At 51.7% G+C, this 40,988-nt stretch carries 36 protein-coding genes (1 of these 36 only partly in view); 29 read left to right on the top strand and 7 right to left on the bottom strand.

From position 1 onward, the window contains the following. Nucleotides 1-381: the 3' portion of a lipoate--protein ligase family protein gene (locus CBW46_RS18290; protein ID WP_207802328.1), read on the top strand. Its footprint begins 453 nt before the window's first position; the window shows 381 of its 834 coding nt (coding positions 454-834); the start codon falls outside the window, past its left edge; its stop codon occupies nt 379-381. A 198-nt stretch (nt 382-579) separates the two neighbouring features. Here CBW46_RS18290 and CBW46_RS18295 read toward each other — a convergent pair whose 3' ends face one another. Beyond that, complete coding sequence (locus tag CBW46_RS18295; RefSeq protein WP_089201414.1) at nt 580-798, bottom strand: hypothetical protein; 219 nt, start codon at nt 796-798, stop codon at nt 580-582. 144 nt (nt 799-942) lie between these two features. Continuing rightward, nucleotides 943-1,671: an alpha/beta hydrolase gene (locus CBW46_RS18300; RefSeq protein ID WP_089201415.1), complete on the bottom strand. Its 729-nt coding sequence runs from the start codon at nt 1,669-1,671 to the stop codon at nt 943-945. Between the two features lie 210 nt (nt 1,672-1,881). Here CBW46_RS18300 and pdhA point away from each other — a divergent pair, with 210 nt between their 5' ends. The 5 genes from pdhA to CBW46_RS18330 all read left to right on the top strand — a co-directional run bounded on the left by pdhA (nt 1,882) and on the right by CBW46_RS18330 (nt 8,175). Next, the gene (gene pdhA, locus CBW46_RS18305) at nt 1,882-2,955 is read left to right on the top strand and encodes a pyruvate dehydrogenase (acetyl-transferring) E1 component subunit alpha (RefSeq protein ID WP_089201416.1); all 1,074 of its coding nucleotides are present in this window, start codon (nt 1,882-1,884) and stop codon (nt 2,953-2,955) included. 18 nt (nt 2,956-2,973) lie between these two features. Then, complete coding sequence (locus tag CBW46_RS18310; RefSeq protein ID WP_089201417.1) at nt 2,974-3,954, top strand: alpha-ketoacid dehydrogenase subunit beta; 981 nt, start codon at nt 2,974-2,976, stop codon at nt 3,952-3,954. 246 nt (nt 3,955-4,200) lie between these two features. Further along, the gene (locus CBW46_RS18315) at nt 4,201-5,574 is read left to right on the top strand and encodes a dihydrolipoamide acetyltransferase family protein (RefSeq protein ID WP_089201418.1); all 1,374 of its coding nucleotides are present in this window, start codon (nt 4,201-4,203) and stop codon (nt 5,572-5,574) included. Between the two features lie 3 nt (nt 5,575-5,577). Continuing rightward, complete coding sequence (lpdA, locus tag CBW46_RS18320) at nt 5,578-6,996, top strand: dihydrolipoyl dehydrogenase (protein WP_089201419.1); 1,419 nt, start codon at nt 5,578-5,580, stop codon at nt 6,994-6,996. 900 nt (nt 6,997-7,896) lie between these two features. Further along, entirely contained in the window at nt 7,897-8,175 is a 279-nt protein-coding gene (locus CBW46_RS18330) for a hypothetical protein (protein WP_133254014.1), read from the top strand. Between the two features lie 101 nt (nt 8,176-8,276). On the opposite strand, the gene CBW46_RS18335 is transcribed toward CBW46_RS18330, so the two are convergent. Beyond that, nucleotides 8,277-9,140, bottom strand: coding sequence for a hypothetical protein (locus CBW46_RS18335; protein WP_089201422.1), 864 nt, complete (start codon nt 9,138-9,140; stop codon nt 8,277-8,279). 135 nt (nt 9,141-9,275) lie between these two features. Here CBW46_RS18335 and CBW46_RS18340 point away from each other — a divergent pair, with 135 nt between their 5' ends. Then, a complete protein-coding gene (locus CBW46_RS18340) occupies nt 9,276-9,929 on the top strand; it encodes an HD domain-containing protein (RefSeq protein ID WP_089201423.1) in 654 nt (217 codons plus the stop codon). A 66-nt stretch (nt 9,930-9,995) separates the two neighbouring features. On the opposite strand, the gene CBW46_RS18345 is transcribed toward CBW46_RS18340, so the two are convergent. Further along, the gene (locus CBW46_RS18345) at nt 9,996-10,565 is read right to left on the bottom strand and encodes a CBO0543 family protein (RefSeq protein ID WP_089201424.1); all 570 of its coding nucleotides are present in this window, start codon (nt 10,563-10,565) and stop codon (nt 9,996-9,998) included. A 185-nt stretch (nt 10,566-10,750) separates the two neighbouring features. Between CBW46_RS18345 and CBW46_RS21540 the strand changes: the two genes are divergently transcribed. From CBW46_RS21540 to CBW46_RS18400, 11 genes are all read left to right on the top strand, one after another. Further along, nucleotides 10,751-13,600: a spore coat protein gene (locus CBW46_RS21540; protein ID WP_089201425.1), complete on the top strand. Its 2,850-nt coding sequence runs from the start codon at nt 10,751-10,753 to the stop codon at nt 13,598-13,600. Between the two features lie 464 nt (nt 13,601-14,064). Further along, a complete protein-coding gene (locus tag CBW46_RS18355; protein ID WP_243633391.1) occupies nt 14,065-15,840 on the top strand; it encodes a cache domain-containing sensor histidine kinase in 1,776 nt (591 codons plus the stop codon). Beyond that, complete coding sequence (locus CBW46_RS18360) at nt 15,833-17,383, top strand: response regulator (protein WP_089201426.1); 1,551 nt, start codon at nt 15,833-15,835, stop codon at nt 17,381-17,383. Before CBW46_RS18355 ends, CBW46_RS18360 begins: the two co-directional genes overlap by 8 nt. Nucleotides 17,384-17,487: 104 nt before the next feature. Beyond that, nucleotides 17,488-18,801, top strand: a complete 1,314-nt coding sequence (locus tag CBW46_RS18365; RefSeq protein ID WP_089201427.1) for an ABC transporter substrate-binding protein — start codon at nt 17,488-17,490, stop codon at nt 18,799-18,801. A 270-nt stretch (nt 18,802-19,071) separates the two neighbouring features. Next, nucleotides 19,072-19,845, top strand: a complete 774-nt coding sequence (locus tag CBW46_RS18370) for a YheC/YheD family protein (protein WP_165842372.1) — start codon at nt 19,072-19,074, stop codon at nt 19,843-19,845. A gap of 212 nt (nt 19,846-20,057) precedes the next feature. Further along, nucleotides 20,058-21,206, top strand: coding sequence for a KamA family radical SAM protein (locus CBW46_RS18375; protein WP_089201429.1), 1,149 nt, complete (start codon nt 20,058-20,060; stop codon nt 21,204-21,206). A gap of 31 nt (nt 21,207-21,237) precedes the next feature. Next, the gene (locus CBW46_RS18380; RefSeq protein ID WP_089201430.1) at nt 21,238-21,978 is read left to right on the top strand and encodes a YheC/YheD family protein; all 741 of its coding nucleotides are present in this window, start codon (nt 21,238-21,240) and stop codon (nt 21,976-21,978) included. A gap of 4 nt (nt 21,979-21,982) precedes the next feature. Then, nucleotides 21,983-22,732, top strand: coding sequence for a YheC/YheD family protein (locus CBW46_RS18385; RefSeq protein ID WP_089201431.1), 750 nt, complete (start codon nt 21,983-21,985; stop codon nt 22,730-22,732). A 309-nt stretch (nt 22,733-23,041) separates the two neighbouring features. Next, on the top strand, nt 23,042-24,358 hold the full coding sequence (locus CBW46_RS18390; protein WP_089201432.1) for an ABC transporter substrate-binding protein: 1,317 nt from the start codon (nt 23,042-23,044) through the stop codon (nt 24,356-24,358). 125 nt (nt 24,359-24,483) lie between these two features. Next, entirely contained in the window at nt 24,484-25,425 is a 942-nt protein-coding gene (locus CBW46_RS18395) for a carbohydrate ABC transporter permease (protein ID WP_089201453.1), read from the top strand. A gap of 58 nt (nt 25,426-25,483) precedes the next feature. Beyond that, complete coding sequence (locus CBW46_RS18400) at nt 25,484-26,272, top strand: carbohydrate ABC transporter permease (RefSeq protein ID WP_424446737.1); 789 nt, start codon at nt 25,484-25,486, stop codon at nt 26,270-26,272. A 157-nt stretch (nt 26,273-26,429) separates the two neighbouring features. Here CBW46_RS18400 and katA read toward each other — a convergent pair whose 3' ends face one another. Next, nucleotides 26,430-27,887 (bottom strand): catalase KatA, encoded by a 1,458-nt coding sequence (katA, locus tag CBW46_RS18405; protein WP_089201434.1) that lies wholly within the window; start codon nt 27,885-27,887, stop codon nt 26,430-26,432. A gap of 295 nt (nt 27,888-28,182) precedes the next feature. Here katA and CBW46_RS18410 point away from each other — a divergent pair, with 295 nt between their 5' ends. The 8 genes from CBW46_RS18410 (at nt 28,183) to CBW46_RS18445 (ending at nt 36,935) form a co-directional block, all read left to right on the top strand. After that, entirely contained in the window at nt 28,183-29,076 is an 894-nt protein-coding gene (locus CBW46_RS18410; RefSeq protein ID WP_089201435.1) for a R2-like ligand-binding oxidase, read from the top strand. A gap of 250 nt (nt 29,077-29,326) precedes the next feature. Then, nucleotides 29,327-31,264, top strand: a complete 1,938-nt coding sequence (locus CBW46_RS18415) for an ABC transporter substrate-binding protein (protein WP_089201436.1) — start codon at nt 29,327-29,329, stop codon at nt 31,262-31,264. Between the two features lie 86 nt (nt 31,265-31,350). Continuing rightward, on the top strand, nt 31,351-32,349 hold the full coding sequence (locus tag CBW46_RS18420) for an ABC transporter permease (RefSeq protein WP_089201437.1): 999 nt from the start codon (nt 31,351-31,353) through the stop codon (nt 32,347-32,349). Continuing rightward, the gene (locus CBW46_RS18425; protein ID WP_089201438.1) at nt 32,346-33,512 is read left to right on the top strand and encodes an ABC transporter permease; all 1,167 of its coding nucleotides are present in this window, start codon (nt 32,346-32,348) and stop codon (nt 33,510-33,512) included. Before CBW46_RS18420 ends, CBW46_RS18425 begins: the two co-directional genes overlap by 4 nt. Nucleotides 33,513-33,526: 14 nt before the next feature. Further along, nucleotides 33,527-34,570: an ABC transporter ATP-binding protein gene (locus CBW46_RS18430; RefSeq protein ID WP_089201439.1), complete on the top strand. Its 1,044-nt coding sequence runs from the start codon at nt 33,527-33,529 to the stop codon at nt 34,568-34,570. Continuing rightward, nucleotides 34,557-35,576: an ABC transporter ATP-binding protein gene (locus CBW46_RS18435; protein WP_089201440.1), complete on the top strand. Its 1,020-nt coding sequence runs from the start codon at nt 34,557-34,559 to the stop codon at nt 35,574-35,576. The genes CBW46_RS18430 and CBW46_RS18435 overlap by 14 nt, the downstream gene beginning before the upstream one ends. Before the next feature lie 46 nt (nt 35,577-35,622). Beyond that, the gene (locus tag CBW46_RS18440) at nt 35,623-36,093 is read left to right on the top strand and encodes a hypothetical protein (protein WP_089201441.1); all 471 of its coding nucleotides are present in this window, start codon (nt 35,623-35,625) and stop codon (nt 36,091-36,093) included. Then, nucleotides 36,090-36,935, top strand: a complete 846-nt coding sequence (locus CBW46_RS18445) for a sugar phosphate isomerase/epimerase family protein (RefSeq protein ID WP_089201442.1) — start codon at nt 36,090-36,092, stop codon at nt 36,933-36,935. Before CBW46_RS18440 ends, CBW46_RS18445 begins: the two co-directional genes overlap by 4 nt. 83 nt (nt 36,936-37,018) lie before the next feature. Here CBW46_RS18445 and CBW46_RS18450 read toward each other — a convergent pair whose 3' ends face one another. Further along, complete coding sequence (locus tag CBW46_RS18450; RefSeq protein ID WP_089201443.1) at nt 37,019-37,837, bottom strand: phytanoyl-CoA dioxygenase family protein; 819 nt, start codon at nt 37,835-37,837, stop codon at nt 37,019-37,021. 182 nt (nt 37,838-38,019) lie between these two features. Here CBW46_RS18450 and CBW46_RS18455 point away from each other — a divergent pair, with 182 nt between their 5' ends. The 3 genes from CBW46_RS18455 (at nt 38,020) to sigK (ending at nt 40,688) form a co-directional block, all read left to right on the top strand. Further along, nucleotides 38,020-38,910, top strand: a complete 891-nt coding sequence (locus CBW46_RS18455; RefSeq protein ID WP_089201444.1) for a helix-turn-helix domain-containing protein — start codon at nt 38,020-38,022, stop codon at nt 38,908-38,910. A 94-nt stretch (nt 38,911-39,004) separates the two neighbouring features. Then, entirely contained in the window at nt 39,005-39,796 is a 792-nt protein-coding gene (locus CBW46_RS18460) for an arylamine N-acetyltransferase family protein (protein ID WP_089201445.1), read from the top strand. 199 nt (nt 39,797-39,995) lie between these two features. Continuing rightward, on the top strand, nt 39,996-40,688 hold the full coding sequence (gene sigK, locus CBW46_RS18465; protein WP_424446738.1) for an RNA polymerase sporulation sigma factor SigK: 693 nt from the start codon (nt 39,996-39,998) through the stop codon (nt 40,686-40,688). A gap of 48 nt (nt 40,689-40,736) precedes the next feature. Here the strand turns inward: sigK and CBW46_RS18470 are convergent. After that, a partial coding sequence (locus CBW46_RS18470; RefSeq protein WP_165842373.1) for an integrase core domain-containing protein occupies nt 40,737-40,988 on the bottom strand: 252 nt, incomplete at its 5' end.

A 40,988-nucleotide genomic window follows, 5' to 3' on the forward strand; every position in this document is an offset into this window, starting at 1 on the left:
GACCTCAGCGTGGGAGGCCGCAAATTCTGTGGCATTGCCCAACGTCGGCAGGCACACGCTTTTGTCGTACAGGCGTTCGTTGTAGTGCGCGGCAGCGGGCAGAGCAAAGCGTCGCTGGCCCGGGATTTTTACAATATCGCAGCCCAGGGGGCGGACGGGCATTGTTTTCCGCATGTGACCGAGAACAGTATGGCCAGCTTAGAGGAGCTTGTGAAGCTGGGCGATGAGCGTGAGTTTATCGACGCTGTGAAGCAAACGGTGCGCCAACACAAGCAAGCGTTGCAAGTAGCACAGCAAAAGCCGCTTCAGCTGCCGGGCGAGCGGCAGGTGATGGCGGCTGTTGAAACACTTCGGCAGCGCTATGGGCTGTCAGACGCTTGAGACGCGGGCGTTCTCGGCGGCATCTTCGCAAGCCGTGGCCCTCACTTCAGCTGCCGGACGAGCGGCAGGTAACGGCGGCTGTTGAGACACTTCGGCAGCGCTATGGGCTGTCAGACGCCTGAGACGGGGGCGTTCTCGGCGGAACCTTCGCAAGCCGTAGTACGCGCCAGCTGCAGCGGTGCGCGCTGAGCACTCCGCTTATTTGATACCGGGCAGCCGCGTCTCCAGTCGATGAATGAGCTCGCCATATACATCGCGTAGTTCCTTCATAGTGAGCAGCTCCGGTGTATTTTCCGTCTCTTCGGTAGTGTGCGATTGGAGCACGCTATTCAAGCCGTCGTAGTTGAACTTCAAATCCTTGTACGTTTGATCCAGCTTCTCGATTATAACTCCAATTAAAACCGAATATTGTTCCACGGTGCCAACCAACTCCTCTTCAAATACATATGGTCCTGTAGTAGCAGGGCACGCACATGTCACTTGGCATGCACTCGTACAGCAACACACGCTGCCGAACGGCCAAGTAACATAGATTGTAGCGCAGCCCCCCCCTGAGCGCGCCTATGATAGAAAATGCTTGATCGCGGCGGGCAGCTCCGTTTGCCAGAAGCCCCATAGATGCTTGCCCGGCTTTTCCACATAAGTCAGCCGGCAGTTTCTGGCTTCAAGCAGCCGCTTCGTGAGCCTGTTCGCTTCGACAAAATCAAACGTGCCCCGCCCGGTTGACACCTCACGCTCGTCCAACCCGATCAGCATGAAAAGCCGAAGCCACGACAGGTCGGTTTCCTCAGCGGCGCGTGCGCGCGACAGCTCCAAAAAAGCCCCTGACAAGGATATAACATTGGTGAATAGGTGAGGATAATCTAAGGCAATATGCAGTGAGACTGTCCCGCCCAAGGAATCCCCCGCCAAAATACGCTCCTGTGCTCTGGTCCTGACCGGGTATTTTTGTTCGACATACGGGAGCAGCTCCTGTGTGAAAAACCGGCAGTATGCAGCGAATCGCGAGCCCTCAGGCGCATATTCCGATGTTCTCGTCGCGGTATCGACGTCAACCCCCACAATAATGGCAGGATCGACACCTTCGTCATAGATCAGACGGTTCATCTGTGTGGCAATTCGGCCGAAGTTGAAAAATTGTTCTCCATCTTGGCAATAAATAACAGGATAGGACATAAGTTCTTGATACCCGGGAGGCAAGTAGACGCGTACTGAGCGGGGTGCGTCCAAAACTTGAGAAGGTACAAGTTCTTTGACGATTGTGCGTTTGTAATAGATGGATTCATCCATTGGACAAACCTCCCATTGTATTATAATAGTTTTGTAAAAATTTATCATCTGTATTATATGTATTTGCAAACTGTTATATAGCTTTACATAGAAAAAGAGCTTATAATTCCAAGTGTGCGGTTGTGCTGTGCGATAAAACAGGTTTATAATACTACTATAACAGAAACTGCAATTACAAGGCATCAAAATCTATAGCTGAGGTGAATGTACATGAGTAAGCCGTATGAAGTGGCAGCGTCCGAAGTGCAGCCTTTGTCAGTGTTGGCTCCGGATGGCAGCGTGGTGAACGAAAAAGAAATGCCGAAATTGACTGACGATCAATTGAGAGAATTGATGAGACGTATGGTGTTTACGCGCACCTGGGACCAACGGGCTGTCAATTTAACCCGCCAAGGCCGCCTTGGTTTCTACGCGCCGGTGTCCGGACAAGAGGCGACAATGATCGGCAGTGAATTCGCTTTGACTAAAGATGATTTTATCTGTCCGGGCTACCGCGACATGCCGCAGATCGTGTGGCACGGTCTGCCGATGTATCAAGCGTTCTTGTACTCTCGCGGCCACCAGCACGGGGGACAAATTCCCGCTGATGTACATGTTTTGATGCCGCAAATTATTATAGGTGCACAAATCCTTCATGCAATGGGCGTATCCATGGCATTCAAAAAGCGCGGTGAAAAACGGGTAGCGATCACTTACACCGGTGATGGGGGCTCGTCCGAGGGCGATTTCTATGAAGGCCTCAATTTTGCCGGAGCGTTTAAGCTGCCTACCATTTTCGTAGTGCAAAATAACGGCTATGCGATTACAACTCCTTTTTCCAAGCAAACAGCGGCTCCTTCTATTGCACACAAAGCAATAGCAGCGGGTGTGAAAGGTGTACAAGTAGACGGAATGGATGTACTGGCCGTAGTGAAAGCTGTGCAAGACGCGGCTGAGCGCGGACGCAACGGTGAAGGTGCCACTCTCATCGAAGCAATCACTTATCGCTTCCTGCCTCACTCGATGTCGGGAGATGACCCTTCCAAGTACCGGACGAAAGAAGAGACTGCAGAATGGGAAGCGACGAAAGATCCTTTGAACCGCTTCCGCACGTATTTGATGGCCAAAGGCCTGTGGACGGACGAAGAAGAAAATAAAGTGGTAGAAGAAGCTAAAAACACGGTGGCGGAACAAATCAAAAAGGCGGAAGCCGCTGAGAAAATGACGATCCCAGGCTTAATCGACAGCATGTTCGAGCAAACACCGGCTCATTTGGAAGAGCAAAAAGCCGATTATATCGGGTAAGGGGAGGAACAGAAGACCATGGCACAAATGACGATGATTCAAGCGATCAAGGACGCGATGCGTGTCGAGCTTCAACGCGATCCTAACGTTGTAATATTCGGGGAAGATGTGGGTAAGGTCGGCGGAGTGTTTCGCGCGACAGAGGGGCTGCAAGCCGAATTCGGCGAAGACCGCGTATTCGACACGCCACTGGCTGAATCCGCAATTGGCGGTTTGGCAGTGGGACTCGGGGTACAAGGTTTCCGTCCGATTGCCGAGATTCAATTTGTCGGTTTCATTTTTGAAGCTTTCGACCAAATCGTTGTACAGGCAGCTCGTATGCGTTACCGTTCCGGCGGCCGTTATAACGCGCCTATCACTTTCAGAACTCCTTTCGGCGGCGGTGTGAAGGCGGCAGAGTTGCACACGGACCCATTGGAAGGATTGTTGACACAGACACCGGGGCTCAAAGTGGTTGTTCCTTCCAACCCGTATGATGCGAAAGGCTTGTTGATTTCCGCGATCCGTGATAACGATCCGGTGTTTTTCATGGAGCATTTGAACTTGTATCGTTCGTTCCGCGCGGAAGTGCCGGAAGGCGAATATACCGTACCGATCGGAAAAGCGAACGTGGTCCGCGAGGGCACGGACGCTACCATCATCACCTACGGCGCGATGGTTCATACCTCACTGAAAGCAGCTGAAGAAATTGAAAAAGCACGCGGTGCAAAAGTCGAGGTTATTGACCTGCGCACGTTGAGCCCTTTAGACATCGACACGATAGTGGAGTCCGTCAAGAAAACCAACCGGGCGATCGTCGTACAGGAAGCGCAAAGGTCGGCAGGCGTGGCAGCGGAAGTCATCGCCCAGATCAACGAAAAAGCAATATTGCACTTGGAAGCGCCGGTGCTGCGTGTAGCTCCGCCGGACACAGTGTACCCGTTTGCGCAGGTAGAAGACCAATGGCTGCCTAACCCTGCCCGTGTGGTAGAAGGATTGAACAAAGTACTGGATTTCTAAAGACATACCTCATAAGAATACTGAGAACACTCACGAGGTGGGCGAGTGCCGCTGGGTGCAGTGCGCCAATCGGGCTGGACTGCGCCGCGAGGCGGTACAAGCTGCCGATGTGAGGTTAAATACTTAACAAGGCTTGCCGAATCTGCAGCAAGGCCATTCCATTATATCTTACGCGTTGCGGGATTGCGGTGCCTACAACGGCGACATGCTGCAAGTCCTGCACGCCATCCTTAGGAGGTTGCAAACGTGGCCGTATTTGAATATAAGTTCCCGGAGCTCGGAGAAGGGATTCATGAAGGCGAAATCGTCAAGTGGCTTGTCAAGCCAGGCGACGTTGTGGATGATGAAACGATTATTATGGAAGTGCAGAACGATAAATCTACTGTAGAAGTGCCGTCACCGGTGGCAGGCAAAATCGTTGAGATTAAGGCTGCCGAAGGTACCGTGTGCACGATCGGTGATCTGATTGCAACGATCGAGGTGGAAGGCGAAGTGCCTCAGCAAGCGAACCATCCGCACGGCGAAAGCGCACCTGCCGCTCCCGCGGCGGACGCGGTAGCTTCTCCTGAGACGAATCAAGGCGCAGAGTGTGCCGTAGGCGGCTCGGTCGCGGCGAATGTGGCGAACGCGAAGCTGGACACACCGCTGGCAGGCAACGCACCAGCGGGAGCGCCTGCAGCTGGTGCCGCGGATGGCCGCCAGGTGCTGGCAACGCCGAGCGTGCGCAAGCTGGCGCGTGAGAACGGCGTAAATATCGCGCAAGTCAGCGCGACCGGCCGCAACGGCCGTGTGACGAAGGAAGATGTTCTAGCGTTTGCCGAGGGAGGCGGTGTGCCAGCGGCTGCAGCGGCCGGCGAAGCTCCTGCGGCTGAAGCTCCTCGTGCGGCGGCAGCGCCGGTAGCGGCTGCTCCGGGAGAGCGCGTGGAGGAACGCGTTCCGTTCAAGGGCATTCGCAAGGCGATTTCGAATGCGATGATCAAGTCGGCGTACACTGCGCCTCACGTTACGCTGATGGACGAAGTCGACGTCACCCAACTGGTCGCCCTGCGCAGCAGAGCTAAAGCCGCGGCTGAAAAAAGAGGCGTGAAACTGACATACCTGCCGTTCATCGTTAAGGCATTGATTGCTGCGGCGCGGCAGTTCCCAGCAATGAACGCGATGATCGACGAAGAAAATAACGAGATCGTCTACAAAAAATACTATAACATCGGTATCGCTACGGACACCGATAATGGCTTGATCGTGCCGGTCATCCATGATGCAGACCGTAAAAACATCTGGGCTATCGCCGAATCCATCAAAGATCTGGCGACCCGCGGCCGCGAAGGCAAGCTGGCGCCGGCGGAAATGAAAGGCAGCACGCTGTCGATCACCAACATCGGTTCTGCAGGCGGCATGTTCTTCACGCCTATAATCAACTTCCCTGAAGTAGCCATCCTAGGCACCGGACGTATCACCGAGAAACCCGTGGTGAAAAACGGTGAAATCGTGGTGGCGCCGGTTATGGCTCTATCGTTGAGCTTCGACCACCGTATCATTGACGGCGCAACAGCTCAAAACTTCATGAACTACATTAAACAGCTGCTGGCTGACCCAGAGCTGCTCATTATGGAGGTGTAACAAATGGTAGTAGGAGACGCTTCCGTTGAAATAGACGTATTAGTGATCGGTGCCGGCCCTGGCGGTTACGTTGCGGCAATTCGTGCCGCACAGCTTGGCAAAAGTGTACTGATCGTCGATAAATCCGAAGTAGGCGGTGTCTGCCTGAACCGCGGATGCATCCCTTCCAAAGCATTAATTAACGCTGCCCACCAGTATGAGGCGGCTAGCCATAACCAGTCCATCGGGATCTCCGCTGAGAACGTGAAGGTGGACTTCAGTAAGGTGCAAGAGTGGAAGGCCGGCATCGTGAAAAAGATGACAGGCGGAGTAACTCAGCTGCTGAAAGGGAACAAGATCCAGATTTTTAATGGTGAAGCACTATTCATTAATGACCATGAAGCACGTGTCTACAACGACAACGAGACCGCACGTTACAAGTTCAACGACTGCATCATTGCGACCGGCTCCCGTCCGATTGAGCTGAAGGCTTTCCCGTTCGGCGGACGTATTTTATCCTCCACAGAGGCACTCGACTTGAAAGAAATTCCAGAGAGCATGGTCGTTATCGGCGGAGGGTACATCGGCATCGAGCTCGGACAGACTTATGCGAAGCTTGGCACGAAGGTCACGGTGCTGGAAGGCTCCGACACTATCCTGCCGGGATTTGAGAAGGAACTGTCGTCGCTCGTAGCGCGCAATTTGAAGAAAAACGGTGTCGAGGTATTCACCGAGGCGTTAGCGCAGAGCAGTGAACAGACAGACAAAGACGTAACCGTGACGTTCACGGTGAAGGGCGAAGAGAAGAAGGTCACTGCGCAGTATGTGCTAGTGACAGTCGGCCGCCGTCCGAACACCGATGGAGATTTGTCCTTGGAACTGGCTGGCGTGGAACTAGGTGAGCGCGGTCTTGTGAAGATTGATGAGCAGTGCCGTACTAGCGTTCCTCACATCTACGCAATCGGCGATATCGTACCGGGACCGGCTTTGGCACATAAAGCATCGTACGAGGCTAAAGTCGCAGCCGAAGCCATTGCGGGGCAGTCGAGCGTAATCGACTATAAGTGCATTCCAGCCGTTGTTTTTTCAGAGCCGGAGATCGCGAGCGTCGGGCTGAGCGAGACCGAAGCGAAAGAAAAGGGTATCAACGTGACAATTGGGAAGTTCCCATACACTGTTAATGGTCGTGCGATGACCATGAATCAATCTGAAGGCTTCGTTAAGCTGGTCGGGGACAAAGATTCCGGTCTGCTGCTCGGAGCGCAGATTGTCGGGGCGGAAGCTTCCAACCTCATTGCAGAGATGAGCTTGGCTATCGAGTTAGGCGCCACTATCGAAGACGTAGCTCTGACTATTCATGCGCACCCAACGTTGGGCGAAATCACAATGGATGCCGCTGAAGTGGCGTTGGGCCATCCGATCCACGTGCTTGGCCGCAAGTGATTGAACGTGTTGGATGCCGCGGGCGGAAGTGCGAGTGACAGGAATGGCATCGCGGGCTGGTGGATTGACCACGAGGTGGCGCATGGCCACGTCGAACGCAATGAGCGAGGCGGCCGGATGGTATGGCCAGCTAGCGGCGTCATTACGAGTGGCGCATGCTACGCCGGATGAGCGGCGCGCGGCGGCCGGATGGTATGGCCCACCGTGAATAACAGTAGTTTTTTCACTGCTGGCCACCGCCGCTGACACTTTAAGTGCCATACAATGAAAAAACAAGCAAAAAGCCTCTGGCGATAGATGATATGCTCCCCTTTAAGAAGACAGGTTTAATAAATAAACCTGCTGCGTGGAGGGGAGCATGTCAATAGATGCCTGAGGCTTTTTGCTGTGGATTTTTCTTGCACGCTGCCAAGTATCGTTCGGCGAACGCCCGCGTGCACACCATGAAGTTAGCTGCACCCCGCAGAAAAATGCTGTGAGAACGTAGCAGCCCAGCGAACAATCTTATACGCCACCGGATGCGAACAGTACAAATTACTGTTAACGCATTTTAGCTTTTGGGTAGAGCGCTTTACTAATCCGATAAGTATTAACATAACACGCAGCAAGGGGCGGTGAAATGTGTAACATTCAAGAGGTGGTGAAATGTTTAACATTATTGAACAAACGTTGAAGCAAATGAATACGGAGTAACCCGGATCGAAGAGTGTTTTAGACGCTTGTCCTGCGCGCAGGTGTGGATCAGATTGCGAGAAAACACAAACAGTGTCGGCAATCTCTGCATGCATTTAGGCAGCAATGAGTATCAAAACATTATTAGCGCAATTGGCGGTAGACCTTTTATCCGCGAGCGGTCGTTGGAATTTCAAGTGAACGCAGGCATGACTGGCGCGGAGCTCATTGTTTATTTGCACAATATTCGCTCAAAGTGCGCAAATTTTAAAAGGGTTGGCACCGGATGATTTGGACCGGCCGGTCGAAATCCATTTTTCACAGCTTGACTGGAACCGGATGAAACAGCGTGATGTGACGGAAGAGGGAGACGCGACATTTAAAACCTATCCTTCTATTTCGGCGCTGTTACTTCATGTAGCCCAACATTATGGTTATCACACAGGGCAGATCGTGTTCATAACTAAGGTAATGCATTCGCAATCCGCTAGTGATTACGGCTTCTAGCCACTGATTAGCGGCAGCTTGCAGCCCACGCGGTTGAATCATTGCGGAATGCTTTCCCACCATTGACCGCATTCTAGTGGGCGCTCAGCGTCTAGCAAGAACTACGTATTTGCCGGTCTACCTTGGGGCGCATTTATCTTTTTTGTGCCGGTTGGATTGGTCCGGGTTTTTCCCGATTGCGGCTTCTGCGTTTTGATTGGACTCGTCTGCATTTTCGCCGGTTTCACCGCTGGTTTGGTCAAAGCTGGTTTGACCGGAGCAGCCTCCATTTTTGGTGTTTGGGCCGGTGGTTTAGCCGTCTTTAACGCGGATTTTTTTGGAATACTGCGCTGTTTTGTCCGGTTGGCCGTAACAGTTGTCTCTTGTGAGAGAACCTCGAGAGTTTTGGTTACCCGATCATAGCGCAGCTTGAGCTGTTTACCGGGACTGAGAGCGAATTCAGACATGCGCCCGGGGCTGAGCCTGAGGTCTGTATCCAGCTGATTAGGCGGTATGTTTAATTTTAGTGTGCTGCTGAGGTTGCCCCGGCGTAACGTGATCACAGTGTTTTTCTTGTCAGGCATACCCAACCAGCATAGCAGTGTGTATCCGATGACAATGGTGTCCGTCCGACTTTTTGGCTCGGCGTAAACAATCCCCTCTGCCTCACTCGTATTAATAGGCTGCATCTGAATAAACAGATGCTCCCCTTCATCGGTTTCCAGCGAATATCGGCTTCCATGTCGAATTCCTAATCGTGCTGCCGTGATGGCGTCGATCTCCATGTAATCGAAAGAATATTCTGTTTCTTCTTCGTGGGTGGCTTTAACCTCTATATGTGTGTTCCCCCGGCTTAGGGTAACTGTGCTGCCATCACGAATGAGATGCAGATCGTTAGGCAAGCCGCATCCGCCATTAACGACGAGCACAATGTTGTTTTGGTCCAACTTTTTCGAGACATATACGTCCACGACGCCTTTTGCCACGACTGTCACTCCCCAATCATCATTTGACATACCGTACACATGTCATTTAACATATGCTGGAATAAGACACGTTGCTTGTACGGATGTACCCGAGGGTAGAAGCCACGCACATACGGAAAGGAAACTGGTGCCCGCATGAACAAACAGAATATTCTGAATGAGGCGGCTCGTTTTGTGAAACAAATGTTGGGAAATGATGCGAGCGGGCACGATTGGAGACATATCGAAAGGGTGGCTCGGACGGCACACATGCTGGCCCGTAAAGAAGGCGCCGATGAATTCATTTGTCAGCTAGCCGCTCTGCTGCATGATGTTGCGGATGAGAAATTGCGTTCGTCCGAAGAGGAGGGACTGGCTGAGGTAAGCGCATGGCTGTGTGCCCATGGCGTGGAGGAATCTGTGCGGGAGCATGTTGTGCAGATCATCGCGACGATGTCTTATAAAGGGGGACATAACAAACCGGTGACGACCGTCGAAGCGCAGGTGGTACAGGATGCGGATAGGCTGGACGCGATTGGCGCGATAGGAGTTGCGAGGACGTTCGCGTACGCAGGCGCAAAAGGACATCTGATGTATGATCCGGATTCGCCTTTTCGGCAGCACATGTCTCATGAGGAGTATAGGAGCGGGAGATCGACGGCTGTGAACCATTTTTATGAAAAGCTGCTGAAATTGCGGGATTTGATGAACACCGAAACTGGCAGACGGATAGCAAACAGACGCCACCGATTCATGGAACGGTTTCTTGATCAGTTTTATCTGGAATGGGATGGGCGGGATATGGACTAATCAACGTAATTTCATGGGCACGCACGACACTGAGGCTGAGCGCAGCCTCTTTTTTGTGTACAGGTATTAGCCTTTCACCCTTTGCGCCGGGATGGATACTGCAGCGAGTTTATCCACGCTGGCGCGCACTACCACTCCGGTAAAGATGTAATAGATCACAGAGTAGATGCTGCTCCATTTGAAATAAACAACCAGTTCCATCCAGTTTGCAAACGGCTCGCCGATAAAGGCATATATGAAGGTCATGCAGCCTAAGCCGATCAAGTACGATTTCCATGTCAGACAAAACTGGTATAACAGCATGTAAGCCACCGGCACCACAGATAAATCGAAAGGCAGAGCACCCGGCAAGAGCGGCACGATTTCGACGGGATAGTCCCAAAAATTAAAATTATACCCGACCCAATCATGGAGGGTTGTTAAGATGATCACTATCGTGCCAACCAACACCGTTTCCAAAAGTCTGTGTTTCCTGGCAATCTTCAACCATAGCACCCATGGTAAAATAAGGAATGCCAGCAGCAGCCACCATTGCAGCGAAAGAAAGCCGTAGTTCAGAAAAGAATCCATGTTAGTTTGAACGAGTTCGTTAATCAACCGGCGCTGCCGAGCAAAGTTTTCCAGTTCATCACTCACGTGTTTTTCACCGCCTTTTTCACCGGGTTATTTGCTAGCATCAACCGTGGCTTCAATTATATACATGGGAAGTCGCACATACGGCATGTGTGGGCGAACACGTAGGTCTGGTTCGGGGTGCATAAATAGGCAAACGATGGAGATAGTACTCTTAAGCAGTAAGAAAACCAAAGGAGTGATCCCCTATGCCATTTGGCGCGCACGAGACGATGGAAGTTAATGAGATTTTACTGGAAAAAATCACGATGGTCACCCTCTTCAACATTTATGCGAGGGAAACGAACAATCCACGGCTTCAGGATATGATCGCACGGCATCAGCAGGAGGAAATCCGGTCGTACAACGTGCTTGTGGACTATACGCATGATTACAACCGCTTTTCTCCTATTCCGCCGAACACTAACATCAGAGGTGTTACCCCTCGGCAAATACAATACGGCGTCAACAACCCGCCCCAATTCGCACCGCAGGCCGATACGGCCATGAGTGATTGGGAGGTTGCCACAGCTATGCTGATTTGTCACAAGAACGCTGCACGCAACGGGATGTGGGCTGCCTTGGAGAGCGCGGATCCGAACCTGCGCCAGTTGCTGTTAAACAGCGCGAATAACTGTGCCAATCAGGCGTACGAAGTCTTTTTATTCATGAATGACCACGGTATGTATCCGGTGCCGACGATAGCTGACAACGGGGCGAAAACGTTCCTGCACAGATATCAACCGGCGGAGCCGAATTTGATGGCACGGTACAACGTACCGGGAGGGCAAGATGGACGCAACGCAGGCGGATATGCCGGAGGATATAACGGCGCAAACGCCGGTGCGGCAGGGCAAGGAGCGGCATATGGCGGTGCGAACGCCGGTCAGGGCGCGCCGGGAGCAGCCTATGCCGGAGCGGCTGGCGCCGGTGCTGCTGGAGGGCAGTCGGCAGGCTATGACGGCGGCAACACGGGCGCAGCAGGCCAAGGCCAAGCCGCAGGTTACGCGGGTGCCGGTGCCGGCATGAATGCAGCGGCAGCGGATGGAGCGAGCATGGCGGCGGGCGCACCGGCAGCAGGCGCTGGAGCAGCGGGCGCGGCGCCGGGAGCGGCAGCAGCGGATGGAGCGAGCATGGCGGCGGGCGCACCGGCGGCAGGCGCTGGAGCAGCGGGCGCGGCGCCGGGAGCGGCAGCGAATGGAGCGAGCATGGCAGCGGGCGCACCGGCGGCAGCGGATGGAGCGAGCATGGTAGCGGGCGCACCGGCAGCAGGCGCTAGAGCAGCGGGCGCGGCGCCGGGAGCGGCAGCGAATGGAGCGARCCTGGCAGCGGGCGCACCCGCGGCAGGCGCTGGAGCAGCGGGCATGAGCGCGGCGCCGGGAGCGGCAGCGAATGGAGCGAACATGGTAGCGGGCGCACCGGCAGCAGGCGCTGGAGCCGCGCCGAGAGCGGCAGCGGATGGAGCGAGCATGGYAGCGGGCGCACCGGCAGCAGGCGCTGGAGCAGCGGGTGCTGCGCCGGGAGCGGCAGCGAATGGAGCGAGCATGGCAGCAGGCGCTGGAGCGCCGGGAGCGGCAGCGAATGGAGCGAGCATGGTAGCGGGCGCACCGGCAGCAGGCGCTGGAGCAGCGGGTGCTGCGCCRGGAGCGGCAGCGGATGGAGCGAGCATGGCAGCGGGCGCACCGGCAGCAGGCGCTGGAGCAGCGGGCGCGGCGCCGGGAGCGGCAGCGAATGGAGCGAGCATGGCGGCGGGCGCACCGGCGGCAGGCGCTGGAGCAGCAGGCGCGGCAGCGGATGGAGCGAGCATGGCAGCGGGTGCACCGGCAGCAGGTTACGGCCCAGCCGGCATGATGGGCATGGACGGAGCGAGCATGGTAGCAGGTGGACCGGCAGCGGGCTACGGCAGAGCCGGCATGATGGGCTTTGACGGTGCCGGCATGGCGGCGGGTGGACCTGCAGCGGGCTATGGTAGAGCCGGCATGATGGGCTTTGACGGTGCCGGCATGGCGGCGGGTGGACCTGCAGCGGGCTACGGCGGAGCCGGTATGATGGGCTTTGACGGTGCCGGCATGGCGGCGGGTGGACCTGCAGCGGGCTACGGCGGAGCCGGTATGATGGGCATGGACGGAGCGAGCATGGCGGCGGGTGGACCTGCAGCGGGCTACGGCGGAGCCGGTATGATGGGCATGGACGGAGCGAGCATGGCGGCGGGTGGACCTGCAGCGGGCTATGGTAGAGCCGGTATGATGGGCATGGACGGAGCGAGCATGGCAGCAGGTGGGGCGGCAGCGGGCTACGGCGGAGCCGGCATGATGGGCATGGATGGAGCGCGCATGGCAGCAGGTGGGCCGGCAGCGGGTTACGGCGCAGCCGGCATGATGGGCATGGATGGAGCGCGCATGGCGGCGGGTGGACCGGCCGCGGGCTACGGCGCAGCCGGCATGATGGGCATGGATGGAGCGAGCATGGCGGCGGGTGGACCGGCCGCGGGCTACGGCGCAGCCGGCATGATGGGCATGGACGGAGCCAGTATGGCAGCGGGCTACGGCAGAGCCGGCATGATGGGCATGGGCGGAGCGAACATGGCAGCAGGTGGGCCGGCAGCGGGTTATGGCGGAGCCGGTATGATGGGCATGGACGGAGCCGGCATGATAGCTGGCGCACCGGCAGCTGGTTATGGCAGAGCCGGTATGCCGGGCCAAGCAATGGGCTATGGCGCAGCGGGCATGGGTGCCGGCCGGTCAGCCGCAGGCTTTGGCGCAGCCAACATGGGAGCAGCAGGCCAAGCTCCAGGATATGGTGGAGCCAACGCGGGAGCAGCAGGCCAGAATGACGGCAATGCGGGCAGGTCCGCGTACGCCAGTGATTCGATTGCTTATGCCGATGGCGCCGCAGTGGCAGGCCGCGGGATGGGCGTGAACTTCTTGACAGGCGCGCCGGTGCAAGGCTTGAGCAACGCGAACGCGGGAGGCGGACAGGCTGGAGCAGCCGGCCGGACGGCTTCCGCAGCGCCTAATGCGGCAGGCGGTGCCGCGTACGGCAACCGGAACACGCAATAACGCTGCCGAGATAACCTAGCTTAAATCAGCGTAACAAGAATATGCACGACATTCACCGGTATCCTTGAATTTGAAGGGTACCGGTTGCTTTTTTATCCAGCGGCCGTGAGCTGCCCTTGTATGCTGCGAATCCGTTGGGGTGTTGTGTCGGGCGATGTCGGCTTATGCCGTTTGCTTGTTGCGCCTTATCACAGGTATCTTGCGTGAGCATAAGGTTTAGCGAGCATGATAGCGGGCGCACCGGCAGCTGGTTATGGCAGAGCCGGTATGCCGGGCCAAGCAATGGGCTCACTCCCTTCTGCTTTCCTGGGCCAATGGATTTCCCGTATAATGGTAATACAATGGCGTCAACATTCGGTGCCTTATAAAACTGATATATTCGCCCGTTACGGGGAACCAAGCCGGAAGAGAGCAGCCAGCGGTATCTGACTCACACGGTGGCGTCTAGGGGGGGGTACCGTCGTTTGAAAGGGTTTTCTTTTTCGCTCAAGCAGGCATATAATAACCTAAAGATCAAGCATAAGGTGTTTGCCCTACTTGCGCTCATCATGGGTGTCTGCTTTTTAACCACCCATTTTTCACTGCAGTACGCCTACTCTATCTATGATGAACAGCTGTACTCGCAATCGTCGCAGCTTCTCAATCTATCATCGACCGGCATAGAGAATGAGTTAAAGAAGCTCGATCGGCTCTCGTATACCATCGCGACAGATCAGCAGATTCAGAATCTTTTGCTGTCCATCCACGACGAGACGCCCGAGTTTGAGAAATACCGGCTTCGTGCGCTCATAGCGGACAAGCTCATTAGGTATGCCGGCTATGAGAAATACATTTTTTCCATAGAAGTAGTCGACAGGCTGGGGCAGCAGGCCACCGCTGGGCAAACCTCCAGCGCTGCAGCTGCAAAACAGCAGTTTATCCTGGATGAAGCCGCGGAGGGTTCCGGGGGCACCCGGTGGATTATCCCCGATACACAGGACCCTCACCTGATAGCGGCACGCGAAATCCGCAATTACCAAAATCTCGAGCTGAACAGACTCGGCACCATGACCGTCCGTATCAAGTTGGACGCCATTGTCGAAGATGTGCTCGAACGCGCCGAGCTGCGGTATGGCGAGATCAGGATTGCGTCCGACCGCCACGTTATGTATCCTTTGCGGCTGGACCACGGGGCGACTACCTACACGCCTGAAGAACAGACGTTGGGTGAGAGATACGCGATCAGGCAGCTGAACGACCGGCGCTATTTTGTTACACAGATCAAATCAGACTATCTTGGTTGGACATATCATAGTGTCATTCCGTTCGACCAAATTTTCACAAAAATTATTTTGATGAAAAACCTGCTGTTCGCCGGATTTCTTGTGAGTCTGCTCCTTGTGATGGCGTTAGCGATTAGGTTTGCCAAAGGCCTGACTCAACCGATTGAGGATTTGATCGGAAGAATGAAGCAGGTGCAGAAAGGGAATTTCAGCTTGGCGGACATGGAGGCTGCCGAATCCGCCGCGCCTCAGATGGATGAAGTAGGCCAGCTGCGGCGAACGTTTCGTATGATGGTTCAACAAATTAACGAGCTGATCACCGAAAACTACGCAAAGCAGCTGACGATCAAGGAAACGCAGTTCAAAGCGCTGCAGGCACAAATTAATCCTCACTTTCTGTATAACACGCTGGAATCGATCAACTGGCTGGCGAAGGCGAACGGACAGCCTAAAATATCGCAGATGGTGGAAGCTCTAGGATTTCTGCTCAGAAGCTCTGTTAATATAAAGGAAACTTTAATAACGGTGGAAGAGGAACTGGCTATCGTCATAAATTACATTACGATACAAAAGGTCCGCTTTGAAGAACGACTCATTTTCGAGATGCAAGTTCCTGCCGGGGCACAGTCTCTTTTGATCCCGAAGCTCACGCTGCAGCCCCTTTTGGAGAACTGTATCCACTACGCGCTCGAGACCATGCTGGAGCCGTGTCATATTCGAATATCCTGCAGGACCGAGCCCGGTCGGCTGATTCTAATAGTGCGAGATAATGGTCCAGGAGTGGACACCGAGACCTTGGATCGCATCAGGAGAGGTGAATCGAGCACCCGCGGCAGCGGCATCGGACTGAAAAATATCGAGGAACGGATCGTACTGGCGTTTGGAGAAGCGTATGGCCTGAAGCTGGACAGTGCACCAGGAGGGGGATTCAGCGTGTCCGTGATTATTCCAGATGAAAAGAGGGATCGCCATGTTTAAGGTGCTGTTGGTGGATGATGAACGAATTATTCTAGACGGCATTTCCAATGGAGTCGACTGGGAAGCGGCGGGAACGGTGCTTGCCGGAACGGCGCGAAACGGTATTGAGGCGTTGAGCAAGGTTACGCAGGAGCCGCCGGACATTATCATCAGCGACATACGTATGCCGGGCATGGACGGTCTCCAGCTGGCGGAACGCATATCGCAGAGCTATCCGGACATCAAACTGGTTCTGCTGTCGGGCTTCGGCGAGTTCGAGCATGCGCGCTCAGCGATGCAATACGGCGTGAAACAATATTTGCTCAAGCCATGCAACGAAAACAAAATCATCGAGGTGCTGCATGAACTGGTTGCGGAGCTTGAGCAGAACGCGCAGCGCGAGCAGTTCGTCCGGCAAATGAGGGATGGCTTGGACAAAGTACTCCCTCATGCCAAAGAACAATTCCTCCGTGAGTTCGTCACCAATAAGACGTACGGCGACCAGGATTGGGAATATTACCGCACACTGTTCGGGCTTAATCTGGACAACCCGCAGGTTCGTCTGATTTTATTTCAGTTAGAGGGCGCGTTTGAGTTTGAGCATATGTTTGCCGTAAAAAATATCGCAGAGGATTTACTTGACAACACAGTGTTAAGCTGCACGGTGGGCAGGCAGGTGCTCATTGTGGTGGAGGATACGATGGAGCCGGCGGGACTGCTTGAGCGTATCACCCAAATCCGTCAGACATTCCTGCAATATTATAAAATCGGCCTGACCGCTGCGATCAGTGAGGCGGATCATATGACTCGGGCAAGAGTGCTGTATCAGCAAAACCTAGAGTGCCTGAATCACCGGTTTTATCTGGGCGAGGGCAGCTTGATCACCCAACGCGACATCGTAGAAGTCGACAAGCCGGCTTCAAACGAGCTTATCTTCGACGAAGATCATCTGATGCTGCAAATTAAAACGGGCTGTTGGGAGGAAGCGAGCGATCAAATCGACCTATTCTTTCAAAAGGTGGCTGCTCTTCGTTTAGATATACCTACGGCGAGGTCGTATGTGATTCAGCTGTTTATGGCTATCATTCGGCTCGGTGATTCCGATGCTATTGACCGTGATCTGGATAAATTAATCACGTTGTCGAGCTTGGACACGCTGCAAACGATACAGACGTTTTTTAAGGAAACGGCTCATCATATAGCGCTGCAGCACTACGAGAAGACCAAAAATAAACATTGCATCATCGTGCATCGCGTATTGGATGTTATCAACGAACACCTGGGTAATCCCGAACTGTCTCTGAGCTGGGTCGCCAATCAAATGCTGTATATGAACTGTGATTATTTGGGCAAATTGTTCAAGAAAGAGACCGGTGAGAAGTTTTCGAATTATGTGATGAAGGCCCGCATGGCCAGAGCCACTGAATTGATCGAGCAGAAATCCGATATCAAAATTTTTGAGTTGGCGGAGCAAACGGGCTTCGGTGACAATCCGCAGTACTTTAGTCAGGTATTTAAAAAATACACCGGCCGTCCTCCATCGGAATATATGAAAACCAACTGACTTTGTCTGTTTTTTAAACAACGATCACGGTTTTTTACATTCTTTTTGCCGTGTGAAAATTGGATAATAATGTTGTAACTCCAAAAAAGGGGAGGAAAAAAAGAATGAAGAAAGCGCTAACATTATTTGTTTCGCTCTCGCTGCTTTTGACAGCTGCAGGCTGTGGAGGCGCATCCGCACCATCGGGGGGAGCCGGTACCTCGGACTCGGCCGCTTCTGGAGGTGACCCTGTCAAACTGCGCTTTGCATGGTGGGGCGGGCAATCAAGACACGACGCAACACTCAAGGTCATCGAGTTGTATCAGCAAAAAAATCCGAACGTTAAGATCGAAGCAGAATACGCCTCATTTGATGATTATTGGAAAAAACTCGCGCCTCAAGCGGCCGCAAACGATTTGCCGGACGTGATCCAGATGGACGACGGATATATCAGCCAATTCGGCGGCCGTGGCCAGCTGGAGGATCTGCGGCCGTATATGGATAAAGGCAGTATCGACATCAGCTCGATTTCGCCCAATTTTCTGAAGATCGGTGAATATGACGGTAAACAGTACCAGATTACGATGGGCGTGAACGCGCTTGCCGCAACAATGGATCCGGCGATCGTCAAGCAGGCGGGGGCAGAGATGCCTAAAGAAGGCTGGACATGGGACGACATGGAACTGCTTGGGCAAAAGATGAAGGCGAGCGGCAAGTTGTTGGCGGACCGGGTTGATTTTAAAATCTGGTTCCCATACTACTTGCGCACAATAGATCAAAGAATGTACAGTGCCGACGGCACGAGCCTCGGTTATTCCGATGATAAGCCGTTCATCGACTACTTCACCCGTTATCAAAAGTGGTATGACGCCGGTTACGTGCTCAGCCTTGACAAGCTGGCTGCGAAGAAGTTTACGCCGGAGGATGACGAACTGGTGATGGGCAATGCTGCAAGTTACCTCGCATGGTCCAATCAATTTGTCGCTTGGACCGCCAGTGCGAAGCGGCCGCTCGAGATCGTGGCGTTTCCCGGGCCAAACGCGAACAAAGGCCTATTCTTAAAGTCCAGCCAAGGTCTGTCCGTTACGAAGAATTCCAAGAATAAGGAAGAAGCAGTTAAATTCACGAACTTCATCATCAACGATATAGAGGCACAGAAAATCATCAAAGGCGAGCGCGGAGTACCGATCAACTCCAAAGTGCAGGAGGCTCTGAAGCCAATTTTATCACCTGATGAAAAGAAAGTATTCGATTATATCGCTTGGGCGGAGAAGAACAGCAGCTCGAACGATCCTCCGGTGCCGGTAGGCTCCGTGGAGGTGTTCAAGCTCCTTCAGGACGTGACAGAGCAAATTCTTTATAAGAAAATTTCGGTGGAAGAGGCCGCGTCCAAGTTCCGCAAGGAAGCCAACGCCATTCTCGCTAAAAACAAAAAATAACTGTATATCCTATCGGATCGATCAGGGCGCTGCGCTTTCGCGGGCGCCCTGGTCTTTTTTGGGTGGCCCCGATGCAACCGTGTCGCCGGCATGGCTGCACAGCAAGTTGCACAATACGCTGGTGTTGGTCTTCTGCCGCGCCAAAAAATACACATGTTCATACAATGAAACGGTACCTGTGTTAAAGGCATGCCTGCATTAAGCAGCACAGGCTGTCATGTGGGACTTTGCCTGCGGGTAACACCAACAATTGCGGAAGGGAATGATGGTATGTCACGCTGGGATCCTTCGAAATGGGAGCTGCACCAGCTGTACTTGAAGCATCCGCGTCTGCGTAAGCTACTCCCCCCGACCTCGCTGTTAACCAGACGCTCGCTTGCCGGATATATAAAAGACTATGGCACCGTCTACATCAAAGGAAATACGTCACACACCGGCTCGAACATTATAAAAGCATGGAAAACAGAGAAGGGATACCGTTTCGTGAAAGAGCGCGGTAAGCCGGTCGATGTATATTCGATTAATGATTTGTATGACAAAGTGAAAGACGGCAGAGCCGCCAGCTCGGTCCTCGTCCAGAAAGCCATCGAATTGGGCGAAATCGACGGAAGGCCTTTTACGATCCGTCTGATGCTCATGCGGGACGGAAGCCAACGGTGGCGGTATGCGGGCATGATCGCCAAGGTGTCCGGCAAAGGCAGTGTTATCTCCAACGTACGCCGCGGCGGGGGCTATGCGACGACCGTGGACGACGCTTTGGCTAAGTCGTACGGGTATGCTCGCGCACAGATTTGGAGTGTGCGAAGGGAGCTGATCCGCTCAGGTTTTCAGATTATAAGCCATGCAACGCGCAGCGGGTATCCATCCTATGAGACGGGCATCGATTTGGGAATGGACCGCACTGGTAAACTGTGGATCATCGAGGTGAACCTTGACGATCCCTCCTACAAATTGTTTGATCGACTGTCGGACAAAAAGTACTATCACAGGATCAACGCTCTGGCGAAAGCATACAAAGAGCGAAGGCTGATGAGCAAAGCATAGCGTGATGCCATAGCGGGGGATGCAGCTTCCCTGTTTTTGTTTAGCCGGACACGATTCTCTACCGCAAAGCCGCTGCTGTGCCGGTGTGTGCATTTATTGGCGAATCCGCATTGAACCAGCACACGAAATGCGCTAGCTGCATTTACTAAAATCAAGTCTGTTATTCGCTTCCTAGTGACATTTTGGGTCTACGAAAGGAGATTCAGTGCGAAATGCCAGCGAAATACATTACGAATGTGGAAGACATACCGGGCTTAACAGAGGAAGAGCGCATAGCTTATAAGAAAGTGACGGATAAATTCGTTTTTCGTCTGAATGATTACTATCTGCAGCTTATCGATTGGACAAATCCCCATGACCCCATTCGAAAGCTGGTCATCCCGAGCTCGACCGAATTGCTGGAGTATGGCCGGTGGGATGCTTCTGATGAAGACACCAACTATGTTGTGAAGGGCTGCCAGCATAAGTACGGAACGACAGCACTGCTGCTGGTGTCGGAGGTATGCGGAGCCTACTGCCGTTTTTGCTTTCGTAAGCGATTGTTTCGGGCGGACGTAAAAGAGGCTATGCCGGACGTACAGGACGGGCTCGACTATATTGCGAGAACGCCCGAAATCAACAATGTTCTGCTTACGGGCGGGGACCCGTTGACTCTCAGTAACCGCAAGCTTCGCAACATCATAGCCGCGCTGAGAGACGTAGATCATGTCAAAATAATTAGAATCGGTTCCAAGATGCCCGTGTTCAATCCTATGCGCATTTACGAGGATGAGGAACTGCTCGATATGATTCGAACCTACTCTACCCAAGAGAAACGGATCTATATCATGGCGCATGTCAACCATCCGCGAGAGGTTACGCAGGAAGCGAGAAAATGCTTTGACGCGCTTCACAATGCCGGGGCGATTGTCGTGAATCAATCTCCTGTTCTGAAGGGAATCAATGATGACCCGCATGTGCTAGGGGAGCTGCTCGACAAGCTGTCGTGGGCTGGCGTTACACCCTACTACTTTTTTGTCAACAGGCCGGTCGCCGGGAACCGAGGCTTCGTGCTCACGCTGGAAGAAGTCTATCACATCGTAGAACAAGCCAAAGCGAGAACGTCAGGCTTAGGTAAAAGAGTGAGGCTATGTATGAGCCATACCTCTGGGAAAGTGGAGATTTTAGCCATTGAGGACGGGAAAGCCTATCTTAAATACCACCAATCCCGCGCTGGGGCATACGGAAAGCTGATGGTTTTGGACTGTCCGAAAGAGGCTACATGGTTTGACGAGCTGCCGGGGAACGAAAAATACTGGCAAAAGCCTGCGAAGAAAACGGCAGACATCGTTTCCGTCAACGAGATGCCCGATCCTTCTTGACAAAGGGACGGTATACAGGAGGCTGCGACACATGAAGCATAAGGTGATCCGAAGTAAGATGAAAAAAGGTTCTCCGTTGATGGCAGATCCCATCATTTCGCGTTATGTGCCAAAAACGGACTGGTTACGTGCTTCGAGCTTGAAGAAAATGCTTCGCTTATATCCCACGGTATATATCAAGCCGGATATCGGGAGAAAAGGAGATGGAGTCGTTCGCGTAAAAAAACTCAGCAGCTCCACTTGTGAGATATCATATAAAGATAAAACGATACGGTGTTCTTCCCAACACCTAGTGAAACACTTGCGGCATATATTGGACCGCAATAAGAGATATCTGGTTCAGCAGGGGATTCAATTAGCAACCTATCATGGGCGTCCATTTGATTTGCGCGTTGTCCTGCACAGGCCTCGAAACCGCTGGCATCTTACCTGGGCCAGTGCCAAGGTTGCCCCGCGGAAGAACTCTGTGGTCACCAACGTAGCCAAAGGTGCGAAGGACATGTCGATGAACAAGGCATGGAAAGGACTGGACCAACCGTTAAGCAGATTAAAAGTGATGACGACATTAATCGATGTCTCCTACCAGATTGCTCAAATCCTCGGATCGCGCTTCCCTTTTAAAATCTTAGGTTTAGATATGGCCATCGACAAGAAAGGTCGAATATGGTTTATCGAAGCAAATACCCAGCCGGATCCTTCGAATTTTGCGGAGTTGGATCCCAAGAGATTTCGTAAATACCGTAAAATAGAAAAATTGACCGAGAGAGGGTAAGAATATGGCTATTGAGAGACACCATGTAAAAAGTAAGCTGGCTGTCGCTTACCAGCTCAGCAACTTGCCTGAAACAGCTGACCACATTCCCGACACGGAACTGCTGCGCGAAAGTTCATTGAGGCGTATGACGCGGAAATATTATAAGGTTTACCTCAAGCCTGATCAGGGGAGAAAATCTAAAGGCATTATCCGGATCGAGCGATTGAAGTACGGCCGGTTTAAGCTAAGACAGGAGAGCCGCACAAAGGTGGTCAGAGCGAGTGAGCTGGGGCGCGCCGTGCATAGGCTGACTGGCGATACGAGATATCTTATTCAGCGAGCGGTCAATAGTGTGACAAGGGACGGGCGACACTTTGATCTCCGTTGCCATGCGTTGAGAATCGACGGCGAGTGGCGGGCCGTAGGGATTTGCGGGAGGCTTGGGGAAAGGGGAAGTATTGTGACCACTTCCCATTCAGGCGGCACGCCAACCTCGCTGAGAAAACTGTTCAGACGTCACTTGAAGTACACGGATCGAGAAGGTATACGGATGGTGCGAAGAATACGCAAACTCATTATCCACACTGTGAGCAATGTCAGCAAAATGTATCCGAATCTCCAGGAGTTTGCTGTCGATATGGGGCTTGATACCCGGAAACGGCTGTGGATTTTTGAGGTAAACATAGAACCGTTGATCGAAGGCAACTTTAAACTGCTCCCTGACAAAACGCTCTATCGAAAAATCTCGCGCCTTAGAAAACTAGCCAAATAGTAGTTCTGTTATGGCCGAGCCGAAGAATGGAGTCGAATTACCTTATGGATAATTCACCTAGCTTTGAAGTCTGGGCGCCTTCCGGCACACGTAACAATGGGTTTAATCCGTTGTCCTGTGTGCTTTTTTTTGTGTCCATGGATAAATCCGATTTTACATTGTCTGCGAGGATTGGCCTTACATACAGTGCAAATGCACGCGTAATCAACTCTGTTTTTTGAACAAGGATGACGGTTTTTTGCCTTCTTTTCATCAGTGGCAAGCTGGATAATAGGGATATGGGATTAAAACATAGAGGGAGGAAAAGATATGAAGAAGACACTAACCCTGCTAATATCGCTATCTTTGCTTTTCACTGCTGCAGGCTGTGGAGGCGGTGTTCCCGCGGAGGGGGACACAACAGGCGCTAATAGCGGCGGGTCCGGCAATAATGAACCTGTTAAGCTGCGCTTCGCCTGGTGGGGCGGTCAAGCCCGACATGACTATACGCTGAAAATTATCGATCTCTACCAGCAAAAAAATCCCCACGTGAAGATTGAGCCTGAATATGCGTCATTCGATGACTATTGGAAGAAGCTTGCACCACAAGCCGCGGCCAACGATCTGCCGGACATCATTCAGATGGACGATGCGTATATCAGCCAATTCGGGGGGAGAGGCCAGCTCGAGGATCTGCGCCCTTACATGGAAAAAGGAACACTCGATAAAAGCTCGATCTCCCCTTCGTATCTTAAAATCGGCGAGTTCGACGGCAAACAGTATCAGATCGCCATGGGTGTGAACGCTCTCGCTGTATCGATGGATCCTGAAATCGTAAAAAAGGCCGGAGCCACCGTGCCGGGCAAAGATTGGACCTGGGATGACATGGATGCGCTCGGAGAGAAGTTGAAGGCCAACGATAAAATGATGATGGAATGGATGCGTTACGAAGTATTCTTCCCATACTATTTGCGCACCGTGGACCAGCACATGTACAGCGCTGACGGCACGAGTGTCGGCTATGCGGATGACAAGCCGTTTATCGATTATTTTACACGGTATCAAAAATGGTATGACGCCGGTTATCTGCTAAGTTTGGACAAACTGGCACAAAAGAAGGGCACACCGGAAGATGACGATATGGTCATGGGGAACGCAGCGGGTTATTTCTCCTGGTCCAACCAGTTCGTAGCTTGGTCCGCTGCGGCTAACCGGCCGCTGGAGCTGATCCCGGTACCCGGCCCGAACATTGAGAAAGGTTTGTTCCTCAAATCGAGTCAAGGCCTGTCCGTAACTAAGAGCTCGAAGCAGAAGGAAGAAGCCGTCAAGTTCATCAATTTTTTCATCAACGACACTGAGGCGAACAAGCTGATGAAGGGGGAGCGCGGCGTGCCGATCAACTCCAAGGTTCAGGAAGCGCTTAAACCGATTCTGTCACCCGAGGAAAAGAAGGTATTCGAATACGTCGCTTGGGCGGAGACGAACAGCAGCCCCAACGATCCTCCGAATCCGGTCGGTTCCGTAGAAGTACAAAACGTGCTGAAAGATTTGTGCGAGCAAATGTTGTATAAAAAGATCTCGGTAGAGGATGCCGCTGCCAAATTCCGCAAGGAAGCTAACGCCATTCTCGCAAGAAATAAAAAATAAAACGAAAATCACACACTGAAGGACGTCGGATCGATGAGCATGACACACAGCGCCATCTGATCCGGCCACACAAAATTAAGGAATAGAGGTGGAAGTCCATGAAGCTGCACAAGAACGACATAGCAATGGAATTGGGAACCGGCAGCAGGAGATCCGTGGCCACTCCATTGAGGTTGCTGCAGAACGACAATGTGGTAGGCTATGTGTTTACGGCACCGTTCATATTAGGATTTCTGATCTTCACACTGTTCCCGATCCTGTCTTCTTTATACTACTCATTCACAGAATATAATCTAATGGAAGCTCCCAGATGGATCGGCACCGCGAATTATGAAAAAATGTTCACCGAAGACGATAAATTGATGAAGTCATTTGAAGTTACGTTCACTTATGTATTTGCGAGTGTGCCACTCCGTTTGATCTTCGCGCTGATGGTTGCGATGCTGCTCAATAAAGCGGCGGCCGGGATCGGCGTGTACCGGTCTGCTTACTATCTCCCATCGCTGATTGGCGGCAGTGTGGCAGTATCGATTATGTGGGTGCAAATATTCGGCGACAAAGGTTTGTTGAACTCGATGCTGGGCGTCGTCGGGATTCAGACCAATACCTCATGGATCGGAAGCCCGGGCACGGCCCTGTGGACATTGATCGCACTGTCGGTTTGGCAGTTCGGCTCTTCGATGCTGATCTTCCTGGCCGGTCTGAAAAATATTCCGCAATCCTATTACGAAGCGGCTGGAGTCGACGGCGCTAATGGCATTCAACGGTTTTTTAAAATTACGCTTCCGCTGCTGAGCCCGATCATTTTATTTAATCTGATCATGCAAACGATTTCAGCTTTTATGACCTTTACTCCAGCTTACATCATTTCCCGGGGAGAGGGCGGGCCGCTCGACAATACACTGCTGTACTCTCTGTATTTGTACCGCAGAGCTTTCGTGTTTTTCGAGATGGGCTATGCCTCCGCAATGGCTTGGGTCATGCTGATCATCATCGGGGTGATCACATTGGCTATTTTCAAATCCTCCGTTTACTGGGTTCACTATGAATCGAAAGGGGAGAGGTAGTATGCCGTATACGAATAAACGCTTGAAATCCGTTCTATATCACCTGTTTGTAGGCGGCATGGCGTTCGTGATGCTTTATCCTATTATTTGGCTCGCTGCAAGCTCCTTGAAGCCCAACAGCGAAATATTCAGCACTGCGTACAGTCTCATACCAAGCAGTCTGGAGTTCAACAATTATGTCACCGGATGGAAGGGATTCGCCGGGAACACATTTGCGACCTTTTTCAAAAATTCATTCATTATTGTTATATTCGCTACGATTGGTGCCGTGGCTTCGTCGGCTTTGGTGGCGTACGGCTTGGCCCGTATTCCATTCAAGGGAAAAGCGTTCTGGTTCGGCTGTGTGATGATGACTATGATGCTGCCGCACGATGTCACAGTAATACCGCAATACGTCATGTTCGCCAAGCTGCAATGGCTTTCGTCGTTTAAACCGATTATCGTGCCGGCGTTCTTCGGAATGCCCTTCTTCATCTTCCTCATCATGCAGTTTATTCGTACCGTGCCGCAGGAGATGGATGAGGCGGCGAAAATGGACGGTTGCAGCAAGTACTCCATCTTTTTCCGTATCATCATGCCGCTTATCATGCCGGCTCTGGTCACTTCAACGATTTTCTCGTTCTATTGGAGATGGGATGATTTCATCAATCCGCTGCTCTATTTGAATAAGCCTTCCCTGTATCCTGTGTCCCTCGCGCTGAAGCTGTTTCTAGACGGGGATTCGCTCAACAACTGGGGCGGCATGTTCGCCATGGCCACGTTATCACTGGTCCCGATTGTGCTGATTTTCTTCATATTCCAAAAGTTCATAGTGGAAGGCATCAGTACCAGTGGGTTGAAAGGCTGAGCCCGGAATCAATGGCATACCGCCCCCCAATTCTCGCTAATCCATCGCTATGAGGCACTCTCTCGACACGTGAAAGGCCCCTCAAATGAGGGGCCTTTTTCTGTCGAATACGATAGTTGGATCTCGAGGTCCAACGTTTTTTTGTGCAGCGTGAGTTTTACTCGCCTTGCGGAGCGGGCAAACCGAGTCCCTCTGCGAGACGTGTTCCTAATTCAGGGTCCGCTTTGAACCAGTGTCCAACTTGGCGGATCTTAATTTCATCCTTGTCTACGGGCTTCATCGCCGCCACAATGTTGCGAACAAGACGAGTACGTTCGTCTTCAGTCATCAGACGGTATAGGTCACCGGCTTGCGTGTAATGATCGTCACGGTCATACGCAACGCTGTCGGCTTCGCCGGATACAGTGAACGGAGCCGGTCTATCTTCAGGGGATTCTTTTGGTCCGCCGTAGCTGTTTGGCTCGTAGTACACGGATCCGCCGCCATTGCCGTCACCGCGCATAAAGCCGTCGCGTTGGTAATTGTTCACTTCCGCTTTCGGACGGTTGATAGGCAATGTGTTGTGGTTCACACCTACGCGGTAGCGATGAGCGTCTGCATAGGCAAACAGGCGGCCTTGCAACATTTTGTCCGGAGACGCTTCAATGCCGGGCACGAACGAGCCGGGAGAGAAGGTCGCTTGTTCAACTTCAGCGAAATAGTTTTCCGGATTTCTATTTAGTACCATGCGGCCGACTTCGATCAGAGGATAGTCTTTTTGTGACCATACTTTGGTGACGTCGAACGGATCAAAACGGTACGTGTTTGCATCTTCCAACGGCATGATTTGCACGTACAGCTTCCAAGCAGGGAAGTCACCGTTCTCAATGGCATTAAACAAATCTTCTGTATGGTAATCAGGGTTTTCACCTGCGAGCTTCGCAGCGAGGTCTACGTCCAGGTTTTTGATGCCTTGCTCTGTTTTGAAGTGATATTTCACCCACACCGCTTGGCCTTCAGCGTTAACCCATTTGAATGTGTGGCTGCCGAAACCGTGCATGTGTCTCAATGTTGCGGGGATGCCGCGGTCAGACATCAAAATAGTTACCTGGTGCAATGATTCAGGCGATAAGGACCAGAAATCCCACACAGCGTTAGGATTTTTCAAGTGTGTTTGCGGATGACGCTTTTGAGTATGAATAAAATCAGGGAATTTAATAGCGTCACGGATGAAGAACACAGGTGTGTTGTTACCGACCAAGTCATAGTTGCCTTCATCGGTGTAGAATTTCACTGCGAACCCGCGCGGGTCACGCACAGTGTCGGCAGAACCAAGCTCACCTGCGACTGTGGAGAAACGAATAAACATAGGAGTACGTTTTCCGACAGCGGACAAGAAGTTGGCTTTCGTGTACTTAGACACATCGTTGGTAACTTCAAAATAACCGTGCGCACCGGCGCCCTTGGCGTGCACCACACGCTCAGGAACCCGTTCCCGGTTAAAGTGCGCCAGTTTTTCAAGAAGATGCACGTCTTGGATCAGAGTAGGGCCACGTTGACCGGCAGTCTGGGAGTTCTGGTTGTCGCCGACAGGGGCGCCCCAGCTGGTTGTAAGTTTTTTCTCGCTGGAACTCATAATTGGTATCACCTCATGAAATTTGGTTGTGTTTTTTGCTATACACACTATGATAACCATTCTCAAAAAAAAATCAATATAAATTTAGAATAGTTCTTACTTTAGAAACAAACCAAGTATATTTCTGCCACATCTTGTTCACTTATACATATGTCACCAGGCTGCAAAACAGTCGTCCGGGAGAGGCCGCGACCTCAGTTTTTTCACTCACAGGTCCTTGCTTTCGTTCTCGGTTCGATTGTAGTAACATGAAAAATGTCATTAAACCTATTAGGATGAAATGGGGGACTATCACATGAAGCATGAACAGTTCACTACTACTGCTCGTTCTCTGCGTGAAGATTCGCTGCCCTACCGGTTGTTTCAAAAGGCGAAGAAGTTTGGGGTGTGGGATCCAAAGGAGATTGATTTTAGCCAAGATGTTCTGGACTGGCAGACGTTGAGCGAATCACAACGGCAGGGTACGCTGCGCACACTGTCTCAGTTTCAGGCCGGGGAAGAAGCGGTTACTCTAGATCTGCTGCCGCTTGTGATGACCATCGCCAAGGAGGGAAGGCTGGAGGAGGAACTTTACCTGACTTCATTTCTTTTTGAGGAAGCCAAACACACGGAATTTTTCCGCCTGCTTCTAACGGCACTGGGTGTCACTGAGGATTTGGGCAAATACCACACAAACACCTATCGCAGTCTCTTTTATGATATGCTTCCCGAAACGATGAATCGGCTATTGGTGGACCAGTCTCCGGAAGCGCTGGCGGATGCGTCTGTTCTCTATAACATGTTCGTCGAGGGTGTGCTGGCGGAAACCGGGTACTGGTCGTTCCAACAAGGTCTTGATAAAATGGGCAAGATGCCTGGATTGATGAAGGGTATAGGCTATCTCAAAAGCGATGAATCACGGCACATTGGCTACGGGACTTTCCTGCTGCAGAGGCTCATTTGTGAACATCCGCACCTCTTTGATCGCATTGCTAAACGCATGCAGGAATTGGAGCCGATAGCTGCTGCAATCACTCAAGAGGCGCAGGCTGGTGATATGGCCAGCCCGTTTGATATTCCGCCGGACGCCGCGCGGCAATTCTCGATGCGCCAGTTGCAAGTCCGTATGGACGTGCTCAAGAGGGCGGTCGGCAAATCCATAGATGAAATTTACAGAACCCCGGAACACATGGTTGGAGTTATTCAATAGCAATTACGATACGGCAAAAAACGAATCATTCTTGGCGGGCCCTTCCTACAACGGGAGAGGCCTTTTTTGGCGGCCTGCGATTGATGTCTGTTCAAGCTCGCTGGGTTACATTCAATAACCAACAAAATTATCCAAAAATAAAAATTAATGATCATGTTTTCTTTGTTTTGATCGTAAGCTAAAGCATCAATTTTAAAGCGCTTACAACAAACAAAAGCAAAAACAAACAAATCAGAGTGGGAGGGATTACATGAAAAGGTCGTTTGTCACCATGGTAGTCTGTTTATTATTGTTCATGACCATTAGCGGATGTTTCGATCCGCCGGCTGACGACACTACCGCAGTAGTCGGCGAAAAACTAACGGACGCCGCGCCTCAGACGGCGAGCACGACTGAAGTCAGCGGGGGAACAATGGAGTTAAAGCAGGCCCCGATGCTGGATGGGAGGAATCTGCCTCCGATTCAGGACAGATTACCTGCGGAGGTAAAGGTCACTAATGAAATGCCGGCCGATATGTTGAAGTATGAAATTGGGACTTATGGAGGCACACTGAGGACGGTGACCTCCGCCGTCGGATGGGATGCGGATGTATTTGTCATGAATAACGAACCTTTGTTAAATACGCCTGGCATTCTGGGAACTGAAATTACCGGCAACGTGCTTTTAGGTTATACCGCCAGCGAGGACGGCAAATCGTTTGATTTCCAGATGAGAAAAGGTCTCAAATGGTCGGATGGCACACCTGTTACCACGGAAGACGTGAGATTCTCAATCGAAGATATGCTGTTTAACGAGGAGCTCACGCCTGTTTTTCCGGCATGGCTGAAAGCAGGAGGAAAAGCGGAGGGATCTCCACTGAGCTTCAAAGTGGTCGACGAATACTCGTTTCAGATTACATTTGATCAGCCATATGGAGGGTTCCCAATCCGTTTGGCGATCGAAAGCTGGCGGGGGTACAGCGATTATTTACTGAAACCGGCACACTTTCTGAAACCGTTTCATAAAAAATACGCTGATGCCAAAGTAGTGGAAGCTGCTATGAAAGAGGGCCAGTACGGAGACGCGGAGTGGGCGAAATTTTTCAATGACAAGGACGTGACCAGCAGAGAACTCACCAAGCCCGCTGCTCTAGGCTTTCCCGTGCTATATCCCTGGGTGATGGTCAAGATGTCGGATACCACGACCGAATACGAAAGGAATCCGTACTATTTCAAAGTAGATGCCAAGGGGAATCAGCTTCCTTACATCGACAAGATTCAGAGCGCCTTGGTACAGAATATCGAGATGGTGACGATGAAGACGATTGCAGGAGAGGTCGATTTCTCCCGTGAGTCGGCGGCTTTGATCAAGATGCCTTTGTATAAGGAAAATGAACAGAAAGGCGGTTACCGTACACTCCTCTCGGATATGCATGTGACGCCAACAGACATATTTTTGAACCTGACGTATGCCGATCCGGTATGGCGCCAGGTCGTGCAGGACGTTCGCTTCCGACAGGCGTTGAGTCTTGCATTGAACCGCGAGGAAATCATTGACACCATCTACTACGGCTTTGCCGAACCGGCTAAAATCATGGATTCGACCTTCAATTTGGATGAGGCCAACAAGCTGTTGGATGAGATGGGGATGAAGAGAGGTCCTGACGGTTTCCGCGTCGGCCCAGACGGCAAGAAATTTACGGTACCATTCGAAATCGGTGCCCAGGCGCCCGACATTGTCCCGCTCACCCAATTAATTGTGGAATTCTGGAAAAATCTTGGACTTGACGTAACGATGAAGACGATTGACCAGACACTGTGGACAACGCGCCGCGACGCCAACGAAATACAGGCCACCATGATGTGGACCCATACCCCGCTGTGGTATATGGCGGATTGGGGGCAGTCTTTCTGGGGGAGACTCTGGAAAGTGTGGCTCGATACCGGTGGACAACAGGGAGAAGAGCCCCCGGCGGACGTGAAAAGGCTGTATGATTTGATCGATAAGGTAGCTGTAAGTCCGCCGCAGGAAGCGATCACTGCGATAGAGGAAGTGAAGAAAGAAATGAGCAAGAATGCCTGGTATTTCGTCCACATCGAAAATGTAAAGCAGCCGTTGATTGTGAATGCAAAGCTCGGCAACATACCTGAGAAAGGCTTTGCCATTGCGGCTGATTTTAGCGGCGAGCAGTTCTTTTTTAAACAATAAGAGCTCAGGCATCGGTTCCCGCATTTGGAGCTGCTGCCTGGGGGCTTCTCTCATAAAGCCGTAACAGGCACAAAGGGGATGGGCGAATGTTGAATTTTATTGGGCATCGGCTGCTGCAGTTGATCCCATTGTTGATCGCCATAAGCATCATTGTATTTGTCATTATCCAACTGCCGCCGGGCGATTTTTTAACCACATACATCCAGCAGCTGGAACTGAGCGGAACCAAGGTGGATGGAGCTACCATTGCCAGCCTGGAGCAGCAGTACGGCCTTAATCAGCCGATGTATATGCAGTATTTGATTTGGATGAAAAACATCCTCCTGCACGGCGATTTGGGACGGTCATTCCAATGGAATTTACCCGTGTCGGAAGTGATCGGCGAGCGGCTGGGGTTGACGATTCTAATCTCCGTCTTGTCACTGATTTTCATCTGGGTTGTCGCTATTCCGATCGGGATTTATTCCGCCAGCCACCAATACTCCTTCCTGGATTATGTTTTCACGTTTATCGGGTTTATCGGGCTGGCGGTGCCGGGTTTTCTCATTGCGTTAATTTTGGTGTATGTCGTATTTGTCAACACAGGTCTTTCCATCACAGGGCTGTTCTCGCCTGAATTTCAGGATGCGCCTTGGAGCTGGGATAAGATCGTGAATATGCTGCAGCGCATATGGCTTCCGGTGATTGTGATCGGGATGTCCGGTACAGCGGGATTGATCCGTGTTACCCGTGGCATGCTGCTGGATGAGCTGCAGAAACAGTACGTGATAACGGCTCGGGCGAAGGGAGTGTCGGAGCGAAAATTACTGTTCAAATATCCCGTGCGCATGGCGATCAATCCGCTGCTGAGTACCATCGGCTGGACGCTGCCTGCCATCATTTCCGGCGAGGCCATCGTTTCCATTGTGCTGAATTTGCCGACGACCGGACCCGTTCTGTTAAAAGCTTTAATGTTCCAAGACATGTATCTGGCAGGAAGCTTCCTTCTCATACTGAGCGTTCTGACAGTGCTTGGAACCTTGATCTCCGATATATTGCTCGCGGTTGTCGATCCGCGTATCCGATTTGGAGGGATGCAGGAATGAATGCGATCATTAGCAAAATCAGGCGCGGTTTCGGCAGCGGCGCGGGCGCGGGCATTAATGACAACAATGAAGAGCAGGAGCAATACAAAGTTGCCTCACAATGGCAGTTAATGTGGTGGAAATTCAAAAAGCACAAAATGGCGATGGCGGCCGGCGTCGTGATTATTTTGCTTTACTTGATGGCGCTTTTTTGTGAGTTTCTGTCGCCCACCCTTCCGCTCGAGCGGTACACCCAATATAAAAACGCCCCACCCTCCAAAATACATTTCGTCGACAAAGATACCGGTTTCAGCCTTCGCCCCTTCGTATATGACATGAAGCAGCAAATCGATAAGACCACATTCCGCAGAACGTTTCAGGAGGATACTTCCAAAAAATTTCCCATTTACTTGTTCGTGCGCGGGGAGACTTATAAGTTCTGGGGCCTGTTTGAAACCAATGTCCATCTGTTTGGTCTTAAGGAAGCGAAAGGGCCGCTCTTCTTGATGGGCACGGATGATTTGGGCAGGGATCTGCTCACAAGGATCATCTATGGGGCCCGCATTTCACTTTCCTTTGGTTTGCTCGGCATTGTATTCACGTTAATACTGGGCCTGCTTCTGGGCGGACTCTCCGGATATCTGGGGGGCATCACCGATACGATCATCCAGCGGCTAATCGACCTATTGATCTCCAAGCCCACCATTCCGTTATGGATGGCTTTGGCCGCGGCGCTGCCCAAAGACTGGACACCTTTGCAAATCTACCTCGGGATGATCCTCATTATGTCGATTATCGGATGGACGGGGCTGGCCCGCGTGGTGAGAGGTAAGATGCTTTCCCTGCGGGAGGAAGACTTCACTATGGCAGCAAGATTGGCGGGAGCGAGCAATATGCGCATTATAACCAAGCATCTGCTGCCTTCTTTTGCAAGCTATATTATTGTGAACGTCACTTTGTCAATACCGGCGACCATCTTGGGAGAAACGTCATTAAGCTTTCTTGGCTTGGGCCTGCAGGCTCCTGTCGTAAGCTGGGGGGTGCTGTTGCAATCGGCACAAAATTTGGAGACCTTGGCCCACCATCCATGGCTTTTATGGCCCGCAGCCTTTATTGTCGTCACGGTATTAATGTTCAATTTCCTTGGAGACGGGCTACGGGACGCGGCTGACCCTTATAAGTGAAGGAGTGTTACCTATTGAAGCCGGACAACGTTATTCTGGAAGCAAAAAATCTTAGAACGTATTTCCATCTGGATGAGGGCATTTTGAAAGCGGTGGATGGAGTTGATTTAACGATAAAAGAGGGCAAAACTCTGGGCATCGTCGGCGAAAGCGGTTCAGGTAAAAGTGTCACATCCCAATCGCTGCTGCGAATTGTGCCGAATACGGGAACCGTGGAAGGTGAGATCCTGCTGCACCAAAGAAAAAACGGGAAAACAGAGGTGCTGAATCTGGTTGATTTAGCACCCCATGGCAAGGAGATACGGGCCATCCGCGGGGGAGAGATCAGTATGATCTTTCAAGAGCCCATGAAGGCGTTCTCTCCAATCCATACGATCGGAAATCAGATCACGGAGGCGATTCTGCTGCATAATACGCAGGATCCTGCGGAGGCAAAAGGAATCGCGATCGACACACTGAGAAAAGTAGGAATGTCTAATCCGGAACAAAGATTTAATGAATTTCCGCACCAGCTGTCCGGGGGGATGCGGCAGCGGGCGATGATTGCCATGGCATTGGCGTGTAATCCATCTATTCTGATCGCAGACGAACCCACTACCGCGCTTGATGTCACCGTTCAGGCACAAGTGCTGCAGCTGATCAATGACTTGAAGGAGAAAAATGGCACATCCGTGATCTTCATCACCCATGACCTGGGCGTTATTGCGGAAATGTGCGATGAAGTCGCCGTGCTGTATCTCGGTAAGGTTGTTGAATACACGGATGTCGACACGCTCTTCTATGGTGCGCTTCACCCGTACACTCAAGCCTTGCTGCATTCCATCCCCACCGTCACCAAACGCAGCTCGCGATTGGATTCGATCGAAGGAACGGTGCCCTATCCCATGAATCTGCCGAGAGGCTGTGGATTTTATTCCCGCTGCAAGCTGGCCAAGGCCGGGGTATGCAATGTGGAAGATGTCCCGCTGGTGGAGGTCAGCACGGGTCATCACGTACGGTGTCTATTGGTGGATAAAAAAGAGCCGGAGGAGGCAGGATGCCCGCATGCAGAACAATAGCCGCATATTGGAAGTAAAATCCTTGAAAAAGTACTTCCCCATCAAAAAAGGCTTTCGCAAGCGGACGGTAGGTTACGTGAAGGCCGTGGACGATATCGACTTTTATATCAAGGAAGGGGAGACCCTGGGTTTGGTAGGCGAGTCGGGGTGCGGTAAAACGACGCTCGGCCGATGCATTCTACGTGCGATCGAGCCCTCCGAGGGATCAACCGTGTTCAAAGACAGGCACGGAAAACTGGTAGACGTTACGGCGCTGGACAACAAACAGCTGCGGGCTATCAGAAGGGATATGCAGCTTATTTTTCAGGATCCGTACTCATCGTTGAATCCGCGCATGACGGTGCTAAACATTATCGGAGAGCCGCTGCTGTGCAATGGAATTGCTAAAGGGGAAGAACTTAGGGATCGGGTGAAACATTTGATGGAGCTGGTGGGACTCAACAGCAGACATCTGGAACGTTATCCGCATGCATTCAGCGGCGGGCAGAGGCAGCGGATAGGGATTGCGCGCGCCCTGGCCACCAATCCGAGGTTTATCGTGTGCGATGAAGCGGTATCCGCCCTTGACGTCTCGGTACAGGCACAAATACTGAATCTTCTGCAGGATTTACAGGAGCAGTTTGATTTAAGCTATTTGTTCATTTCCCATGACTTGGGTGTTATTCAACACATTTCCGACCGCGTAGGCGTAATGTATGTAGGAAAAATGGTCGAAATGGCTGCAACTGACGAACTGTTCAACAACCCCAAGCATCCGTACACAGAGGCGCTCCTGTCAGCGAAACCTATCCCGGATCCGCGGGCGAAATCCCGGCGGATCCTCTTGGAAGGCGAAGTAGCAAATCCGGCGAATCCGCCGTCGGGCTGCTATTTTCATCCTCGCTGTAAGTATGCTCAAGACATATGCAGACATCAGGCGCCGGCATGGACCGAGGTAAATCAGGACCATTTCAGTGCGTGTCATTTTGCTTCAGAGTTGAGCTTGCAAGGGGTTTTGGCTGAATGAGCAACATTGAGGATCAGTTAATGGCAGCCGGTGGGATGCTGCGCACATGAATACGCCAGCTAAAGCGAATAAAAGGAAATGGGCTCACATGCTGCTCGCGTATGTACTGAGTGCGGTCGTGGGAGCCTTTGGGCTGGTTAACTGGATTGTGCTAAGAGAGTTACAGCTGGCACTCGTCGTGCATAGCTCCATTAGCCGATGGTCATGGCAGGCGATTGATAATTTTTCGTTTTTGCTGTTCGGCATGATCTGGCTATCATTTGTACTATTCTCGCAATACTATTTTGCCAAGGCCACCGATACAAGCAGACTATGGAGCAGATGTTTGGCCATAGTCGGCATACAAGTTCTGCTGCTGTTCACATGCCAATGCATTCCGATGGTACTCGCTATCAAGCAATATGATTTCACTGGGGCAGTGCTCATTGTTGTGGAAGGCTTACTCGGAGCAGGACTCTTGTTTCTCGCTGGCCATTTGAGGTCAAAGAATCGCAAAAACAGGAGGGAAATCACATGATGGACGTCGGTGTTGTTACGAGAAGTTTCCGGGAACTTAGCAACCAAGAAACTGCGGAGATGATTACAAAAAATGGCTTTAAATGGACGGAGCTTTGTTTTTCCCAAACGGATTCGAATTATTGGGTCTACAACGGCCGATCCGATCTCGCGGACTTGACAGATGAGCGAAGCACGGAGATCGTTGAAACCTACCGCCGGCAGGGCGTGACAGTGACCGCGATCGGTGTGTTCACGAATTTGCTGGAGCCGAACGATACGGAATTGGAGCATAACCTGGCTTATTTCGAACGGCTGATACAGATCGCTTCGATCAACCAAGTGCCTTATGTCTCTACCGAGTGCGGATTTATGCCGGGTAGGCGGGGAGTGCAAGCCGAAACGTATGAGTCGGCTTTTCAAAGATTAGTGGACAGCTTCAAATGGCTGGCTGCGAAGGCTGAGGAATACAATGTGCATGTCGTACTGGAGCCATGTGTGTTGGATGTTGTGCCCAGTGCCAAGAGAGCCGCAGATTTCATTAACCAAGTCGGCTCCGACCGGGTCCGTGTGCTGCTTGATCCGGCTAATCTGATTGCAAACAGCTCAGAGGATGACATGTTCGGTTATTTGACACCCCACATCGCGTATTTCCATGGTAAGGACAGAAAAGTGAATGACGCCTACGGCCGGGCTGTGGGAGATGGTGACATCAACTGGCGGCGCTTCTTAGAACTATATCATAAGCATACCGAAGGTGTTCCTTTTATATTGGAGTATGTCAATGCTGGCAACTTCTGTGCCATACGCGACCGCGTTCTAGCGATGGATGGAGGGGTGCGCAGTAACAGCGCATTAGACTAGAGGTTTTTACCTCTTTTCATTGGCATTTTAATACAAACAAGAGGCGCAACCGCGCCTCTATGTTTGCATTCATAGTATAACTGTTACTTTACTTGATAGGTTACCGGAAAATCGTCGCCGCGCAAAACCTCACCTGCAGCGACCTTCACATGGGCTTCCATGGGATGCCGTCCTGTGGGAACAAAGCGCGTATGGCCCGGCATATAGTGTACCGCTATGGCACGCCGTTTCTTTTCGGAACGGTTGTGCGGACTCCCGTGCCACGTGAGAGAATGATGGTACCCGACTTGCCCCTTTTTAATTTCGAAAGGGATTGCTTCTGTGTTCGCGCCCTCCGGCAGAAGGTCCGGCTGTTTATGATACGGCTTGAAATCGGGCGTGCTGGCCAGATATTTTTGATGGTTGCCCCATTTGTGGCTGCCCGGGACCATCCACATGCAGCCGTTCTCGATGGTGGCATCATCCAGAGCTACCCAAGCGCTGACCAGATCGGCCGGTTGAATGATCGGCCATAAAGGATGGTCCTGATGCCAGTTCGTAGGCCCGCCAGTGATCGGAGGTTTATACTGAACCTGATCATGCCATATGCGGAGCGTGTCGGTCCGGCACAACTGCGCGACTTCTTCACAAATGGTAGCGTTGCATGCATGATTGAAAAATGCATCACTGGCCATCCATATGTTTACGATTTGAACCACCGTCGCACGATTGGATATGGACATTCCGTATTCCTTTCCGCTGTCCAGCAGGTTTCGATTAAGCACCGGCGCTTTCACCGCTTTCCCAGCGATGACCAGATCGAGCTCATCGCGCAGAAGTTCCACCTCTTGATCGCTAAGCACTACGTCACCTTTAAGAAAACCACACTCGTCGAACTGCTCGATTTGTTCATTCGTTAACATTCCATTCACCCTTTCCTATTGAGCGATTCTCTTCCGTCTCGGCTGCATTTACAGGATAGCAGGAAGCGCTGCCATTGTCGTTGGATGTTTAGAAGCAAAGATTGCACTTTTCACAGGTATTTTTGGCAAGCCCGTGCACAGGAGAATGTCAATGAAAAAAAGCAAAGGAGAAGAAGCGGATCATGCTAAGCAGTCTTGTGCATCTAGGGCCTCTCGCCCTACTGAGACCGGCCGTAAATTTTGCAAACCGAATGACTGCGGCGCCCGGGCAGGAATGGGGACCCCGCACGATTCCCGACAGTCAGTTGATTTATGTGATTTCCGGCCAGGCTGCACTTACGCTGGGTAACGAACAATTTCAACTGCAGTCACAGGATTGCGTATTTTACGGCTCTGACAGCCCACATCGGCTTGTATCATCCGTGTCTGATCCCTGCACGTTCGCGAGTATTCATTTTAGCTGGCACAAGGAATCGCCGGAGCCTATACATCCCATGCCCGGAATTCATCATTGTTTGGAAAGCGAATTGGCTCAACCGGCAACTTCTTATGCATTTCATATGCAGGGACACGGCGACATCATTTTTCCGCATCATTTCGTCATTCCCAACTTGGACAGCTTGTTCTTGCAAATAGTACGGGAATACAGATTCGAAGAACTCGGCTACGCCTCTGTTCTCCGAGCGGTGTTAACCCAGCTGATAGTCGTTATCGTTCGCCATCAACTGACTGGATTGAACACGTCAGGGCCCAGGAGTAGAATTGCACCCGCGCTTGAAGCCATTCGGAAGCAGCCTAACGCCAGGTGGACAGCAGAGGAACTCGCGGGTTTATGTGGGTATCATCCTACCTATTTTGCTGCACTATTTAGGGAGGGCACGGGGCATTCGCCCAAGCATTACTTGGTGCTGGAACGTATTCGTAAGGCAAAACAGCTTCTTTTGGAAGCGGGGACGATTGACGAGGTGGCAGAAAAAATGGGGTACACGAGTATCCACTATTTTTGTCGTAATTTTAAGTCCGTGACGGGTATGACTCCATCTGAGTTCAAGCGGCAGAGTATTGTACTGTGAGTATGTAACTGTGTTGTAAAACACGGAACATCAAAATATACATGTTAATGGTGGACCGATAAAGCGAAGGAATGACAATGATGGAGTTGATAAGATGAAAAATTGGCGCAATGATGTGACGCCAGAAGTGCGCGCCTACCTGGAACGTTTAAGCTATGATGGGCCGCTGGATGGCGGTGCGCGCACCCTCGCAGAACTACAGGAGCATCATCTCCACACTGTTCCGTACGAAAATCTTGATATCTTACGCGGCATTCCGTTATCGCTGGAAATCCAAGACCTGTTCGAGAAGATCGTCATTCGGCGCCGGGGCGGCTATTGCTTTGAACTCAATGCCCTGTTTGGGTGGCTCCTCAGAGAGCTTGGATACTCCGTGACTGACTACATGGCCCGCTTCTGGCGCGATGAACCCAACCCCCCGCCAAAGAGGCGTCATCATGTGTTAAAAGTAGAGACTGACGGCGCCTTCTACCTGTGTGATGTTGGCGTAGGAGGTATTGTGCCCCGCCGCCCTATAGAGATGGTAGAGGGGTTAGAATATCGGGAGGACGCACAGTGTTACCGCTTGGAGCAAGACGCCACATATGGCTGGATGCTGCTCGAATTAAACAATGGACAATGGAGGAGGCTATACTCCTTCGCCGAGGAGCCACAGCTGCCGAAGGATTTTGTTATGCCAAACTACTGGTGCGAGACCGCCCCTGATTCTCCATTCTCAAAGCATGCAATGGTGGCCATTCGCACCCACAGTGGACGCAATACCGTAGCTGGCCGTGAATTTCGCATCTTCACTTCCAATAGCGTACACTCATTTATCCCTGAAACCAAAAAAGCTTACAACGAAGCTTTGCGCACTTATTTCGGTCTTGTCATCGATGAAATCTAAGAAAAATAGTTCGATAGAGGATCGACAAATTAAGGCATCCCGCTGACTAGCTCGCAGCGACAGTCCACTCAACTTGTAGTACCTTGCACGGATGGCCGGGGTGATGGGCAGTATTTTTCCACGGTACAGGCACGGTTAGGCTCAGGCCCACATAGTATGGTACTAATCTCATCACTGGGGGTGGCTGAAAGTGTTAGGTATGTTTTCTGCAATAGCTTTGTTTATAAAAGAGTTGATGTTGCTCGTATCATATGTAAAAAACAACTCGTTTCCCCAGCCGCTCGCGGAAGATGAAGAAGAAAAGCATATAAGGTTAATGGCTGAAGGCAATCAGCACTCCCGCAATTTACTCATTGAGCACAATCTGCGGCTTGTCGCGCATATTGTCAAGAAATTCGACAACACCGGGGAGGACCTGGAGGATCTGATTTCCATTGGCACCATTGGCTTGATCAAGGCAATCGAGTCATTTTCACCGGACAAGGGGACAAAGCTTGCGACGTTTGCTGCACGATGTATTGAGAATGAGATTCTAATGCATCTGAGATCGCTAAAAAAGACGAGAAAAGATGTATCACTGCACGATCCGATAGGCACGGATAAGGAGGGCAATGAGATCACGCTGATTGATATCCTCGGCACGGAGTCCGACGATGTCGCTGATAAGGTACAGCTCAAGATAGAAAAATCAAAAATATACCGAAATCTGGATATTTTGGATCAGCGGGAGCGGGAGGTTGTAGTCGGGAGATTCGGATTGGAAGCCGGCGGCGAGGAACGGACTCAGCGGGAAATAGCGAAAGAGCTCGGCATATCGCGCTCGTATGTGTCGCGGATTGAGAAGCGAGCATTAATGAAGCTGTATCATGAGTTTTATAAGCAGAAGCGGTGAGTGGTGGGGCCTGCTTGTTAGCAGGCTTTTTAATATACGTTGGCTTAATTATAGTGAGGCCACTGCGATAGATTTTCGTGTTTGGTCATGAAGGGACTGGTGGCCGCGATTCCAGTTGTAATGATGCATGTAGAGCTTAGTCATGTGCTTGAACTCTACGACAGTTTCAGGGTGCAACAAATAGAGCCTCTCCCATTTGTAACTACGGAAGAAACGTTCCGTCCTAGCATTGTCCTTGGCACGACCTTTGCCGTCCATGCTGATCCTAATCGTTTCATAGCTTTTGATACAGTCGATGTA

Origin of the sequence: Paenibacillus xerothermodurans, assembly GCF_002220865.2 — a bacterium.
Taxonomy (GTDB): Bacteria; Bacillota; Bacilli; order Paenibacillales; family NBRC-103111; genus Paenibacillus_S; species Paenibacillus_S xerothermodurans.

Bases quoted from the DNA above. Each gene is read 5' to 3' on its own strand.
- CBW46_RS18300 (WP_089201415.1), bottom strand. From the start codon at position 1,671: ATGGATGAATCCATCTATTACAAACGCACAATCGTCAAAGAACTTGTA.
- pdhA (WP_089201416.1), top strand. From the start codon at position 1,882: ATGAGTAAGCCGTATGAAGTGGCAGCGTCCGAAGTGCAGCCTTTGTCA.
- CBW46_RS18310 (WP_089201417.1), top strand. From the start codon at position 2,974: ATGGCACAAATGACGATGATTCAAGCGATCAAGGACGCGATGCGTGTC.
- lpdA (WP_089201419.1), top strand. From the start codon at position 5,578: ATGGTAGTAGGAGACGCTTCCGTTGAAATAGACGTATTAGTGATCGGT.
- CBW46_RS18340 (WP_089201423.1), top strand. From the start codon at position 9,276: ATGAACAAACAGAATATTCTGAATGAGGCGGCTCGTTTTGTGAAACAA.
- CBW46_RS18360 (WP_089201426.1), top strand. From the start codon at position 15,833: ATGTTTAAGGTGCTGTTGGTGGATGATGAACGAATTATTCTAGACGGC.
- CBW46_RS18365 (WP_089201427.1), top strand. From the start codon at position 17,488: ATGAAGAAAGCGCTAACATTATTTGTTTCGCTCTCGCTGCTTTTGACA.
- CBW46_RS18370 (WP_165842372.1), top strand. From the start codon at position 19,072: ATGTCACGCTGGGATCCTTCGAAATGGGAGCTGCACCAGCTGTACTTG.
- CBW46_RS18375 (WP_089201429.1), top strand. From the start codon at position 20,058: ATGCCAGCGAAATACATTACGAATGTGGAAGACATACCGGGCTTAACA.
- CBW46_RS18380 (WP_089201430.1), top strand. From the start codon at position 21,238: ATGAAGCATAAGGTGATCCGAAGTAAGATGAAAAAAGGTTCTCCGTTG.
- CBW46_RS18385 (WP_089201431.1), top strand. From the start codon at position 21,983: ATGGCTATTGAGAGACACCATGTAAAAAGTAAGCTGGCTGTCGCTTAC.
- CBW46_RS18390 (WP_089201432.1), top strand. From the start codon at position 23,042: ATGAAGAAGACACTAACCCTGCTAATATCGCTATCTTTGCTTTTCACT.
- CBW46_RS18395 (WP_089201453.1), top strand. From the start codon at position 24,484: ATGGAATTGGGAACCGGCAGCAGGAGATCCGTGGCCACTCCATTGAGG.
- CBW46_RS18400 (WP_424446737.1), top strand. From the start codon at position 25,484: ATGGCGTTCGTGATGCTTTATCCTATTATTTGGCTCGCTGCAAGCTCC.
- katA (WP_089201434.1), bottom strand. From the start codon at position 27,887: ATGAGTTCCAGCGAGAAAAAACTTACAACCAGCTGGGGCGCCCCTGTC.
- CBW46_RS18410 (WP_089201435.1), top strand. From the start codon at position 28,183: ATGAAGCATGAACAGTTCACTACTACTGCTCGTTCTCTGCGTGAAGAT.
- CBW46_RS18415 (WP_089201436.1), top strand. From the start codon at position 29,327: ATGAAAAGGTCGTTTGTCACCATGGTAGTCTGTTTATTATTGTTCATG.
- CBW46_RS18420 (WP_089201437.1), top strand. From the start codon at position 31,351: ATGTTGAATTTTATTGGGCATCGGCTGCTGCAGTTGATCCCATTGTTG.
- CBW46_RS18425 (WP_089201438.1), top strand. From the start codon at position 32,346: ATGAATGCGATCATTAGCAAAATCAGGCGCGGTTTCGGCAGCGGCGCG.
- CBW46_RS18435 (WP_089201440.1), top strand. From the start codon at position 34,557: ATGCAGAACAATAGCCGCATATTGGAAGTAAAATCCTTGAAAAAGTAC.
- CBW46_RS18440 (WP_089201441.1), top strand. From the start codon at position 35,623: ATGAATACGCCAGCTAAAGCGAATAAAAGGAAATGGGCTCACATGCTG.
- CBW46_RS18445 (WP_089201442.1), top strand. From the start codon at position 36,090: ATGATGGACGTCGGTGTTGTTACGAGAAGTTTCCGGGAACTTAGCAAC.
- CBW46_RS18450 (WP_089201443.1), bottom strand. From the start codon at position 37,837: ATGTTAACGAATGAACAAATCGAGCAGTTCGACGAGTGTGGTTTTCTT.
- CBW46_RS18455 (WP_089201444.1), top strand. From the start codon at position 38,020: ATGCTAAGCAGTCTTGTGCATCTAGGGCCTCTCGCCCTACTGAGACCG.
- CBW46_RS18460 (WP_089201445.1), top strand. From the start codon at position 39,005: ATGAAAAATTGGCGCAATGATGTGACGCCAGAAGTGCGCGCCTACCTG.
- sigK (WP_424446738.1), top strand. From the start codon at position 39,996: ATGTTTTCTGCAATAGCTTTGTTTATAAAAGAGTTGATGTTGCTCGTA.